Consider the following 57,671-nt stretch of genomic DNA (forward strand, 5'->3'; position numbering starts at 1 on the left):
GAACCAGAAGCTCTTAAGGGCTCATCAGCAGGTGAAGTCAAATGCTGTGACTTCAATGATCGATCAAAATCCGCATGCCTGACATTAGGGTGACTTCGATGGCAGATCATGACGAAAACTTCCGCGATTCTTCAGGTTTCTCCTGGATCATCATTAACTTGATCGCTATGGCGTGGATCACTATGCCTGCTAGCATCGCACTGAGCCGCGTTACTCTGTAATCGCCTCAGCCTGTTTGAGCTGTTTCGGTTGCTGTGTTAAACAGGAACTATGAAACAGCTCAAAATTGGACAAGTCGCAAAACAATCCGGCATCAGCGTAGAAACCGTTCGTTATTACGAACAGCGCGGCCTTATCCCCGAACCCGACCGCCTTCCTTCCGGTTATAGGGTCTACCCGGAAACTATCCTACAACGTCTACACTTTATCCATCGCTGCAAAGACCTTGGCTTTTCGCTGCAAGAAATTAGCGAGCTCCTGTCGCTACAGACCGACCCGACCACCAGCTCTGCACTGGTAAAACAGCAGGTCGAACATAAGATCGCGTTAGTCAAAACCAAGATCAGCGAACTACAAAAGATCGAGCACTCATTAGAGCAGCTCTCCAATAGTTGCTGCGGGGAAGGTACTGTCTCGGACTGCCCAATTATCGACTTTTTGAAGCACTAGAAATCGCCATCACAACGGAGACTTGCGAGTAAGGCAAAAAATCCCCAAGATTAGTGTTCAATAAGATCTATACGACACAGATGACCCCAACACCATGAACAAACCTTGCTCCGAGAACAACTTCGCCGCAGAACAAGCAGAGCGACTATTAAGCAGCTTTGAACGCCTTACCGGAAAATCACTGATTCCATCAGACACCAGCAGTGATCAACGTGCTCAAGCACTATATAACGCAGCTCATCCCGTACTTTCCCACAATGCTAATGAAGATCCCTTGCTTAACTACTCCAACGCCAAAGGTATGGAGCAGTTCGAAATCCAATGGGAAGAGCTAATCAAACTACCATCACGCTATACCGCTGAACCACAAACCCAAGAAGAACGAAACCGCTTACTTAAAGCCGTAACCGACCATGGCTTTATTGATGATTACCAAGGCGTACGTATCTCAGCTAAAGGTAACCGCTTTATGGTTGAAGAGGCGATCGTTTGGAACGTTATCGACGAGAACGGTGTTTACTGGGGGCAAGGTGCGGTTTTGTATAAATGCAGGGCTTTGGTGGAGTAACATCTGAGCGGCTAGTCGATTGTGGTTAGACGCTGCGCTTGCTAGAACGGCTTCGCCTAACAGAAACAGTTTATGTAGGGTGTAATAACGGAGCGTATTACACCGCTTTTCTAAACCACTCAGCATCCATTGCCTATGAACTGTTGTGACAAACTAAACGACTTATATACAGTAAACTCAATTCACGAAATTTCGGAGCTAGACGGAAAACTAGCTATGGCATCTTCCGATATCGAAAATCACTCTGCAACCTTTAGATGTGGGAACTGTGGAAAGCTCTGGGTAGTGGAGAATTTAGGCAAGCGTAACGGTAAGCCTCTGAAGATTTATAAACATCGATAAGGCCTCCTTCAGGTTACATATAATTTAACCCTTCGTTTTATAAATCTATGACCTTCTTGAATGTAAAATCAGAGCATTCAGGCGGATCAGATAAGCGCCGCCGATATCCCATCTGATTACTAACCATACGAAATCCGGCCTTAGACTGTTGATCTAGGTTGGCATGAGTGTGTCCAAAACAAGCCAACTCTATTTTACCTTTAAACAGAGGTTCAAGTGCAGACCAATAACTTCCAGCAACTTCATCTACAGCAAATTGCGGATGCTGACACTCTCTCGATATTCCATGATGAGTCAGTAGTACCGTTTTGCCGTGAAAAGGTTCCACCAATTTTCCAAGCAACCAAGCTTTATGTGCTTGATGAACTGCTAACGCATCCTTGGGGGTAAAAAAGCGTTTTTCTGCATTGCTCGACGATATATGTATTTTTCGATAATCCTTAATACGAGATTTCACTACCGCTAAGTTACTCGAAGTATCTCCGTAAGCGGAAAAATCACTCCATAAAGTGCAGCCTAAAAAGCGATAGTTGCCCACGATCAACTCATCACAATTGAGTAGACTCACCAAAGTACCAGCAGCGACTGTTCGTAGCCTCTTATCAAGCTGATTTATGTCATGACCGTAATACTCGTGATTTCCTGGCACATAGAGCCCCTTTATACCTAAGCGTTCACATTGCTCAATTGCCCAACATATCCCCTGCTCTCCGGTACCTATATCGCCTAAAAACAGGATCATATCTGCAATCGTATTTGGAATATGTAGTTCTTCGCCGTTAGTAATAATTTCTAGATGTATATCTGAGAGGGGTAATAGCTTCATTAACTAGCCCGTATAAAAAGTAAACTCTTGCCCTGTGACCAATAACGCTCAGCTTAATTCCATGTATCTCAGGCTAATGGTAGTCTTTGCAGCTCAAGATAAATAAACAAGATGTAACACCATGAAAACCACCGATGCCGATACTCTAGGCTTTGATCTAGTTGGGCCTACACCACCAAATACCAATGCTGCACAATCGGAAAGCCCGGAACAGCGCATTGCGCGTACAGCGATTGAAGTCGCGTTGTTATTTAAAGGGCAGGAAGTACATCTACGTGATATTAAATTAAATGCAGATGGCACTCTGAAGGGTGAGGTTTCTGGTTTTTCGAATGTCTGTGCGAGAGAGTTTGAAGGCGTACGTTTTGGTCAAAGTCTATCCTTCCGCTATCAACATATTCAGCACTCGACGCGAAAAGATCCTTAAACAAAAAAACCTGCCGTAGGCAGGTTTTTTTTCTAGCAAGCGCAGCGTCTAACTACTAGACGCTAGCAAATGCATTAAAGCTTGATAGTTTCTACACCTTCAGGCGTACCCATCAATACAACGTCAGCACCGCGGTTGGCGAACAAGCCGTTAGTTACAACACCGACGATGTTGTTTAGCTGAGTTTCTAGCTGTTTAGGATTCATGATCTCCATATCGTGAACGTCTAGAATCACGTTACCGTTATCAGTCGTGAAGCCTTCACGCCATTCTGGCATACCATCTAGTTTTACCAATTCACGCGCTACTTGAGAGCGAGCCATTGGGATCACTTCTACAGGTAGTGGGAATTCGCCAAGAATATCGACTTTCTTAGTGCTATCTACGATGCAAACAAACTCTTTAGCAACTGCCGCAACAATCTTTTCGCGCGTTAGGGCACCGCCACCACCTTTCACAAGGTTCAGACCAGAGTCGAACTCGTCAGCACCATCAACATACACTTCCATCTCAGCAACAGAGTTCATGTCGTACACTTCGATACCGTGGCCTTTTAAGCGTTCAGCTGTAGCTTCAGAGCTCGCTACTGCACCTTCGAACAAGTGCTTAATTTCAGCTAAAGCATCAATGAAGAAGTTGGCAGTAGAACCTGTGCCCACACCCACAATACTGTCTTCATTTAGTTTAGGTTTGATGTACTCCACAGCAGCTTCAGCAACTGCTTTTTTCATCTCGTCCTGGGTCATGTTAGGCACCTGTTTTATGCATGTCGGAAAACAACCGGGGTTTTCACTAAAATATGTAAGAATTACGCTAAATTATACGCAGCTTTAGTGACCTATTGTAGACGTAACAGGGCGTTTCCCTTTACCATTTCCCGCTTACTTTTATTCAGACGAAACATTAGGCGAAATATCATGCCAGATAGATATATCAAAAAAATCCTCGAGGCCCGCGTTTACGACGTGGCGATCGAAACTCCACTGGATGAAGCAAAAGGTCTTTCTGAGCGTCTGAATAACCGAATTATGCTAAAGCGTGAAGATGAACAGCCTGTGTTCTCCTTCAAGCTGCGCGGCGCTTATAACAAACTATCGCAGCTCACCGAGGAAGAACGCGCTTGTGGTGTTGTTGCAGCTTCCGCGGGTAACCACGCTCAAGGCTTAGCAATGTCCGCGAAACACTTAGGTGTTAAAGCGACCATCGTCATGCCAAAAACTACGCCGGACGTAAAAGTGAACAACGTACGTCGTCTTGGCGGCAAAGTGGTACTTCACGGCGATGCTTACGACGATGCAGCGGCTCACGCTCAGAAGCTGGTTGAAGAAAAGGGCATGACTTACGTTCACCCCTTTGATGATCCCGATGTCATCGCGGGTCAAGGCACGGTTGCAATGGAGATCCTACGTCAGGAATCCGGCCCAATCGAAGCGATCTTTGTCCCAGTTGGTGGCGGCGGCCTCGTTGCTGGTATTGCTGCGTACGTTAAATATCTTCGCCCTGAAACTAAGGTTATCGGCGTAGAATCCGAAGATTCTGCGTGCCTAAAAGCCGCGTTGGATGCAGGTAAGCGTGTCACTTTGGATCAGGTGGGCATCTTTGCCGACGGTGTTGCTGTAGCAATCATCGGCGAAAACACTTTTGAAGTAGCGAAGAAATACGTTGATGATGTCATTACTGTATCAACGGATGAGATCTGCGCTGCGATTAAAGATATCTACGACGATACTCGCTCTATCTGCGAGCCTGCAGGTGCACTAGGCGTTGCCGGTATGAAAAAGTATGTTGCTCGTGAAGAGATCAGCGATAAAACGCTTATCGCAATCGACTCGGGCGCCAACGTAAACTTCGACCGTTTGCGTCATATCGCTGAACGTTCCGAACTCGGTGAACAGCGTGAAGCGATTATCGCCGCACGCATCCCTGAGAAACCGGGTAGCTTTAAAAAGTTCTGCTCAGCGCTAGGCAACCGCAATATCACTGAGTTTAACTACCGCTATAGCGATGATAGCAATGCTATCGTCTTTGCAGGTATTCAGCTAAAAGCCGGTGGTGATGGCCGCGAAGAAGTGGTCAGCGAACTACGTGAAAAAGAGTACGAAGTTGAAGATCTAAGCGAAAACGAGATCGCTAAAATTCACGTCCGTTATATGGTCGGTGGTCATGCGCCAGCAACGCTGGAAAACGAAGTGATCTACCGTTTTGAATTTCCAGAGCGCCCAGGCGCACTGATGAACTTCCTGAAAAAGTTGGGTGGAAAATGGAACATCTCAATGTTCCACTACCGCAACCACGGTGCCGCTTACGGTCGCGTATTGGTAGGTATGCAAGTGCCTGAAGCTGAACGTGATCAAGTGGGCACTTTCTTGGAAGAGATCGGCTACAACTACTGGGAAGAAACTGATAACGCAGCTTATAAGCTGTTCTTAGGTTAATCCCTGCTATCAACCCTGATGGTCACTGACTGGTCATCAGGGTTAATGTCCACCCTTACCGCAGTCAGCCTCTGATACTCAGAACCTAACTCTGCAAAATCTGCATTCCCTAACTCTTTGTCCAACCGTTTCAAATAATACTGACCACCTTTGGAATAAATCTTATCGCCAATAATCGAGTGGCCTAGATGTGCTAAATGCGCCCTAATTTGGTGTTTCCTTCCGGTAATTAACTCGCACTCAATCAAGCTTTTACCCTCGTCCTTTCGCAAGACCCGAAACAAAGTTTGGCTCTGTTTAGGCTTGGGGTACAAGTCTGATTCGGCTTGGTCCACCACATACATCTGACTGCGAATCGGGCTACCAACTTTTTCCGATAGCTCACATTCGTAGCTGAGTTCATCCCATTCAGGAATGCCCTCTACCCAAGCGTGATAGATTTTTTTGCTGATCAGTTTATCTAAACGCGGCTTCCACTTTTTATCCGCCACTTTGTTTTTGGCTAGCAGAATGATGCCTGCGGTCTCGGTATCAAGACGATGCAACAGGTGCGCATCCTCATAGGCTGTCTGACGACGAACAAGAGAGATTAGCGTGTCATATAAATTTCGAGTGGTACGGCTCACAGGCAGCAGATGGGGCTTAAATACAGCTAGAATTTCGTCGTCTTCCCAGAGTTTGCGCCAATGGGTATCAATAGGCTCTTCATAATGATCTGGCAGGGATACAACTATCTGCTGCCCTACTGCTAGGGCTTGGTTTGTAGAAGCAATCTGGCCATCGACAGAGATAAAACCCTCAGCGAATAGCTGCGGCAGTTGTGCTTGATGAAGACTGGCTAAACGCGTGGATAAGAAGCAGGAAACGGTTGGGGCTGCTGAATAAACTGTAAAATCCAAGACAAAGCCATCAGCCATGATTCCCTCCTAGCCACTAACAAGCGCAGCGTCTAGCAACAGGCTAGTCGCTTTAAGGCATCTCTGGCGAGTGCTCAAACCCTTCGCTAAAGAACGCTTTTATAGAGAAAAGCAGCAGTGAAGTTAGGCCCCAGATCAGACCAGTAACTACGCCAAGGTCAACAATGCCGCGCCATGGCTGCTCTAGTTGATGTACTAGCAAGACCATAGAGATGATGCCCAGCGTTAGGCAGTAAGTAACGATCATACGTTTACGAACGATCGAGAAGAATCCCATGCAAAACAGGGGCGCAAAGACAAAACGGACCGGAGAGACATTCTGAGAAAGATACAGAATTCGAGCCGCCACACGCGGTGACCACGCTTGTTGAAAGCCGCGATAGCCTTCGGCAAAACCCATAAAGATCACGCTAAATGCTAATGCCGCCCAGTGATACCAAGAGAGATCATAGTTAAAGGTTTGTAGACCTATATCGCTAAGACGATAGATCGCGCTGCCTATTAACAGGAAAATACCGCTGATACCCCATAGCGCTGCTATATAACCAATCACTCTATCTGTCTCTTTTATAACCAATGCATTAGATGCGGCGATTATACCCTCGCCAGCGATAGAGCCCAAATTTAAGACAAAAAAAACCACCGCGAGCGGTGGTTAAAGCACTAATCAACAGTTTAAACGGGGGAGAAGCTCCCCCCTTGAGTGAGGTTGATTCGGTAAAACTTAATAGCCTTTCAAGTGATCGATATATTCCGGTAGGAATAGAGAGATCTGCGGCACATAAGTGATAAGCATTAAGAAGCCTAACAGTAGGCATAGCCATGGTAGGCAGGCCTTGATAACCCAGACCATGTTCTGCCCGGTTATCCCGGCGGTTACAAAGAGGTTGAGTCCCACCGGTGGGGTGAGCATCCCGATCTCCATGTTTACAACCATGATGATACCTAGGTGAATTGGGTCGATACCTAGCTGCGTTGCGATTGGGAACAAGATCGGCGCCATGATCAATAGGATCGCTGATGGCTCCATGAAGTTACCCGCAATCAGTAGCAAGATGTTTACTACGATCAGGAAGCCCCAGGCTGGTAGACCCCAAGCTAGAATCTGCTCTGCAATCGTGTGTGGAATACGCTCTGTCGTAAGAACGTGTGCAAACAACATTGCGTTAGCAATGATGAATAGCAGCATCATCGACACTTTAGACGCATCGATCAGTACTTTACGTACTTCTGGATCGTTAACAGATTTTGGTAGCGCCCAAAGCATTTGTAGCGCATTACGAATAGCAGCAGTGATTAGGTTCTCGCCATCTTTCTTCCATGGCACACCTTTCATCGGGCCAATATCACGGTAACCCATTACCGCAATAAAATAGCCGTATACTGCAGCTACTGCTGCCGCTTCCGTTGGAGATGCCACACCACCGTAGATAGAACCTAGTACGATGAAGATCAGCATCAAACCACCCATCGCGATTAGGCCAGACTTAGCCAACGCGCGGAAACCTGGGAACGGCTGAGATGGGAGACCTTTAACACGCGCAACGATGTAGATAGCGATCATTAGGATCAGACCCATCATTAGACCCGGGATGAAACCCGCCATAAACATACGTGAAGCCGAAACTTCAGTCGCCGCAGCGTATACCAGCATTACGATAGACGGTGGGATCAAGATACCCAAAGTACCCGCATTCGCGATTACACCAGCAGCGAAAGACTGTGGGTAACCAGAACGCACCATACCCGCGATACAGATAGTACCGATCGCTGCCACTGTTGCTGGAGATGAACCAGATACCGCAGCAAATAGCATACACGCCATTACCGACGCCATCGCCAGACCGCCTCGGATATGACCCACGGTATCAACCGCGAAGTTAATCAAACGTTTTGCTACCCCCCCGGTAGACAAGAACGCAGAGGACAGGATGAAGAACGGGATCGCTAGTAGCGTGTAATGTTCTGAAGTCGCCTCAAACAGTTTCAATGCAATCGATGCAAGCGAGTCATTTGAGAACAACAAAATAGTGGTTACAGAAGATAGGCCCAATGCGATAGCAATCGGCATACCGATGATCATGCACCCAAACAGAGTGATAAACAGTACAGCAATAGTCATTTATTTATCCTCCTGCTTTTTTTGATTTTGGCTGTCATTAGGATCGCCCAAAGCGGTGCCTTTCAACTCGTTAGCGATCTCCATTGACTCTTCTGCTTCATCTGCGAAGTGGAAGCCATCAGCTTCTTTAGTTAGAACTTTCCAGCCCAGCTCTAAGAAGCGAATGATCAATAGAACAAAACCGATCACCAAAATACTCATTGGGATCCATTTCGGTACCGGAAGATCTTCCAGCTCGATACCGATCATCTTCATCTTGCTGATGTAGATCCAAGAGCCATACAAGAACAGTCCGCAGTAAACCAAGCACAGGCCAACAGCAACCAAAGTGACTAACCGATGCGTGTTTTCAGGCATCAGTTTTACAAAAACATCCACGCCGATATGGGCACCTACTTTGACACCATAAGAAGCACCAAAGAGTACAAACCATGCAGCGAGTAAAAGGGTCACTTCCTGTGCCCAATGGATACCGGCGTTAAAACCAAAGCGCGCTACCACTTCAGCAAATACCAGTAATGTCATTGAAACTAGAAGCAGGGATAAAAAGCCCTCTTCCAATTTTGTTACAAGATTACGAACCATATACAGCTCCCCTAGCGACTCACGTCGTTAATAGGTTTTTTCAAAAGGAGATATTCACAGGACAACCTACGGCTAGCGCCGTTAATCGTTCTCCTCTGAACATAACCGAGCGGGCAAAGCCCACCCGGTTAAGTGACGTGATATTAGTTGCTTGCTTCAGCAGCTTTGATCAGATCAGCACCGATCTCATCTTCAAACTGCTTCCATACAGGCTTCATTGCTTCAACCCACTGAGCACGCTCTGCGTCAGTTAGGCTCACAACTTGAGAGCGCTTAGAATCGATGATTTTCTGCTTATCAGACGCAGCTTTTTCAGCAGCGATGCCATTACCGTGCTTGATCGCTTCGTCTAGAGCTTTCTTAACTTCAACTTTCAGATCTGCATCAAGACCCATCCAGAACTCAGCAGAAGTTACTACTAGGTAGTCCAGTACACCGTGGTTAGATTCAGTGATGAAAGGCTGAACTTCGAAGAACTTCTTAGAGTAGATGTTTGACCAAGTGTTCTCCTGACCATCGATCGCTTTAGTCTGTAGAAGTGTGAATACTTCAGAGAAAGGCTTTTTCAGTGGAACAGCGTCTACAGCTTCAAACTGAGCCTGTAGTACGTCAGATGTCATGATACGGAATTTTTTACCTTGAGCGTCAGCTGGTACTTTCAGCTCTTGGCTTGCAGAAAGCTGCTTCATACCATTGTGTAGGTAACCTAGACCCACTAGACCTTTGCTCTGAAGAGAACCTAGTAGTTTTTGACCATCAGGGCTGTTTTGGAATTTTTCTACAGCAGCCATATCTTTAAACAGGAAAGGCAGATCGAAGATCTGAAGCTTTTTAGTGAACTTCTGGAATTTAGATAGAGAAGGCGCAGCCATCTGCACATCACCTAGCAACATCGCTTCCAAAACTTTGTTATCACCAAATAGCTGGGAGTTAGGGAATACTTTAACTTCAACTTTGCCAGCTAGACGCTCATCTACTAGCTCTTTGAATTTAAGAGCCATCTGGCCTTTTGGTGTGTTTTCAGCAACCACGTGAGAAAACTTAATTTCTACTGGGGCTGCAACAGCAGCTTGTGCTCCTAGAGTTAGTGCAAGGGAAGTTACCGCAGCGGTCAGTAAACGCATTGTGCATCTCCTGTTTAATTGAATTTAATTATGTTTGTTTTGTTTGAAATTCAGCGCTTTCTGTTTTTAGGCGTCACAGAACTTTCTGAACTCATGACACTAGGAGCAAAGTTAGGGCCAACTGTTAAAAATATTTTTCCTAAAGCCCTGTAGCGCCTATAAACATTGAGACACAGGTTAAACACGTGTTTTAAGATGAGATTAAAGCGGCCAGAAAAATTGGCGGAAACCCACCCATTTATCATTTTTAAATAAGTGAACTCCCATCCATCTCTGTTTTATTTATTGAACCAGCATCCAAAAATAGCGTTTTATTGATCTACATCGAAAGAACAAAGCACCTTAGGCTTGTGTGTAATATCAGCTTCGCCTTATGATGAGTTACTGACTATGCTAACCACTATTATAAAAATGACGTCACTAATGACGGGAGCTGAAGTGTGAAATTGGATGGCCTATCAATTCAAACAAAGGTAAACATTTCTCTAGCAGTAGTGTTCCTGATTATCCTGGTTAGCTCTCTAACCGCGATTTACCGTAGTGAAACACAATTAGTTTCTGAAGTTGTACAACGTACAACCACTGAAACGGCTGATTCCTACTTTGACAGTATCAATATTCTGATGCTGAGCGGCGCTATGTCTAACCGCGAAACCTTACAGAAAAAGATCCTTGCTAACCCAGACGTATTAGAAGCTCGTATCATCCGTGCCGACAGTATCTCTAAAGTTTATGGGCCCGGCACCGCAGACTCCAAAGTTGTTGATGATCTAGATAAACGCGCGATGCAAGGTGAACAGGTTATTGAAGAGATTGATGATGAAAAAGGCCACCGCCTAACTGTTGTCACGCCAATGAAAGCACTGCCTGACTATAAAGGTACTAATTGCTTACTGTGCCACCAAACCGCTGAAGGTGATGTATTAGGTGCTGTACGTGTCACCTACTCTTTTGAAAATCTTGATAACACCATTCGTGCTAACTTGATCAGCGTAGCATTAACCGAGCTAGTGCTGTTTATTATCGGCTTAATACTAATTAGCTTGTTGCTAGGACACCTAGTGGTACGTCCAGTTAAACGTATGGGTAAAACGATCAACACCATTCATAAAAATTCTGATCTTAAACTTCGTATAGATGTGAATTCCAAAGATGAAATCGGCACGATGTCGACATCACTGAACACTATGCTGGAAGATTTCCACTCCAGCCTCAGCAAAGTGAGCTCTACCGTTCATCAATTGAGTACCTCCAGTACTTCTATTAATGACATCGCTGATATGGCAAATAGCGCGGTTAATAATCAACAGATACAAACCAGTGCTGTCGCTTCTGCTATGGAGCAGATGGAAGCAGCCACTAAGAGCGTTGAAGCCAGTGCTGAAAATACGGTATCAGCATCTGATCTTGCCCTTGAACAAAGTCAGGAAGGCACCCAAATTACTCAGCAAGCGATCAATGCCATTGATTCCCTGAAGAGCAATATTGACCGTGCACTGAGCGTTATCAACAAACTGGATGAACAAAGCCAAAGTGTCGGTACCGTATTAGAAGTTATTCAGAAAATTGCTGAGCAAACCAACCTGTTGGCGCTTAATGCTGCAATCGAGGCGGCCCGTGCCGGAGAGCAAGGTCGAGGCTTCGCAGTGGTAGCCGATGAGGTTCGTACCCTGGCAAGTAAAACTCGTAACTCGACTGAAGAGATCAACGCGATTATCGAAGAGCTGCAAAACGATGCGCGTGATGCGGTATCCGTTATGGATCAGGCTCATGCAAGTGCAGAAGCTGGTGTCGCTAAAGTACAGGAAACATCGGATGCGCTGATCAAAATTGCCGAAGAGGTTCGTGCGATTAACGATATGAACCATATGGTTTCATCATCCGTTAAAGAGCAGACTGAGATGGCTAGTAGCGTTGAATCCAGCGTACATGAGATCGCTCAGACTGCTGAGCACACTTCATCTCGTGCCGGTAAACTGAACCAAGTTGCCCATGAACTGAATACGCTCGCAGGACAGCTAGAGGTTATGGTACAGAAGTTCAAACTGTAAAAAACTATCACTTCAATACAATAAAAGAAGCCGCCAATATGGCGGCTTCTTTTTTGATAGCGCGAGAGGGGATCGCCCTATCTCTTCTCACCCGTCACTACTCGGGCAGCTGAAATACAGCTTTAGAATTTAGCTGTAGCTGTTAGCCACAATTTACTCTTATCATCTTTGGTATCGCCTGCATCATAGTCAGCATATTTCAGACTTAGGCCGTAATTTTTGCCAAACTTTTTAGCTGCAAGGAAGCCCAACTCTGAACCTAAATCAGCACCGCTATCTTCTGCTTCATAGTCGTGGTAAACCGCAAGCAGCTTAACACCTGCTAACTTAGTACCGACACTGACATATAGATCTTCAATACCATCTGTTGGTGTCGCTAAGAACTGATCAGCCCAACCTTGGAACTTATGCTTAGTCGCTAGTGGTGTGTTGAAGCCTTTATCATTGTCACTTTCAAGAACTTCAAAGCCCAGCTTGGCAGTTACACCAGAAACCTTCACGCCACCTTCAAGCAAGTAGTAATCCGGCTTCGAACCATTGTTTTGATCCTGAGTGGCATATTCTGCGGTATAAAGCAGCTTGGTATTACCCGCATCTTGAGAACCGCTAAGACGGACACCGTAAGTATCTAAGTCATAGCCATCTACTTTATCTTCCTCAAAGTTGTAGTAGTAACCTGTTAACGCACCAAATGGCAGACCTTTATATTTTACGTTGAGTAAGTGTGTCTTATGTTTGCTATCGGACCCTGTAATGCCATGGACATCATTGATGTAAGCGTAAAACACATCTGTATCAGTTAGAGAACTGTTCTTAACCGACAGGGAATCGTAAGTCTGCTCGTTCTGACGGAAACCTACACCACCAACAAAACGCTGGTTATCTAGAAGGATACGCTGGCGACCAACCTTTACAGTGGTATCAGATAGACCGGTAAATGCTAAATACGCTTGGTTTACTTCTGTGCCTTCAGGATCGACGATTTTAGTTTTCGTTCCCATGCCATTGACGCCGTCGTTGTACTCAACATCATCCAGCTCAGTAACATCATCCACTTCAACCAATGCAGATACAGATTTGAATTCGTCTGTTTTAAAGGTTAATCGAGACTTTAACGTCAGAGCATTTGCATCCTCAGCAGCAGAATCATCTTCAACATCTTCATAACGAAGACGGAAGCTAACTGAGGTTTCACCATTCTGAAACGCTTCGGCAATAGACTCAGCGGCATAGGCTGAAGGGGTAGAAATAGCTGCGGTAGCCGTAGCTAACAACAACTTAGAGGGCAGTTGTTTCATTGTTTACTCCTAACTCACAAAATGACTGCGAGTGCTGGAGCAATGCCTATGCCAATAAGCGTAATTTCGGCAAATTCGGCTCAAAAACCGATAAAAATGTTTAATTTGCACATTTTTAAATCGCCTAATTTAGCATCTGCTTTATCGCAGTGCAGCAAACAAGAAAAAACTAACACCGAGTTAGTGCAAAACCGTCCAGAATTGATCCGACATTTTGAAAGGACATTTACTACAAAAATATTACCTCCCTATCCATTAGATGTAATTTTTTGAGTGCGTAATAAAGAATTAAGGAACCTATTTTTCTCAAATGAGTCATTCTTAAGGAAACGGAACCCATTTTGGAGAATCGCAGTGTATATACGCACCATCGCAGCTAGCTTTGCCATCTTTACAGCCACTCAAACTAGCGCTGCCATATTGGACGTAACGGTTCTCAACCCAGATAAATCAGGAGTGGATTCCATCGTACTCTATGCAGAACCTTTGGATCAGCCAGCTCCCAAGATCGAACGTAAAAAAATCGAGATCACACAAAAAGATCGCGCATTCGTACCACATATTACGGTGATGCAGCGCCAAGATGAGGTACAGTTCAGCAATAAAGATGACTTTACCCACCATATCTACTCGATCTCCGGCCCAAACCGTTTTTCCTTTAAACTGAAATCAGGCGAATCCAAGGCCCTAGAGGCGTTTGAGCCCGATTCATCCACTGAAACAGTCGCTATGGGTTGTAACATCCATGATTGGATGAGCGGTTTTATACTGATCGTCGATACACCTTATTTTGCCAAAACGACTAAAACCGGCTCTGTTTCATTCGATCTTCACCACTTGGGTAAATATCGCCTAACCTTATGGCATCCGCAGTTAAAAGCGGAAAATAATCGATTAACCCAGATAGTGGACATTAGCCAAGACCAATCACTGACCTGGCAATTAAGCGAAACCTTCTACGAAATACAGCCAAAGGCTGACGAAGAAGACTTCGATTTTTTGGATGAATACTAATAATTGGATGAACTGACCATGGGCAGTTTAAAGACCAAAATATTTATATTCTTTGTCGCCTTATTAATGGTGGCTCAAGCAGCATCGCTGTGGATGGTTTACGACGCCAATAATAAGCAAGGCGATGTCCAGATACAATCTCGGCTCAATGCCGCTGTCTCCGTTTTTGACACCTTATATCAACAACGAAACTACTATCTCCAAGCCTTCGCAGAAACGGCGGCTAAAGACTTTGGCTTGAAAGAGGTATTTGGGGCTGACCAACGCAGTTTTCTGATTGCATTGAATAACCACCGCAAGCGTATTGATGCCGATATAGCGATCGCTGTCGACCAAAAGTTCTCGATTATCGGCCAGCTTATCCGCCGCAATCCAAATGAAAAAATCCGTTTAGGCCCCGAACAAGGCCAACCATTCCCTTCGCCACAATGGTTTGGCGTAGATGGCACGTTTACTAAGCTTTACCAGCAAGAAAACGAGTTATACCAACTCAGTTTTGCACCGTTAAAAAGTGGGCAACAAGTCGTCGGCTGGATCGGCTATGGCTATCAGATTAATACCACCCTAGCGCAAAACTTTGCCGATATTACTGGGCTGAGTATCGAATTCATGTTGCAGCAGGAAGATAGCCAATGGCGCGCTATTGCTGCTGCGATCCCGACAAGCCATCCTCAAGCACCGAGCCAGCAAGGCTTAGCAGTTATTGAAAATCGGGTACCAGATCACCTTTTCGCAACCCAGATCGAAGTAGGTATGGTCAGCAAGAGTCCTCTGCAAGTAACAATATTTGGCTCTCGTTCTAACTTACTGGAAACCCTACAAGAGAACTGGTGGCACTTACTAGCACTTGAAGGCGGCATGGTGACAATAACTATGCTGGCAGCCTATCTCCTTGCAGGCAGTATTACCCAACCGGTCAGAAAGCTTGTACGTCAAGCTCAGTATATTGCGCGCGGTAACTATGAGAGCAGCGTAGATATTAGTGAGAAAAACGAGATGGGGCAGCTTGCAAAAGAATTTAATCAGATGCAGCAAGCAGTCTTGGTTCGAGAACAAAAGATTAGCCACCAGCTCAAGCATAATAGCCTGACTAATCTCCCTAACCGTTTCTCCCTACTCGAAACTCTAGACACCCTGCTGCAGCAAAAAGACACTTTCTTTAGCCTTCTCCATCTGGATATTCGTCGCACACGCACCGTCAATGACACGCTTGGCTACCAGATTGGCGATATGATGATTAAAGAAGTAGGTAAACGCCTGTTGAAGCTCAACGGTGCCAGCCAAACCTTCCACTTAGATGGTGACGAATTCGCCATGTTGATCGAGTGTTCGACCCTGAACGAGCTGGTGCAATGGCAGCAAAAAATTGAGCAAGTAATGGATGACCCTCTCTGTGGTGAAGACACCCTACTGCACTTACAGCTGCAAGTAGGCTTCGCTCGTGTACCTGAAGATGCCAATGATCCACAAACTTTGCTGCAAAAAGCTGATACAGCGCTTAGCCATGGTAAGAAAGCACAGCAAAGCTTCCAGCAATACCTCCCAGAAATGGATGCCGATGCGAACCGTCGTTTAAGCTTAGTAAATGACCTTAAGGTTGCTATCGCTGAAGACCAGCTCTGTTTGTTCTATCAACCTAAGCTCGATCTTAAAACCGGGAAGATCCATCAACTGGAAGCATTAGTTCGCTGGCAGCATCCGATTCAGGGCATGATTCCACCCGATTCCTTTATCTCTATCGCCGAGCAAACAGGCCAAATCGATGCCCTCAGCAATTGGGTAATGAATGAAGCCGCTCGACAATATCGGGCTTGGGCAGAAATAGGGCTACATCTATCTATCGCGGTGAACATCTCTGCGGAAAACCTGAAAAACCAACAGTTGATCCATTCTCTCAAAGGGATTTGGAAAACACATCAACTTCCGCAAAACTCACTTTCCCTGGAAGTAACGGAAAGTGCCGTAGTGAGTGACCCAGAGAGCGCAATTAAAATGCTCTGCGAAATAAAAGATCAAGGGATCAAGCTGTCGATTGATGACTACGGCACAGGTTACTCATCACTAGCTCAGTTAAAACAGATGCCGGTCTCCGAGCTAAAAATCGACCGTTCATTTGTCGATAAAGTTCACATGAGCAGCGACGACCAGATCATTGTGCGATCCACCATCCGCATGGCCCATGATATGGGGCTAACAGTTGTCGCCGAGGGCATCGAAGATCAAGAAACTCTGACATGGTTAGAACAACATGACTGTGATTTAGCACAAGGCTATTTCATCAGCCGACCTCAACCAGCGAGCGAACTTAGCAGTTGGCTGCTAGAATCGGAGTACAACCCGTCTTCGATCACAAAGGTTTTACATGGATAGTCGCTGGCTTACAGCATTGACGCTTTTATCTCTGCCTGTACATGCAATTGATGTAGATTTGAAAGGACTCGTTGATATCCGGGCCAGCCACTCTTCTGGGGAACCGAGCTATGTCAGTGGTCAATTCGGCAAACTCCAAAACTCGCCCGGCGGCGATCTATCTCTAGGGCAGCTAGGCCTGAACTTAAAACTAGGTTTAAGTGACCAGCTCAGTTTTGTCATCGTAGGAAACAGCTTTGTCGATGATGAGAAAAGCGAAGTTGGGCTTACCGAAGTCTTCCTTAAGTATTCAGGCCTTCCCAGTGAAAGTGGTGTTAGGCACAGCACTCGCGTCGGTACTTTTTACCCGCCCATATCATTAGAGAACAGAGCCACTGCTTGGTCTCCTGCTAATACACTTACCCCTTCAACGATGAACAGCTGGATCGGAGAAGAAGTACGCACTACCGGCGTAGAATACACGGCAGAGTGGTTAGGAAAGTTCAGAGAGGTCGATTACGATCTAAAGCTCAGCACAGGTTTATTTGGCTTTAACGATACCGCTGGTGCGATGCTGTCTTGGCATGGTTGGACGCTTAGCAGTCGCCAATCCGTTATCGGCGAAGGTCTCCCTGTACCACAAACCCCTGCGCAAACGACTTTGCTTACAGATCAAGCAAAAGAGTCTGATCCTTTTCATGAAGGCGATGACCGCCTTGGCTACTTTTTAAATGCCGAATATAAGCTTAAAAAGGAACTACTCCTGCAAGCGGGCTACTACGATAATAACGCCACCCCTTATATGATTGAGGATGGACAATATGGCTGGGAGACTCAGTTTGCCTATACCGGTTTCCGCTGGCAGATCGATAAACAGTGGAGCCTGATGGGTCAGTTGATGCAGGGTTCAACGCTAATGCAATCGCCGCAACGCGAGAATGTAGTCGATAACGATTACCGTAGCGCCTATCTAACCTTAAGCTGGCGAAACGGTCCTCATCGAGTATCGACTCGCCTAGAAGAGTTTTCGGTTACAGATCTAGATCAGACAGTTGGCGACAACAATGATGAATACGGTAAAGCATTTACCCTTAGCTACCGTTATCGCCTAAACCGCCAGTGGTTTCTGTTGAATGAATTCAATTGGATAAATAGCACCAGAGCTGCAAGAGCATACAACCAAGATGACCCGAAGCTACTTGAACGCCAGCTCCAAGTAGCGCTCCGTTACTATTTTTAAGTCCAATTATTTAAAATCTTTCTTATCCAACCCGTACTTCTTCATTTTGTCGTACAAGGTTTTTCGCGGTAACCCAAGGCTGGTTAAGGTCTCTTTGATGGAACCTGCGCATCGTGCAAGTTCAGCCTGAATCAACATGCTTTCAAATTGCTCGACTTTATCCGGCAGGCTCATATTGCTGTAGCCATCATTGTCGGTGATCGGTTTATTCTCAAAGTCGAATGTACAACTTTCACCCAGAAGCACATAGCGCTCAGCTAGATTACGCAGTTCACGAACATTACCCGGCCAATCATGGGTCATCAAACTGTGCATACGTTCAGCCGATAACAGCGGCACCTCTCGGCCATATTGGGAGGAAGCAATCAATGAAAAGTGCTGAAAGAGCAGACTTATATCTTCACGTCGTTCTCGTAGCGGCGGGATATCCACTCGCACAACATTCAGACGGTAGTAGAGGTCTTCTCGGAAGCTCCCTTGCTCGGCAGCCTCGCGCAGATCCACCTTGGTAGCAGCAATCACGCGAAGATCGAGCGGAATGACTTCGTTAGCGCCAAGGCGTTCAATTGCCCGCTCTTCCAAGACTCGCAGTAACTTAATCTGCAGTGTCATCGGCATGCTTTCGATCTCATCTAAAAAAAGCGTACCGCCATTCGCATGTTCAAATTTACCAATTCGACGTGCTTTGGCATCGGTAAACGCGCCCTTTTCGTGGCCAAAGAGTTCAGATTCGATCAAATTTTCGGGTACAGCACCGCAGTTAATCGCGACAAAATTCTGATCGCGGCGGTGACTGTGCTCATGGATGTAACGGGCCATCAGGTCTTTACCTGTACCGGTTTCACCCAAGATCAGAATATCAGCGGGGGTATCCGCAATTGCATGCACTAGACCACGCACTTGGGCAATCATCGAGGTATTCCCGATAATACGCGGGCCCGGCGCGCTCTGCGCTTCCAACTCTAATTTAAGACGGCGGTTTTCGATAACCAGATTGCGTTTCTCAATCGCTCGGCGCACCACGTCTAACATAAGGTCTGAAGAGAAAGGCTTTTCGATAAAGTCGTAAGCGCCATCTCGCATAGCACCCACCGCCATAGTGATATCACCATGACCGGTAATCAGGATCACTGGTAAAGTGGCATCGAGATTAACCACCTGCTTCATCAACTCAAGGCCATCCATGCCCGGCAGATTGATATCGGTAATTAAAATCCCTGGCCAATCATCCTGGATAATGGCGAAAGCTTGTTCCGCCGTTTCAACGGCTGTCACTTCATAGCCCGCTAATTCAAGGGCCTGTCCAGCCGCTAACCGAATATGTTCTTCATCGTCCACTAAAAGAATCGGCAATAACCTATTCTCACTCATGCGGCTTTCCATTTCTTAATCAACCAATCGTGTTATTAAGGTTATCAGGCTGATCGGCTTTAGGTAAGCAAATACGGAACACGGCTCCACCTTGAGCATGATTGGAGGCCGCCAATTCCCCCCCCATACTTTCAATAATACGGTGAGAGATCGACAAACCTAACCCTAAACCTTGACCCGCTTTTTTGGTGGTGTAGAAAGGTTCGAATACGCGATTCAACTCCTGCGACGGTATACCCGGGCCGAAATCTCGTACATTAAGGCTGATCTGCTGGTCTTGTTCAGACAAACTGATATCCACCACTGGTTTGGTCTGATTTTCCATCGCTTGCAGAGCATTACTGATCAGATTGACCAATACCTGCTCCAAACGCACGGTATCGCCAAGCACATAGATCCGTTCCAGACCTGTGGGCCAATTTACCTCTGCATCCGCCTTGCTTAAACGCCCATACATGATCGACATCGCGCCATCATGCACATTTTTAAGACAGACAGGCTCCACGCCACCTGTTGTTTTACGCGAGAATTCTTTCAGCGGGTGAATGATCTTCGCCATACGTTCGGTCAAACCACTTATCTCGCTTAGGTTCTTCTCTACCGGTTCAGTTTTACCCAACTCCATAAAGGCTTTGGCATTATCCGCATAAGTGCGAATAGCCGTTAGCGGCTGATTCAGCTCGTGATTGATACCCGCAGACATCTGACCAAGCACCGCTAACTTCGCCGTTTGAATCAGCTCATTTTGGGTGTTCTCGTGCTTCGCGACTTCGTCACGCAATTTAAGGTTGGCATTGGTAAGATCTTCGGTACGCGCCGCAACCCTATGTTCTAGTAGCTCTTGTGCACGCTTTAGATCTTCTTCGTACTGCTTGCGCTGAGTAATATCGTGAATGGTGACGATAAAGCGTTTCACCACGCCATAATCCATATGGCCGATAATCAATTCAATTGGGAACTCAGAGCCATCTTTGCGCAATCCTAGCGCCTCTGTATACAGCTCCAGCTGTCGGTCACTATCTGCCGCCGTTAAATGCTGCCAACAGAGCGCACGATCGTTCTGGGAGAGGAATTTACTAAAGTATTTACTCCTTACCTCCTGTTCGTCATAACCAAACAGTTTTTCAGCCATCAAGTTCAGGCTTTCAATCCGTCCCTGATCATCCAACGTGATTAGACCCGCTTGAGTGTTATCAATGATGGCACGTACACGCTGCTCGCTCGCTTCCAAAGCTTGGGTTTCTTTCAGTTTAAAACGTGCGCGCTCTCGAGTAATACGCTGTCGTGTCAGCAGCACTAACACCAATAAGATTAACGCGAGAAAGATAAAACCTGCGGTCAAAGCGGTATAGAACATCCGCACTTTAACCGCCTTAGTGCTGGCTAAGACGACTACGGTTAAACCGCTATCTGGGAGCTCTCTACTTTGCAGAAGAAATTCACGTGGTCGGATGCCATCGAGGGCTTGGTTTTTAATTCGCTTACCATCCACCAGCGTAATCAAAGTCGCACCATTTTCCTGTGGTGCACGCGAAATAATCTCGAGGGCCGTTAACGTATGATCACCGTAGCGAAGGCTCTCAGAAATGCGTTGGATATCATCTTTGCTCAGTGGGTGTAGGGTTCGGAATTTCCAATCTTCTCGAGTCGAGATAAAGATAACGCCATCTTCATCGGTCACTAGAATATCCAGATACGGATCGGTCCAATCTGATTCAATTTCGTTTAGATCAATTTTTACAACCACGACCCCAATGATCTGGCTGCGCAGATAAACTGGGTAAGAGAAATAGTAACCGCGCCTGTTAGACACTGACCCCAACGCAAAATAGCGTCCAGGTTTACCTTTAATCGCATCTTGAAAGTAGGGTCGATAAGCGTAATTTTTCCCCATAAAAGAGTACGCTTCCGCCCAGTTACTCGAGGCAATCGCCGTCCCATCCTTGTCCATCAGATAGACATCAGTCGCATTAATCGAATTATTCACTGATTCTAAATAGACACTGGCCTGACCTGAAAGGAACGCATCTTCAGGCTTGGCTAAAGCTTCGACCAATGTGGAGTGTGATGACAGTAACGCAGGCAGATCTTTATATCGATCTAACTTCTGTTGCAGGCTCAACAGGTAACGATTGAGATCGGCACCGGAGCGCTGTTGCAGAGTTTGATAGCCTTGAGATTGACTTAGAAATGTAATTTGCCCAACCACCAACAGGAATGCAAAAGCCAATACGACAAAGAAAAGCAGCCGATACTGACGCCAGCGAAGTGATTGAGTCTGTGGCATAAAACCTAGCCTGTCTGTGCAAAAAGGGCTTTTATTAACGTAACTGCAAAAGAAATACTTAATTTCGTTAACATAGTCGCTCTATACTAAGGTATATATTCTTGAACGCCAAACATGGTATTAAGGATTAAGGAACCTGCGAACAATTCCTATCAGGCTTTGCTATCCCCTTTTTTTGGGGAGGGGCAGGCTCCTAAATACATAACTATATTATTTGCGTAATCTGAAGAAGGGACTAATTACTCTTATGCTGAAACGAACCAAAATTGTAGCAACCTTGGGTCCATCCACCGATGAACCTGGTGTTTTGGAAGATATTTTAAGAAACGGCGTAAACACTGTACGTCTAAATTTCTCCCACGGCAGCGCGGATGACCATCGCCGTCGTGCCAGTGAGGTCCGTAAAGCAGCACGTAAACTGGGTTTATCTATCGCAATTTTAGGCGACCTACAGGGACCTAAAATTCGTATCGCACGATTTAAAGACACAAAGATTCAACTAGAAACAGGCGATACTTTTTTTCTAGATTCAGAACTCGGTAATGAAGATGGCGACCAAACCCAAGTCGGTATCGATTACAAAGCCTTGCCAGAAGATAGCCAAGCAGGCGATATCCTATTACTCGATGACGGCCGCGTTCAGTTGAAAGTCACCGCGGTTAACGGCTCACGTATCGAAACCGAAGTGATCATTGGTGGTCCGCTTTCCAATAACAAAGGTATCAACCGTCAAGGTGGCGGCCTTTCTGCTGCCGCTCTGACAGAGAAAGACCGTCGCGATATTAAAGTCGCTGGTGATATCGATATGGATTATATCGCCGTATCTTTCCCTCGTAGCGCGGCCGATCTACACGAAGCACGCGAACTACTAGATCACGCGGGAAGCCGAGCAGAGATTATCGCCAAGGTAGAACGTGCCGAAACTGTAGCTAGCAACGAAGCGCTGGATGAAATTATCTTAGCCTGCGATGGGATTATGGTAGCTCGTGGCGACCTAGGCGTAGAGATTGGCGATGCCGAGCTAATTGGCGTGCAGAAACACCTGATCAAGCGCTCTCGTGAACTCAATCGTTTTGTAATCACTGCAACACAGATGATGGAAACCATGATCGAAAACTCTATGCCGACCCGTGCTGAAGTCTTCGACGTTGCTAATGCGATTTTAGATGGTACAGATGCGGTGATGTTATCTGCTGAAACAGCGGCGGGTAAGCACCCTGTGGAAGTGGTTAAGTCGATGACTTCTATCTGCCAAGGTGCTGAGAAACATCAGTTGTCTCGTCCTGCTCCAACCAACATCACGCAAAAGCTGGAACGTTTCGATGAAACAATTGCACGTTCAGCAATGTATACGGCGAATAACTTGTTAGGTGTTAAAGCAATCATCTGCTTAACCGAGTCGGGCTCCACTCCGCTGTGGATGTCACGTATACGTTCAGGCTTACCTATTTTCGCAGTAACCCGTAATGAGCGTACGATGCGCCGTACAGCACTTTACCGTGGTGTTGAGCCGATCTTCTTCGATGCAACGCAGATCGAAAAAGAGAAGCTAAACGAAGAGATTCTGGCGGGCCTTAAAGCTCGTAACCTTTTAGAAACTGGCGATCTTGTTATCCTCACCCGCGGGGCATCCCTAGGTGAAGATGGCGGCACCAACTCTATGCAGGTTTTAGCGGTTCAATAAGCCATGATGAGGGGAAGCATTTGCTTCCCCTCAAACATTTTGAATGTAAAAAAGTGTATATACAGTTGCAGTTACCCAGCAATTGATTTTAATTTATCAGTTGCACACTTTTTGAGTGAGAGTAACTGTCACATGTTCCCCACCCCACTGCGGACTTTATCTAGAAACAAGGCTGCTTCAGCCCTGTTAACTATTCTATTTTTAATCCCGACGCTGGCGCATGCCAAAACGATGCCCGTTCGTGTTGAAACCGCCATAGCAGAGCCTTTTGAAGAGACGCTAACACTGCATGGTACGTTGAAAGCCGAGCTATCGGCGAATCTATCCTTAGCCGCTGAAGGAATCGTTAAAAACCTAAGTGTCGATATTGGCAGTCAGGTCAAAAAAGATGATCTGATTCTGAGCCTCGATGATGAAATCACCCGTCAGAACCTACTCAAATCCAAAGCGCAAACAACATCCACACAAACGCAGTTAAATGAGGCCCGCCGCCAGTTAAAAGAGGGTGAACTGCTACGCAAGAAAAAGCACATTGCACAAAATGCGTTGATCTCACTGCGTGTAGCGCGTGATGTCGCTCGATCAGATCTTGCCGCTGCCCAAGCCGAACAAGAGCGTTTCCAACATGAACTGGGTCAACATCAACTACTCGCACCTTTTGCTGGCATCATCACCGCTAAGAAAACAGAGAAAGGGGAATGGCTCAGTAGCGGCAATCCAGCAGTGACTCTGGTCTCTTTAGACAAAATTCTATTGGATGTGCAGATCCCTCAAGCCTATTTCGGTCGCATGCAGGAGATCACGACCATCACCATCTATCCCGATACGGCCCCGAATACCGCTATTGAAGGCTTGGTCAAAACAGTAGTGCCAGTAGGCTCGCAGCAGAGCAGAACATTCCTGACCCGCTTTAAACCCGTTCAAGCGAACCCTCTATTATTACCGGGCACATCGGCCAAGCTGGAATTGAACTTTTCCAAAGAGCAAAACGTAGTGATGGTGTCACGCGATGCCATTTTGCATCACGCCGATGACGGTAACAGCGTATTTATCGTGGTGGAAGGCAAAGCTGAACGCAGGCCGGTGGAATTGGGCAAGATCAAAGGCGATAAGATCCAGATCATTAATGGGATCAATGCTGACGAGCAGGTTGTTATTCGCGGTAACGAGCTATTACGTGAAGGTGCAGAAGTTACTCTGCAACCTTAAGGTTTTCACAAGATTCTAAAGAGGAATAAGTTGCCCATGCTAGGAGCAATTATTCAACAAGGCCGCCTACTAGCCGTTCTGGTATTGATGGTCTGTTTATTGGGCGTGGTAGCCAGCCTGAAGATGCCGGTGCAAATGATCCCTGATCTAGATGCGCAGGTTATTGAGATAGAGACCCGTTGGTCAGGAGCAACGCCACGAGATATTGAACAAGAGATCTTGTTAGAGCAAGAACGTCATCTGCGCACTCTGCCGAATCTAGCCTTTATGGAGTCGATCGCTTCGACTGGGAAAGCCGAGATCATTCTAGAGTTCCCCCCAAAAACCAACCTTGATCAGGCGATGATCAAGGTCACCAACGCACTTAATCAAGTGGCGGGCTACCCTGATAATGTCGACCAGCCGAGTGTAAGAATCAGCTCCTTCTCTGCTAACCCCTTCCTCTATTTTTCGGTGGTACCTGAAGCTGGCAATCCATTTAACCTCGATATGGACATGACCAGCGATTTTATTGATCGTCAGGTACGTCCAGTGATGGAAAGGGTTCCGGGGGTTTCACAGGTATCTATGCGCGGGAAAACCGAGCGCCAAATTCAGATCCATATTGAACCGGACCAACTTGCCCAACGCGGGCTAAGCATGGCGGATGTTAAAAGTGCGATCCAAACCCGTAATAGAGATATTTCTGCTGGCGATATTGAAGAGGGTAAACGCCGCTATTTACTGCGTACTCAAGGTCGCTTCAATGACTTAGAGGAACTGAGCAACCTTATTATTCGCCACGAAAATGGCGTTAGCACTTACCTGAAAGATGTTGCCGACATCAAACTCGATCATTATGAAACTAACGGCGTCGCTTATGTAGCCGGTGAGCGAGCGATCACTTTAGGGGTTCGTAGAGAACCCAGTGCCAACGTTATTCAAATCAAACAAGACATGCTGCAAGCAGTCGAACAACTACGCCGCGATGTGCTTAAACCCAACGGCATGCGTATAGAGCTGATCGGAGATGATGTTCGCTATGTAGAAGCCTCTATCAAAAGCGTGGTGCTAAACCTTTGCTTAGGTGCGTTACTGGCGAGCCTTGTTCTATACGTATTTATGCGCTCTGGCCGCGCAACGCTCTTCTGCTTGCTTGGACTCCCTGTTTGTACCATCGCTGCGTTTATCGGCTTAATGATGTTTGGCCGCAGTATCAATGTGATCTCCTTAGCCGGGATTACCTTTGCGATCGGTATGACTCTTGATAACAGTATCGTAGTGCTCGAAAGCATCGAGCAGAAACTACGCCAAGGCATGGATCGGATTGAATCAGCCATTGCTGGAGTAAAAGAGGTGTGGACTGCCGTCATCGCCTCCAGTGCCACGACCGTTCTAGTGTTTACACCGATCTTTTTCGTCGAGCAGGAAGCTGGGCAACTTTATTCTGATATCGCAATTACCGTCTCCGCTTCAATTTTAGCTTCTATGCTGTTTGCACTGTTTGTCGTGCCTTCTGCCTGCGCTTTCTTTGGTTTATCGACTAAATCGGACGATAAGCAATATCAGCAGGGCAAAATCATGCAGTTGATCACTTGGCTAAATGACGGTTTCAAACGCCGGATAACGGTCATCGCGCTGAGCACCTTCGCAACCTTAGGGTTAGCTATTGCGTTTATGCCAGCAGCGGAATACCTACCCGAAGGTGAAGAGCCAAAATCATTTTCGATGATGTTTGCCCCTGCCGGTTACAGCTACAAAGAGATGTCCCTGATTGGCGCAGAGGTGAAAGAAAAAGTCGATCTAGCCGTGCAGCAGCAACCGGAAGACTACATACCCGAACAAGGGATGATTCCGGCGTTACGTTATTACCTGCTCTATATCGGCTCAGGTTCCGTATGGTTGCTGAGTGAGCCTAAAGACTATGACCATCAAGAGCCGATGATGAAAGAGATCACCCAGTTCTTTACCAGCTATCCGGGTATGCGCGCCTTTTCATCGCGGGGTTCAATTATCTCAAGTAACCAAGGCGGTACCCGTACTGTAGTGCTTAATGTTTCTGGTGCTGATCAACAAGCCCTCTTCACCACCGCGCAAAATGTGATGACTCGCGCAAAAGAGATGTTTGATAACCCACGTTTGGATTCAGAACCCAAATCCCTCTCTTTAGACCAACCTCTGATACAGATCTTGCCGAAGTGGCAAAGACTGGCTGAATTAGGGATCAAAGCGGAAGATTTCGGTATCGCAGTGGCCGCATTCAGCGATGGCGCTTATGTCGGTGAATTTATCGATGGCGATAAGAAAGTCGATATGCTGCTCTACAGCCAACTCAATGCAGCAAAAAGCATTGAGCTACTCAGCCAAACACCGATTTCTGTTCCGGGTGGCGGTGTTCTGCCTCTATCAGCACTGGCCGAGATTAAAGAGACTGTCGCCAGTGAAGATATTCGTCGTATCGAAGGTCGTCGTACCGTCTCCGTTTACATCCTGCCACCGCCAACCGTGGCACTAGAAACGGCGGTCGAAAAAGTAAGAACCGAATTAATCCCGTTGATGAAATCCGAGGGCGAAATTCTACCGAAAGTCAGCATCAGTATTTCCGGTGCAGCGGACCAACTGGATGCGACTCAAACCGCCCTGTTTAATAACTTTATCGTCGCAGCTTTACTGATATACCTACTTCTAGTCGTAATTTTGTCCCACTGGAGTTATCCAAGCCTCATTCTCACCACTGTGCCTTTAGGCATCGCCGGCGGCGTTGTCGGTTTAGTCGCAGCCAATATGCTCGGTGAACTTCTGCAACAAACTGGCTTACCGGGTTTCTACCAAGCCTTCGATATGATCACGATGCTGGGCTTTGTTATCTTACTCGGGACCGTAGTGAACAACCCAATCCTGATCGTCTGCCAAGCTCGGGATAATCTACACTTAGGCAAAACCTCTATCGTAGACGCGGTAAACCAAGCCGTCGCTAAACGACTCAAACCGATTCTGATGTCCACGGTCACAACCGTATTCGGGTTGGCGCCATTGGTCTTTATTCCGGGCGCAGGCACCGAGCTTTATCGAGGTGTTGGTATCGTGGTTATGATGGGAATCCTGTTCTCTGTGATCATCACCCTGGGCTTCCTACCCTGCCTACTCATCTGCTGGTTCCAACTACAACAACGTTTTGGCAAGCAGAAAACAGAAGAAGCCGCATAATCAGAGGGGCCAATAACGGCCCTTTATCTGATAAATTAGCACGTCAGATTGAATTAATTGAGGCAGTTTAGGTCGAAAGCGCAAACTAACTGTTTCGATGCAGCAATTTAATATTCCCTCAATTATAATGTTGCCCCTCAACGAGTGACTTAAAGGATCGACTTTTGTCTTCAGCACTAGAACAAAAGCTAGATTGGCTTAACCAAGCAGGCCATTCTGGACTGCTAACCCAGCTACAACACGGTATAGAGAAGGAAGGCTTACGTGTTGATGATCAACGCAGATTAGCTCAAACCTCTCATCCGCAAGCTCTTGGTTCAGCGCTCACTCACGCTCATATCACCACTGATTATTCGGAAGCGTTACTGGAATTTATTACGCCCGTTTTCGAAAAGTCCTCTGATGCCCTGAATTTCCTTGCAGATCTTCATCGCTATACCTATCAGAAACTCGATAAAGAGCAGATCTGGCCAGCCAGCATGCCATGCTTGTTGCCGCCAGAGAAAGAGATCCCTATCGCTCGTTACGGCTCATCAAACGTCGGCCAGATGAAATACATCTACCGCGTAGGTTTAGAGCATCGCTACGGTAAAGTAATGCAGACCATTGCTGGCATTCATTACAACTTCTCACTCCCTGAAGCATTCTGGCCGCTTTACCATAGTTTTTCAGGCAGTGAACTATCACTACAAGATTTCCGATCCGCTGCGTATTTCGGCCTGATCAGAAATTTCCGTCGTTATTCTTGGCTACTAATCTATCTCTTTGGTGCATCTCCGGCTTTATGTAGCTCGTTCCTAAAGGGTAAGAAGCACAACCTAGAAGAGATGGGCAAAGGTACGTTGTATCTGCCTTATGCGACTTCATTGCGTATGAGCGACCTTGGCTATTCCAATAAAGCTCAAGCTAGCCTAAATATCTGCTTTAACCATCTAGATACTTACGCCAAATCTCTGGAGAGTGCGATCCGTACGCCTTACCAGCAATACGAAGAGATCGGCGTCAAAGTAGACGGTGAATATCGACAGCTAAACACCAATGTTTTACAGATTGAAAACGAATACTACAGCGATATTCGCCCTAAACGCGTCACAGAATCCGGTGAAAAACCGATTCATGCGTTGATGTCTAAGGGCGTGGAATATATCGAAGTCCGTAATACCGATATCAATCCATTCCTACCTTTGGGTATCGATCAGACCCAAGCTGATTTCTTAGACCTGTTCTTAGTCACCTGCTTGCTGATGGACGATAGCGAAATTAGCAATGCTGAGTGTGAGCAGATTCAAGATAACCACCAGCAGGTGGTCACTCGCGGCCGTGAACCAGGTTTGACACTAATCAACAACGATCAGACGGTTACTTTGAAGGATTGGGGCATCGAGTTTCTCGCAGAAATGGAGAAAACGGCAGCGCTGTTTGATCAAGCACACAATAGCAGTCAATTTGGCGCAGCAATTAAAGTCCAAAAAGCTAAGTTGCTAGATCCTGAGCTAACGCCATCAGCGCAAGTACTTAAAGAGATGCAGGATAAGAATTTCGACCACGGTGACTTTGTGATGCAACAAGCACAGCGCCATAAAGAAACTCTGCTATCCGAAGCACCTTCATCAGAGATGGCAGCGATGTTGGAAGAACTCAGCCAAAGCTCTCTTGTAGAACAACAGCAAATTGAAGCGGCGGAGCAGCCAGACTTTGATGACTACTTAGCGGACTATATGGCGAACTAATTAGCCACTCTATATTGCGCCCATAAAAAAAGCAGGACACCGAAGTGGCCTGCTTTTTTTGTTTTCGGTTAGTAGCTACTGCACTACGAAACTCGTAAAGAAAAGATCAGATACGAAACCTTCACCCTCTTCTTCTACTAAGATGTTTTGTACTTTTTTCAGTGCTTTCTTCGCTAGCTCTTGCTGTAGCTCAACTGTACCAACCGTGTCATCAGTCTGAGCACTTAGCAGAAACACAATATCATTACGGATATGAGCCATATGGTGGTTTACCGCATGGTGCGCCGCTTCGCTTGATACCTGAATCGTCACTTCGCATTTCAGGAAGCGCGTTTTACCTACACCACCAAAATTGGTTACAAACGCTTTTAATTCGATGTAATTAACATAGTCTTCAGCGGTTTTCTGTTCATCACCTTCTGCCCAAGTCAGTTGTACAGAAAAAGCCAAAAAAATAAATAAAACCAGTCGCTTAAGCATTGTTCGCCTCAGTCATTCGTCTTCAATAGCAGCAGTATAGCGCGCTATTTCCAGCCCCAACAGGGGCTTATGGACAAAAAGTTAACTGTGTTTGACCCTGTTCTATATCAAAGCGGTCGAAAAAACTATTTTTTACTATAGGGACGGTTGCACCCTGAATCAGCTTAGGAATATGATGAGCGAAAGGGTACTAATAAATAGAAATGGTAAATCACTTTCACTCTGAATTTACCAACCCCTGTCTACATGGTAGGAAAGGAGCGCAGGATGTTAGAGAAATGCAAAAACGCTAAAGAGCGCTGGGGCGGTGTCAGCGAGATCATCGATTCTTGGCTTGAAGAACGTCAGATGCTGATCAGCCAATTTGTCCATCTGCCTGAACACCACATCAACGAAGAGCTGAACAATAAAGCTCAAGGCTTTTGCCAGACGTTGATGGATTATCTCTCCTCTGGACACTTTGAGGTCTATGAGCAGCTGCTATTGGAAGGCAGCGATTTCAATGATGGCAGTCTTGAAGAAGGCCAGTCACTGCTACCTAAAATTCAGGTAAGCACCGATATTGCGCTAGATTTTAACGATGATTTTAATAATCTTCTTGATCCTACAGTGCAGCAGATCCGTGAATTTTCCGAGCGTTTATCTAAACTTGGAGAAGCACTGGAAGAACGTTTCGAACTCGAAGATAAAATGATTGCCGTGCTTCATACCTCCCACAGAGAAGCGGTAGAAGGATAAGAATTGATGCGCTATGGGTTTAGTAAACTGCTACTGGCTGGCAGTATCCTCGGATTAACTGGCTGTGGCGGCGGTGATGACCCAAGTTTGTGGAAGGAATATGCACTTACCGGCGCATATTCCGCTGCCTTATCCGAAAATGGCTCTCATAGTGTTATAGGTTCTTTCAATCACGGCGGAAGCCTTTGGCAGAGCAGCAATCACGAGCGCCTGTTCAACTGGAATCATAAAGCCAAAGACTTCTCTATCATCGCAGCGACGGCCTTCTCTCCGGAAGGCACTTATGCCGCGACAGCAAACCAGCAAGATCTCGTTCTATGGGATGTAAAAACCGGTAAACCAGAATGGTTCTGGAGTTCCCCTGCTGAGATCATGCAGATGGACCTATCCCCGAATGGTGATTTCGCGCTACTTGGCCTAGCCGATCACACCGCTGTATATTTTGATGTCAAAAACGGCGGTGTCCAACGTACCCTTCGCCATAATGCACGTGTTCGCAGTGTTGACCTCAGTGATGACGGCACTCTTGCGCTAACAGGTTCTGATGCTTACAAAGCTAAGCTATGGAGCATGCAGACCGGTGAAATGCTACGTGAGCTAGAGTTTGGCAATGTAGTGGATACTGTCGCTATCTCGCCAAATACTCAGTATGCCTTCAGTGCCGGCAGCTTAGATAAAGCCGTAATTTGGGATGTGAATAGCGGTAAAGAGCTACACGTTCTGAGCAACATAAAAGATCTACTGCAAAAACGAGTAAGCTATCTAAGCGCACGCTTTTCTCCAGATAACTCTAAGTTATTAACCGGTACCGCAGCGGGGTTAGTACAGCTTTGGGATGTTAAAACCGGTGCAGAACTTCGCACATGGCGAATTCATAAGCGAGACCCCTACGGGCCAGTGCATGCCGGTGTATACGCAGTGGCATTTGGTCAGGGTAAATATTATGCAATTGGCTCAAACGGCATCATGAACGAGCTGAAATAAACGTACTAAAAAGTGATTAAATAAAAAAGGCCGATGCTGTGAAGCATCGGCCTTTTTAAGTCAAACCTTGCTAAGAAGTGATTACTTCTGCTCAGCTTCAGCAGCGTCTTCCGCACCTGGGTTAATTTCCAGAAGCTCAACTTCAAAAATTAGTGTTTCGTTTGGACCAATTGCATTGCCCATACCACCTGGACCGTACGCTAGATCAGCAGGGATAACCAAACGCGCTTTACCGCCTTCTTTGATCATCTGTAGACCTTCAGTCCAACCTGGAATTACACCGTTCAACGGGAAAGATACAGGTTCGTTACGAGAGAACGAGCTATCAAATTCTTCACCGTTAATAAGCGTACCACGGTAGTGTACTTTTACTGTGTCTGCAGCTGTTGGAGACTTACCTTTACCAGCTGTTAGCTCTTCGTACTGAAGGCCAGACTCAGTTGTTGTAACGCCTTTCTTCTTACCATTTTCAGCTAGGTATTTTTTACCTGCTTCAAGGTTGTCAGAACTTAATTGATCGTGTTTTTTCTTCTGCTCTTCCATCTGTTTCTTCTGGAAAGCAGTCATCACTTCGCGTACCTGATCAGGTGACAGCTTTGGCTCTTTATCGCCATAAGTTGTTTTAGCAGCTTCAAGGAACGCATCAAAATCAACATTAGGGATCGTCTTAAGCTGTTCACCAACCATCAGACCAACACTGTAGCTAACTTTCTGCTCTTCAGTTTTTAGTTCCACTGCGGAAACCATTGGAGATACCATCGCGGCACCTAGAGCAACCGCCAGCAAAGTTTGTTTCATGCTAAATATCCTTGTTTGTAATTCTTTGGAATCAGCGCGCCTTTTGCGGCAGCTATCCTATCAATTGAGATAAACCTACAAGTTACAACAGGCCTTATTAGTCCCTGATTAAACAGCAAAGTTCAGCGGGGCACCACCTATTCCTTATGATTCGTGCTTAAGTAGGTGTTAGCCGCCTGTAACAGGGGATTCAATGCGCCTAATATCTCTTTATCTATAGGCACTTTTTTAGATTTCAAATAGCTATGCAGGTTTTCTTCAATTATTTCTAAAGATGGTTGTGTTTGCTTTGCCTTTTGGCCCTGTTGATAGAGCAAAGCGAGCTCTATCTGCTCACAAGCCAATTCAGCCTGACGCAACTTCTGATAACAAGCATCATATTCCGATTCTTGCTGCTTACGTTCGCGCACTTTATAACGAACACCACGCAGTGGATGGGTCATCTCCTGCTGCCAGTGATCCGCCTCATCACAAGTAATCGATTCGAGCGCATAGCCCTGTATCCCGCCCCAACAAGCAAAGATCAGACGGTTAATGCTCAACCCAAACTCGTTTTGTAACTCTAAACAGCTCTGCTCTATGCCCGGCTGTTGATAAAAGTTGAGCGCAAAGTCCCAAAGGTCATTTTTCAATTGCATCTCTATGTTAAAATCCGCCGCCATGATTCAATTTCAGCAAGTTAGCTTACAACGCGGCCACAACATATTGCTAGAACAAGCCGATCTGACCCTGCATTCGGGGTGGAAAGTCGGTTTAGTTGGTGCAAATGGTGCGGGTAAATCCTCTCTGTTTAAACTGCTACTCGGAGAGCTTCACTGTGATAACGGAGACCTCGAGCTACCGGGGGGACTGCGTATCTCTCATATGGCGCAGGAGGTTCCGACCTCTGATCGCTCAGCACTCGACTACGTCTTAGACGGTGATTACAAGCTCCGCTCTATCCAGCAAGAGCTTGCGAAAGCAGAAGCCGATCATGATATGAATCGCTTAGGCGAGCTGCATGCCGAGCTAGATAACCACAACGGTTATAGCGCTGAGTCTCGTGCAGCCCAGCTTCTCGCCGGTTTAGGCTTTAGCCATAACGATATCACCCGTTCAGTCAAAGAGTTCTCAGGCGGCTGGAGAATCCGTCTTAACCTAGCTCAAGCATTGATGTGCCCATCTGACCTGTTACTTCTGGATGAGCCAACCAACCACTTGGATCTGGATGCAACGATCTGGCTGGAACAATGGCTGCGCCAATACCCGGGCATGTTGATTCTGATCTCCCATGACCGTGATTTCCTCGATAACGTGGTAAGCCATATCACTCATATCGAGCGTAACAAGCTGAATCTATACAAGGGCGGTTACTCAGCCTTTGAAATACAGCGGGCGGATCGTCTGGCACAGCAACAATCTGCATTTGAGAAACAGCAACAGCGTATTGGTGAAATTGAAAACTTTGTCCGCCGTTTCCGTGCTAAAGCCACTAAGGCAAAACAAGCGCAAAGCCGTATCAAAGAGCTGGAGCGCATGGAGAAAATTGCGCCTGCGCACATTGATAGTCCGTTCAGCTTTAAATTTTGCTCTGCAGACAAGATGTCATCGCCATTGCTGACTTTGTACGATGCACAGTGCGGCTATGACGATAGCGTTATTCTGGATAAAACTTCTTTGACCCTTACGCCCGGTGCGCGTATCGGTCTTCTTGGCCCAAACGGTGCTGGTAAATCAACGCTAGTTAAGTCACTCGTGGGCGATTTGGATCTCTGCAATGGCGAACGCCACGAAAGTGACAACTTGCAGATCGGTTATTTTGCTCAACATCAGCTTGAAGCACTCGATATGGCGGCTTCACCGCTTTTACATATCAAACGCATTAGTCCAAATGCCTCCGAACAAGAGATCCGTGATTTCTTAGGTTCCTTCGGGTTTATCGGTGATCGTGCATTAGAGCCTGTGGATAACTTTTCTGGTGGTGAAAAAGCCCGCGTTGCACTGTCTATGATCGCTTGGCAGAAACCAAATCTGCTATTGATGGACGAACCAACCAACCACTTGGACCTGGAAGTACGTCACGCACTGACCCTTGCTCTACAATCGTTCGAAGGCGTATTGATTCTAGTCTCCCATGACCGTCACCTGCTGCGTAATACCGTAGATGAGTTCCTTCTGGTTGCGAATGGCAAAGTTGAAGAGTTTAAAGGTGATCTAGATGACTACCAAAACTGGTTGTTAGAACAGAAGCGCCTCGAACAAAAAGCCGAAGCTGAAGCCTTTGCCCCTGCAGCGACAGAAGAAAAAAAGACGCTCTCTGCAGCAGAACGTAAGGAACAGAAACGTTTAGCAGCCGAACGTCGTAACCAGCTACGTCCACTGAAAAAGCAGTTGGAAAAGCTAGAAAAAGCGATGGAAAAGCAGCACGAACAGCTAGATGAGATCGAAACAGCACTTAGTGATAGTTCGATCTACGAAGAGCAAAACAAGGACAAGCTCAAAACCTTGCTACAACAACAAGCGGAGTTGAAACAGCAAGCGGAGCAAACCGAAGAAGAGTGGATGGAGCAGCAAGAAGCTCTGGAAGCCCTTGAGGAAGAACTGGGTGACGTTTAGTCACCCAGTAACGCTGTTAACTCTTTAATATCTTCGTCATTACGCATTAAACGGCGAAGCATTTTAGCTACATCAGGCTCTTTTAAGCCAAGCTCTGCATACATCTCTTCTGGAACTTCTTCCAAAGGACCGTCACTCAAACCCTGCTGACGCAGCAGACGGTTTGCCATATAGAGCACTTTGACATAGTTACTATGTTCGCCGGCATAATCAGGTTCATTCTGATGACGAATCGCTGTCGTTACCTCAGCTGGCAATTCCCAACTCGATAGCAACCAACTACCAATCTGTTCACGGGTAACACTCAATACCTGTTGTTCTACCGAATCTAAAGCAAAGTGTGGGTTTGCCTCGATATAACGGGACAATAGTGTGAAGTGTGGCGGGAACAGGTGTGCCAACACGAGATAACCAAAGTTATGTAGCAAAGAAGACAGGTAGATCAAACCCGGTTTAGGCTGATCTTCATTTTCTGGCATAGCACGGCATAGCTGCTCAGCAAACGCAGCGTTATAAACCGACTGCAACCAGTAAGGCGTCGCACCACGTGGGCCATCTTCTGGTACACGTAGCATCTCACCCATCGCCGTACCTAGCGCCATATTGATCACGAGATCAAAACCAAGGACACGGATAACCGCATCATCAATCGAGCTGACTTTACCTGGAGCCGCATAATACGGAGATGCAGCCCAGCTCATCACTTGAGCAGAAAGGCTAGGATCAATCCGCACGACCGGTACGAGCTCACTCACACCTGCTTCTGGATCAGAGCGAAGCTCGATAATTTTTTTAATCGTTGGAGATAGAGAAGGCAGACCTAAAGTATCTTCAAGGCGTTGCTTGATTCGCAACTCAGTAAAGCGCTCAACCGCCTGAGTGATAACAACGCGGTCATCACCTTTCGGCTGCACAGCTTCGATCTGCTCTGTGGTAAGCGCTAAGTTACAGCTACTCGCTTTCTCGATCTGTTTAGCACTCACGCCAAAACACAGCTCAGCGTGCGGTTCGATCAGTTCGACTCGATCGTGCTGCAAAATTTCAGGAGATACCAACAGCTTGAGAGATAAAAGTTTTTTCTGTCCTTCAGGATGCCTTAAGGCATCTTGGCTAAAATAGCGTTTCGCATCTTCGCCACGAACAGGCTGTAGCTGTCGACCTGTCTCTTTCCAGACAGAAACTAAATTGAGTAATGACGCCGCAGGAAGCAGAGCCAGCACCTTACCTTCAGCATCATGCAATAACACCAAGCGAAACTGCGGTAATTCACCACTGTTTTCCAGAACTCGTACGCCGACTGACAATTTACTCTCTCCAAACCTAGTCTTGGTTTAATCTAAAGGGTAGATTATTAGCAACAATTAGGGAAAGCAAAGTTCTTGGTCAAAAATTCACGATTTAAATCAGTTTAAATGAGAAAAATGTCGATAATTCTCCAAATTAGCCAAGCATTGCTGATCATCTTTTCACTGCTCGGTCTTTCCGCTCACGCAGTGGAAGAGGATCTTGCTCCCGAATCATCTACCGGGCTCTATCAAAGCGAAGCGATCGCCACCCAACAATCCTTAGTAGTCACAGCACACCCTCTTGCTACTCAGGCTGGCCTAAGCATTCTGCAACAAGGCGGTACAGCCGCAGATGCTGCCGTAGCCATTCAAGCCATGCTGACCTTAGTTGAGCCACAATCCTCTGGTATTGGTGGCGGCGCGTTTATGCTCTATTGGGATCAGGAGCAGCAAACGCTGAAGGCTTATGATGGCCGCGAGACAGCACCGGCGAAAGCAGACTACCGATTGTTCCAAAAAAATAAAAAGCCGATGCCATGGGTAGAAGCTATGGTCGGTGGGCGCTCTGTTGGCACACCCGGTGTCTTAAAAATGCTGGAAATGGCGCAAGAAAAGCACGGTAAACTGGCTTGGCAAGATCTGTTTGACGATGCTATTCAACAATCTAGAGAAGGCTTTCCGATAGGCCCACGCTTACACAAGTTGATCGCCAGCGGTATCAACCCGGGGCTTAACCGCTATAAAGAAGCGAGAGACTATTTTTATAACCCTGATGGCTCCCCTCTGCCGGTCGGTTTTATCAGAACTAACCCCGAATTAGCCGACAGTTTGCAGTTAATTGCTGATAACGGCACCCAAGCGTTTTATCTAGGCCCTATTGCAACCGCAATCGCGGATAAGGTGCAATCCATTAAGGACAATCCGGGTTTACTCGATAAAAGTGACCTAGCTAGTTACCAAGCTAAAGAACGCGCTCCGATCTGTCTGCCATACAAAGAGTATCGAGTGTGCGGTTTCCCACCGCCAACATCTGGCGGTGTCACTGTACTGCAGATACTAAAACTGCTTGAGCAACATGATCTAGCAACCTTTGCCCCAGAGAGCTTGGAGTTTAACCATCTCTTCACCCAAGCATCACGCCTCGCTTTTGCGGATCGTGGCCGTTATCTAGCCGATAGCGATTTTGTCGATGTGCCTGTACAAGGATTACTCGACCCTAACTACCTAAATGAGCGCTCCAAACTAATCTCACTAGATAAAGACTTAGGCCAAGCCAAGGCAGGTAAACCTCCACACGCTATGGCTAACTTAGTTGATGCGCAATCCCCAGAACGCCCCTCCACTACTCACTTTGTGGTGGTCGACCGTTGGGGCAATGCGGTGTCGATGACCAGCAGTATCGAAATGGCGTTTGGCTCAACGCTGATGGCAGGAGGTTTTCTGCTGAACAATCAGCTAACGGACTTCTCTTTCAAAGGTATTAGCAAAGGGCAGATTGTCGCCAACCGCGTGCAACCGGGCAAACGCCCACGCAGCTCGATGTCGCCGTTTATGATATTCGACGCAGATGGAAATTTGCATGCAGCCATTGGTTCTCCTGGCGGAAGCCGAATCATCAACTATGTAGCGCAAAGCCTGCTGCTGATGTTCAACTCTGACCTCAGTATGCAGGAGATCGTTAATCAGCCACATATCAGCAACCGTAACGGGCTAACCGAGCTTGAGGCGGACACACCTATTGATCAGCTACAGCAGCCGTTAGAGGCGATGGGGCATCAGATAAAGGTAAGAGATCTGAATAGTGGCCTACACGGATTCCGTCGTCTGCCATCAAACGAATGGGAAAGTGCAGTAGATAATCGAAGGGAAGGTTTAGCACTAGGGGAATAACTAGTGCTAACTTTTGCGAAAACGAAATCAGTAGCGGGTAATACGGTTCACACTCTTCAAGCGACGCAGTTTCTTCATCACGCGTGCCAAATGGATACGGTCAGTCACTGTCACTTCCATATGGACATTCGCTAGCTGACCTTCGTGCTCACTAATATCAATCGCAACAACATCCGCACCTATGCTCGAAGTGGTCGTAGCAAGCTCAGCAATAATGCCGCGATGGGACTCAACCTGGACGGTCAGATTAACGCTGAACTCTTCGTCCAAGTTGTCTGACCATTCCAGATAGATACATTTCTCTGGATCATCACGCAGGTAGCCTATATTACGGCAATCGGTCTGATGGATAACTAAACCGCGGCCAGTACTGATATGACCAATAATCGAGTCACCCGGGATAGGTAAACAGCATTTCGCATATTGCAGCACCATACCCTCAGTACCTTTAATCGACATCGGTTTCTGGCGGCGGTTTGTTTCACTATCATCCCCCGACTGAGCACCCTCTTCCGGACGCAGCCTGCGCGCAACGACATACGCCATGCGATTACCCAAGCCGATATCTTCTAGCAAGTCTTCCATGCTATCCAATTCAGCTTCTTGCAGCAGCTCACGCAGTTTGAACGGATCGATATCGTTTAAGGTCGCACCATAATTGGCGAGGAACTGATTTAACAAACGCTGACCAAGCTCTACAGACTCGTGACGCTGTTGATTCTTCAAGTAGTGGCGAATCGCTGTACGCGCTTTACCTGTGACAACAAAGTTGAGCCATGCCATATTTGGCTGAGCGCTTGGCGTTGTAATAATTTCGACAGTTTGGCCATTTTCTAACGGCTGAGACAGCGGCGCCAATCGGCGGTTTATACGGCAAGAGACACAAGAGTTACCGACATCGGTATGAACGGCATAAGCAAAGTCTACCGCTGTCGCACCACTTGGTAGCTCCATAATTTTACCCAGCGGCGTAAAGACGTACACCTCATCAGGGAACAGATCGGTCTTAACGCTGTCGATAAACTCCATGGAGTTACCTGCGCGCTGATGCATCTCTAACAAGCCCTGCACCCACTTACGGGCACGCTTATAACTGCCTAATGCGCTATCAGATGCATCCAATTCTTCTTCGTTCTTGTAGTGGCTATGTTCAGCAATACCCTGATTGGCTACTGCATCCATCTCATGGGTACGAATCTGCACCTCGATGGTGATGTCTCTAGCACCGAAAAGATCAGTATGTAGTGACTGATAGCCGTTGGCTTTAGGGATCGCGATATAGTCTTTAAAGCGGTCGTGCACCGGTTTATACAAATTATGCACGGCACCAAGTGTACGGTAACAGTCATCAACTGAGTCGGTCACGATACGGAAAGCAAATACGTCCATGATCTCAGAGAAGGACTTACGCTGCGCCTTCATCTTGGAGTAGATGCTGTAAAGGTGTTTCTCTCGACCGGTAACTGTACCGCTCAAACCCTCTTTCTGGAGGCGTTTTTCGATCGTTTCCTGAATCGAGCTAATCACATCTTTACGCTGACCACGCGCTTGAACGACTGCTCGACGAATATGCTTGGCGCGCATTGGGTAATGCGCTTGGAACGCCAGATCTTCCAGCTCCACCTGCACATCACGCATGCCTAGTCGAGCTGCAATCGGTGCGTAGATATCCAGCGTTTCACGAGCGATGCGTCGCTGCTTATGCCCCGGCATCGCACCCAAGGTACGCATATTGTGCAGACGGTCCGCCAGTTTCACCAAAATCACGCGAATATCTTCCGCCATCGCCAACACCATCTTCTGGAAGTTGCTGGCTTGAGCTTCGGCTTTGGTTTCAAACTCTAGGTGGGTCAGTTTAGATACACCGTCAACGATATCGGCAACGGCTTTACCAAACTGGGATTCGATCCCTTCGTAGGCGATCTCGGTATCTTCGATAACATCGTGCAGCATGGCTGCCATCAGGCTCTGATGGTCCATACGCAGTTCTGCAAGAATATTTGCCGCGGCAAGGGGGTGTGTTACATAAGGTTCACCACTTTTACGCTTCTGGCCATCATGGGCCTGTTCGGCATAAAAATAGGAACGACGCACCTGCTGAATCTGTTCCAGATCCAGGTAATCATTCAGGCGTTGAGAAAGTGCGTCAATGGTCGGCATTACCCCTCCAGTGCTACAAACAAATAAATGCACATTACATCTGATGATGCCGCATTCATTCTGCTAGGAAAAGACCTAAACAAGGAATTACTAACGAATTTACCAACAAGTATAAACACAAACGCCCCGCATGATAGCGAGGCGTCTGATAAAGCAGTGTGCTTAGGGCTTAGTCTTGCTCGACTTCGTCCAGAACAGTACGGTCAGTGTGACCTTCTGCAATTTCACGTAGAGCAACAACGGTTGGCTTGTCGTTTTCCCACTCTACTTTTGGTTCTTTACCGCCAGTAGCAAGCTGACGTGCGCGCTTAGCGGCAACCATAACCAACTGAAAACGGTTATCTACGTTTTCTAGGCAATCTTCAACGGTAACTCGTGCCATGGGGGTAACCTCAGAATTCGGTACATTAAAAAGACCGCGCAGTTTACCTGCATATTTGGCTTATGACAATAGAGAACTCAACAGATCACGGCAACGTTCTTGCTGCTGGGCGATCTGCATACGCTGCGACAGGAATACGCCGTGTAGTTCACGCAGTGCCTGATCAAAATCATCGTTGATCACAAGGTAATCGTACTCGCCGTAATGACTCATTTCGCTCGCCGCTTCAGACATACGTAGGTTGATCACCTCGTCACTGTCCTGACCACGGTTAGTCAGACGCTCTTGGAGCGCTTCACGGGACGGCGGAAGAATGAAAATAGACAGGCATTCAGGCATCAAACGACGAATCTGCTGAGCACCCTGCCAATCGATCTCTAGAATAACATCTTTACCCTGCTCTAGCTGATCCTCAACCCAACGCTGAGAGGTGCCGTATTTATTGGTAAATACTTCAGCAAACTCTAGGAAATCAGATGCTTCAATCATCTGATTGAACTCATCCATAGACACGAAATTGTAGTCCACACCGTTTGTTTCGCCCGGACGCATATCCCGCGTGGTGTGGGATACTGATACGACAATATCATTATCCTGTTTTAGCATCGCCTTAACGAGACTGGTTTTACCCGCTCCCGAAGGAGCCGAAACAACATATAACGTGCCTTTAGCCATGTGAATTCTCATACTCAAATTGAAGCAGCAAACCGTCTTGCTGCAGGGCTATTATAAGATCTTTCCCCTTTTTCACCATGAAAACAGACTAAATAAGCCATTTAAAACTACGAATCCTGAGGAAATACGGGCCTTTCAGCGATAAATACTATATGATCGAAAGTACTTATGACTCAAACTTTGTACGACGGTTTACTTTGATGCGCTGGATTTCAGCCTCAGCAGGTTTTGTAACAGCTTTACCTAAGCGCCACCAGCGCGCACTTATAGCCTTAGCAGCAATGCTTCTAGTGGCGGCTTTTCTACCCTCTGGCGATCGCCCTCATTCGTCCACACCTTTATCTCTAGAACACCTTGTGGACACCGATGCGCCGATCTTTGAGCAACCGAAGTTTAGCATTCGCCAGCTAAAAGCCCCTTGGACTTTTGACAGCGTACCCGCCGCAGAAACCCTGTTAGTTCCAGATACAGGCACTAATGGTTACCAATACATCGTTCGTAAAGGCGATACCTTAGGTAAAATCTTTGAGCGCTTACACCTGCCTCAAAAAACCATGTATCAGCTGCTCGAAACTGACGTTAACGTTCTAGCATTAGATAACCTAATGCCGGGGCACACTTTAGTTTTTGAAAAACAAAATCAAAAACTACAGCGTCTAGAACTGCAATTTAGCCTTGCGCACAAAGTTGTGTATACGCGAAAAGCAGATAGTTTTGAGTTTGAAGAGATTCGTATCGAAGGTGATTGGCAAGAGAAGCTAATCCAAGGCGAGATCCTCTATAGTTTTACTGGTTCGGGCAAAAAAGCTGGTCTAACTCAAGCTGAGGCGCAATCGATTACCCAAGTACTCAAGCAGCGCGTGGACTTCCGTCGTGATATCCAACGTGGTGATAAGTTTGAAGTGCTCGTTTCTCGCCAATATGTTGATGGCGAAGCAACCGGCAACACTAAAGTTGAGGCAATCCGAATCAAGAACCGCCACAATATCAGCGCTTTCCTGTTTGAAGATAACTACTACGACGAGAAAGGCCGTAATCTAGAGAAAGCCTTCCAGCGCTATCCGTTTAACGGTAAATACCGTCTATCTTCACACTTTAATCCACGCCGTAAACACCCTGTAACCGGGCTGATTCGCCCACACAACGGCACCGACTTCGCCATGCGCATCGGCACACCAGTAGTATCAACCGGTGATGGTGTCGTAACCCGTGTGGTTCGCCATAAATACGCGGGGCTCTATATCGAGATCAAACACGGTCAGAGCTACAAAACCCGTTACCTACACTTGCATAGATCTTATGTAGTTAAAGGCCAACGCGTGAAACGCGGCCAAAAGATCGCCCTGTCCGGCAACTCAGGCCGCTCAACCGGCGCTCACCTACACTTCGAACTACATAAAAATGGCCGCCCGGTGAACGCAATGAAAGCCAAAATCCCAATTGCGGTATCACTCACAGGTAAGAAGAAAAACGCGTTCGAACGCCAGCTTAAAGATTATATTGCTCGCTTAGATCAACCTAAGAATGAGCAACAACTAGCTTTGAGTAATAAAGGCGAGAAAAGCGCACAGAGTACGCTTTAAGTAAGGCTTGAAGAACACCCTACTCGAGTCCGAGTAGGGATCTGATGATTCTAGATTGAATCACTCAATATTCTGGATCTGCTCACGCATCTGTTCGATTAGCACTTTCAGCTCAACCGCACATTGAGTCGTGCTCGCAACAATCGATTTAGAAGATAGGGTATTCGCTTCGCGGTTTAGCTCCTGCATTAGGAAGTCTAAACGGCGGCCGATTGGGCCTTTTTGTTTTAGGACACGGCGCACTTCTTGTACGTGGGTGTCTAGGCGGTCCATCTCTTCATCGACGTCGGCTTTTTGCGCTAGCAGCGCAATCTCTTGTTCAACGCGGCCTTCATCTAGCTCTACTTTTAGTTCTGCTAAACGCTGATGCAGGTTATCGCGCTGGTTTTGCAGAATCTGCGGCATTTTTTCGCGAACTTCCTTCACGATTTCGCTAATTGCATCTAGGCGCTGGTTGATCAGTGTTGCGAGTTCAACACCTTCACGGCCGCGACCTTCGATTAGGTCTTTAAGTGCAGTACCGAAAAGATCTTTAGCCGATTTTTTGACTAGATCCATATCCAGCTTGGTGTCTTGCAATACACCAGGCCAGCGCAGTAGTTCTAGTGGATCAAGCGCTTGGTGCTCTTTCAGCATGCCTTGGATCTGTTCGGCTGCTTGTACAACCTCTTGCGCGTAGGCAGGGTTCACCACCAGCTGTTGAACTTTGGCTTCTGGGTTGAAGCGCAGAGTACATTCAACTTTACCGCGACTTAGATTTTTACGTAGCTGTTCACGTAGAAAACCTTCTAGCTCTTTTAGGTTTTCCGGTAAACGCAGGTGAGGTTCCAGATAACGATGGTTAACGGAACGGATCTCCCAACTTAGAGATCCCCATTCGTGCTCGGCTTCCTGTCGAGCAAAAGCTGTCATGCTACGTGTCATATTGTTCATTCTCGATTAAAATGCATCATTAATTCGCATTGTAACAGCCTAGCTCGGCAGTGCCACGCTATGGCAGACCAGAATATTGATAAAGGACAGGCATGAGTTCATCTATTTCAGAACAGCTGCAAACTCTTGGTATTAAGAAGCACCGCCCAAGCGGACGTGAAAATGATCAGATGCGTGAAGTTAAGATAACTCGTAACTTTACTATGCACGCTGAAGGCTCCGTTTTAGTTGAGTTTGGTAATACAAAGGTGCTTTGTACTGCAACTGTAGAACGCGGTGTACCTCGTTTTTTGCGCGGTTCTGGCCAAGGCTGGATTACTGCTGAGTACGGCATGCTGCCTCGCTCTACAACGTCTCGTAACGGTCGTGAAGCGGCTAAAGGTAAACAAGGCGGTCGTACTGTAGAGATCCAACGGTTAATTGGTCGCTCTCTTCGTGCTGCGCTTAACCTTAAAAAACTAGGCGAAAACACGATCACTCTAGACTGCGACGTTCTGCAGGCGGATGGCGGTACACGTACAGCGTCCATCACTGGTGCTTATGTTGCCCTTCAAGATGCAATTAATGTGCTTAAGCAAGATAAGAACGGCGCTATGAAAGGCGACCCTATGGTGCAGAAGATCGCAGCAGTGTCTGTAGGTATCTATGAAGGTGAGCCTGTTCTCGATTTGGATTATGCTGAAGACAGCAAAGCTGAAACTGATATGAACGTGATCATGACTGGCGACGGTGGCTTTATCGAAGTGCAAGGTACTGCCGAAGGCGCGCCTTATACTCAGGACGAGCTGAATGCGATGTTGGATCTAGCACGCAAAGGTATCTCTGAGCTGATCGATCTGCAGCAAAAAGCTTTGGCTGAATAAACCTTCAGCCCATTAAAAAAGGAGCCTATTGGCTCCTTTTTTGTTTTCTAAATCAACTTAATCAAAATCGTAATCGATGATGATTGGCGCGTGTTCACTGAACATCTGATCACGATAGATCTGCGCATTTTTAACCGTCTTACGCAGACTTGCTGAAGTAATCTGGTAATCCAAGCGTGCACCTTCGTTCAACTTACGGGCACGGTTGTAATCAGGCCACCAGCTGAATTGACGTTCTGCTTTGTTGATCTGACGGAAAGCGTCGATATAGCCCATCTCATCAAAGATCTCAGCCATCCACTCACGCTCTTGCGGCAAAAAGCCAGAAACCGTTTGGTTAGCGTACCAGTTACTCAGATCGACTGGCTTGTGCGCAATGTTAGTCGTGCCACAGAAGATAAACTCTCTACGCTTACGTAGGGTTTTATTTAGGTGACCGATAAAGTCGACCATAAAGGCTTCTTTCTGCTGCTGTGCTTCTTCGCTCTTCAAACCAGAAGGCAGGCAGAACGACCCAACACTGACATCATCAAAGTCCGCTTGGATAAAACGGCCGTGCTGGTCACACAACTCGAACCCCAAACCGGTCATGATCGCTTTAGGAATGGTACGGCTGTATATAGCTACACCACTGTAGCCATCTTCCCAGGCATCAAAGAAATATGAGTGATAACCTTCGGGGTGGTAGCGTTCGTCATCAAGTTGATATTCTTTCGCCCGCAGATCCTGCAAGCAAACAACATCAGCATCTTGACGGACCATCCAGTCAAAAAAACCGTTTTCAGTAGCTTGTTCAATACCTTGAGCATTGAATGTGATGACGCGCATAGAAGGTGTTCCTGTCCGTTATCAGACTTATCTATTATTTTTAGCGATTGGTCGAATTGTATAGGGAAGTTAAGCAAAATGAAATTTTTTGAGTGTTCGTTGAACAATGGAGACTCAAGGCTTCCACTGGTAGAATAGCCGCAAATTTTTTACCCCTTTCCCAGCGGAGTTTGCCATGCAAGATTACCAGCGCGAGTTTATTGAGTTTGCTATCGAACAGAACGTACTACGTTTTGGCGAGTTCACGCTTAAATCTGGCCGTACTAGCCCTTACTTTTTCAATGCAGGTCTTTTCAACACAGGTACTGCGCTAGCTAAGCTTGGCCGCTTTTACGCTCAGGCGATCAAAGATTCTGGCGTTAACTACGACGTACTGCTTGGCCCTGCATATAAAGGTATTCCACTAGCTGCAACAACAGCGGTAGCCCTATCTGATCAGCACGGTGATGACGTTCCTTACGTATTCAACCGTAAAGAAGCAAAAACTCACGGTGAAGGCGGCAGCCTAGTAGGTGCACCTCTAGAAGGCGGCGTGATGATCATCGATGATGTAATCACAGCAGGCACTGCGATTCGTGAAGTAATGGAGATCATCGATCAAGCGGGTGCAAAACCTGCTGGCGTTGTAATTGCCCTTAACCGTCAAGAGAAAGGTAAAGGCGAGCTATCTGCGATTCAGGAAGTAGAACGCGACTACAACATGCCTGTTATCAGCATCGTTAGCCTTGGTGATCTGATTGATTACTTGACTGAAAAAGGCGATATGGCGACTGAACTTGAAGCGATTCGTAAATACCGCGACGAATACGGTATCTAAGTTTTGCTTACCGGAGCTGCTCTTTACTGGGCAGCTCTGATGATTACCTTCCTCGAAGCTCCATCCAAGCCACTACCACCACAGTAGCCCGTACTCTCGATTGTCCAGAAATCACCTTCTGGCGATGTCACTGTCCGATAAAACACTTCCGATCGGCACCCTTGAAGACCGCTGATATTAAAGGTGTCGCTAGCGGCTGGCCCTGGCCAATAATCAACTTGTGCAGGCGGGCTTCCAACTGCAGCCGAAGCAACACAGCCAGACGCACCATTGCCTAAACAGGTTAACTCTAGCTCTATCCCAGTTTGCGCTGCTGTAATCGCCCTAGCGCCAAGAAACTCTTGAGCGGTCACATCTTGGCTAAGTGCAAAGAAACGGCTCATACCGGCAATGATGACCGCTAATACGGTGATCACAAAGATAGCCGAGATAAGGCCCAGCCCCCGCTGTTTAGATCTCAGTGCGACTACAGGTAACTTATGGGACATTTCTCACCTGCACCTCAAATTGAACTCGGATACTTTCTCGCGTTGTATCCCTGCTGGTTAGTACCTGATCCTCTACAAACAGATCAAACAGGACAATACCATTTCGAAGTAATGTCGCTTCACTGTAGGTAAAGGCATCGTTATCCGCAGGGCTTACGACATCACTGGCTAACAACGCTTCCTGTGGCTCTGATAGATTCGCAAATAAAGTAGCGCCCGTAGGCTGGGTAATCGCATAAGTGTAAGCACTGCCGCTTACCCCCTGAAAACGATAGAGATCACTCCCAACAACACAAAAGCTAACCGGCTCATCAACAATAAAGTAACGTTTTGAAGGTGAATCTGCGGGGAAACGATGGGTAGCGTCTAATAAAACATCCACAGTGCCTGACCCTGACGCCAAAGCACTACTGGCACTGATCATAGGTGAGATAATCGACCAGCTATCCAAATCGTAGATTGGATTTTGTCCTGCAGGTCTAGCAGGTTCATCCACTGTATTGGTATCAATCGGGTATACAGCCACACGACCAAGATCAGGTGATGTAGCAAAAGGCACGGAACTAAATGCTGACGATGCCGAAACAACCGTTAGCGGCACAGAAATATAGCGAGAGGCCGCTAAGGCAGGTATAAACTCTAAGCAATTTCCTGAATCACCAACACGGATACTATTAGGCAGGGCGTTTCTGATCTCACGCGCCATACGCTCAACAGCCACACGTGCCGCAGATGAAAGTTGATCACGCCTTGTCAGATCCGCATAGCCTTGCATGGTTGAAGTAATAAAGCCTACGGTTACTAGAGAGATAATCCCCAACAACGTAATAACGACAATTAATTCAACCAGTGTAAAGCCGCTTTGACGACGCATCAGTAGTTACCCCGCAAAGCACTGAATACCACGGGGCTCTGCCCCGTATTTGCTGGAGGCGTAACGGTAACGATAACTTGTTTGACTAACTCAGAGTCAGAACCAGAGAAATAGGTGCTTCCGACATAAGTCACCTGAACAGAGACTTCATAACCTTGGTAAGATTGAATACCACCCGGCGTCACAAGCGCATTGAATAAACCAACCGCGCTCTCTGTTAAGCCATGATAGTCATCGACATCATCAAACTCTTCCCGAGATTCACCATCTTTACTGGTAATCGGCGCACTAGCATTCACGCCAAATTGTGCTTCGGGTGTACAAGGGTCACAAGGTGGGCTGCCGCCTAAAGGGGTCAGTTCATCGTATCGGCGCGACAAAATCTCTTCGAGGTAAGCCTGTCCAAGATAGGATACTTTGGTTTGCCACATGACATCAGCACTATGGCGGGCAATGGTGCCCCAACCTGCTATCGCTGCTGTGAGAGCGATAGCAATAATCACAATGGTGATGACTACTTCAACTAGCGAGAAGCCTCGTTCAGCGACAGGTCGTTTCATAAGTATACCCAGTCAGTGAAAGGCAGTAATCGCCATTGTCATCGGTAAATTGCAGACTGCTATCAACCTCTTGACTGTCATCAGGAAAACTCGCAGCCGAACTCAAAACCACATTGTTATCAACGCGGATCATATCGCCCAGTTGGTTATACATCACCACTAGGTTTTGCCCCGAAGATAAACTACCTGACTCAGTGCCCGATACGAGGGACGCAGTGTAGGATAAAACCGTATCTGCTGTGATCTCAGCATTGAGCTGAGGAGGTGTAATGCTTGTAGGCGGCGTTGCATCTGAAGTGTCAGCGTCTATCAACAAAGCGATCTGCCATTGTGTATCAGACGAGCGCTCTAACACCCAATAAACGGAAGATGCATGCTGCGCTAAAGCAGCCTTTTGCGCTAAACGTAACGACCCCATAATGGCACTGCGAAGCGCAAGCTCATCGTAGCGAGCAACATTACCAATTCGAGGGATAGCTACAGCTGAGAGAATACCCAGCAGGATGATTACAACGATAATCTCGACCAGCGTAAAGCCACGCTGGCGAGATTTAGAGCAGCATTGCCTATATAGATCAGGACCGTTACTGCTCATAGAGAATAACTAATTACTCGTCTGCACCAGCAACTGACACATTACCCGAATCTGCTTCGTAAGTAATCAATCGGCTAGCACCTGAAGGCGCATTCACACGGTAAGTGAATGTACAAGTTTCAGTATCTACCGCTGCAGCCACATAATCCACACCATTAGCGGTAGCAGTTGATGCTGCAGGTCGGCTACCCTGCAAAACATTATCCCAAACGCCAATACACTCTGTTGCGCTATTAATTGTGGCGCCCGCTCCTGAAGCTCCCGTTGGATAACCAAATCCATTTACAGCAACTGCAGCATCGCCATCAAGAGATACATTAGCTCCTGATGCAGCATTTTCTACCACGGCTTTCGCTTTAGCCAGAGCGACACCGGCAGCAAAACCTCCCGCAGCGCCTTTAACCGCAGCATTGTGAGCATCATCAGTAACATTAATAAAACGCGGTAGAGCTACCGCAGCCAAAATACCTAGTAGAGCAATTACTACAACTAATTCAATGATTGTAAAACCTGCTTGCTTTTTCATGGAACTCTTTGCCCTTGGGTTTAAGTTTGCAATTATTTGATTTCTAACAAATTAGCTCACCTTTGTATAGCTAATCTGCTTGCCAATAAAATTTATATAACGGCTTTAGCTTCGCTTCTATTGCTAGACCTTCAGCCGCTCTACTATTCTGAAGACCCAACTCGATCTTAAAAGGGATCAAATCAGCCTGCATAAATTCGTTGTCTAAATTGTCTATCCGCTTAGCCTTGTAAACCAACCAACGTTTATCAGTCACAAAGTACCAATGTTCTCCAGCAGCATGTTGCAATTCACTAAACGAAAGCTCGCCTGCATAATTTGATGGTTTATGTTGTATCAAATCCACAGGATTTTGGTTAGCTATCTTCTCTGGAGAAACAGCCTGTTGCTCAGCAAACCAATAAGCTACTTTGAGCGTTATCTGCGCCTGGATATTATCTCGACTACCTTCAAAAGATACTCGCTCTACATCTTCGATCAGTAATTCCAATCGTTGCAGTGCAAATGCCATCAGCACTGTTATGATAAAAATTGAAATGGTTAGTTCCAATAACGAAAAACCACTACATCTCCGTTGCAATTTTTATCCTCCCTAACCATTAATGGTCGTGCTTAACTCCCACAATGGCAGGAACACACCTAAGGCCAACACCAGCACCATTGCCCCTATAGCAATAATCAAAATAGGCTCAATAGCGCTGGTTAAGTTCTTAAGATCGTACTCTACTTCCTGTTCGTAAAACCCAGCAGCCTCTTCAAGCATCTGGTCTACTCGACCGGTCTCTTCACCAACCGCCAACATCTGCATCACTAGAGGGCTGAACATCTCGGTCTGATGAGCGGTTTGGGTAAAAGATTCCCCTCGCTCAATACCTAAACGCATACCAGCCACTTTTTTGCCTATATGGCGATTACCAACAGCGTTAGCAACGATCGACAAGCCTTGTTCAATAGGCACACCTGCTTTCAATACGATACTAAAGGTACGAGAAAATCTCCCTAGTATGACTCTGTAGAATATCGGCCCAACAATGGGAAACTTCAGTTTTCTTCGATCCCAAGTCATGTGGCCTTTTTCAGTTTTCTTCCACCGGTAGAAGGTAAATACACTCAAAACGATGCCGATCAGAATGGCATACCACCAATCCACCGTAAAATCAGAAAGCGTAATCAACGCTTGAGTCTGCCAAGGAATTTCACCACCGAAGCTTTCGAATACAGATTTAAAAGCAGGAATAACAAAGATATTGATAATGGCAACAGCCGCTGTGATAGCAATCAAGACAAACAAAGGATAACGAGTCGCTTGTTTAATATTTTTAACTGTCTGCCTTTCTAACTCGAGGTAAGCAGCCATCTGCCTAAATGCATCATCCAACTGACCGGTATTTTCACCTACATGGATCATGCTGATATACAGTTCGTTAAAGACCTTAGGGTGTTTGGCTAAGGCAGAAGACAGCGCATGGCCCTTTTCAAGATCATCAGCTAACTGCGAAAGGGTTTCTGTTAGCAATGGGTTCGTTACTGTATTAGCCAAACCACGCATTGCTCGGGTAATTGGTACACCAGCTTTGGTTAAGCTATACATCTGCCGACTAAACATGATCAATTCATCCAAAGAGATCTTCTGGAACAGTTTGATCTGAATATCTTTGCTGCCCTTTTTCTCAGCAACCTTTTCAGCGACTTGAATCGTTATTGGGATAATGCCATCGGCACTTAACTGAGATGCAGCCAAAGCCGATGTACCCGCTTCAAGCTGGCCATTCACTTCAACCCCTTCACGGTTTCGTCCTCGATAACTATAGATCGCCATAGGTTTATCTCGCTCGCTTATTCCAGTTCAAAACCGGAACTAGGTTGTGCAGATGCTTCTTCTGCAGATGGAGCATCAAGATACATTGATTCATCCAACTGCTCTGTCACACGGAACACTTCCTCTAGGGAAGTAACACCCGCTATAGCCAAATCTAATGCACTATATACGAGCGGTTTATAGTGAGGATCAGTTTTTGCCGCTATGGTGAAAGCAGCACTGTCGTCACGTCGTAATGCATCCGCCATGGCATCATTGATCTCTAAAAGCTCAAAAATACCTGTTCGGCCTTTGTAACCGGTATTATTACAGTAGGTACAACCACGGCCCTTTTTCAATTCAATATCATCTAAGCCTAACTCTTCTTGACGCTCGTTTAGCCAAAGCTGTTCCTGACCAGTTGGATTGTAGTGCTGACTACAGTTTTCACAGATTTTTCGTACTAGGCGCTGCGCTAGGATGCCATTTAACGCAGACGCTGCTAGGTAGCCCTCAATACCAATATCAGTCAAACGCATGGCACTGGATACCGCATCATTGGTGTGTAGGGTCGACAGTACAAAGTGACCTGTCATCGCAGCTCGCAATGCAATCTCTGCGGTCTCTTTATCTCGAATCTCACCTACCAGAAGAATATCAGGGTCCTGACGCAAGGTTGCACGCAATACAGTGGAGAAATCCAAACCTATATTCGGCTGCACCTGCACCTGATTAATACGTGGCAAGCGGTACTCGACCGGATCTTCTACGGTAATGATCTTTTTCTGATGGCTGTTTAGTTCATTCAATGCGCCGTAAAGCGTGGTTGTCTTACCACTACCTGTAGGGCCAGTTACCAATAAGATGCCATGAGGCTCATTTATCATTTTACGTAAACGCGGCAGCATATGATCAGGCAAGCCAACTTTATCTAGACCGATAATTCCGCCCGATTGGTCAAGTAGACGCATTACTACCGACTCGCCGAACTGAATTGGTAACGTCGAGATACGTACATCAACACTATGACCGGAGACATTGATGTTGAAGCGACCATCTTGCGGTAGACGCTTCTCCGAAATATTCAGAGACGCCATTAGCTTTAATCGGAGTACCAATGCAGAAGAGATACGCTTCTCTTTCATTACGTGCTCATGCAAAACGCCATCAACACGCTGACGGATACGCAATACGCTTTCGTCCGGCTCAATATGAATATCGGAAGCACCAACCTGCACGGCATCTTCAAATAGACTTTTCAGAAGTTTCACAACCGGAACATCTACTTCATCAGTTGCGGTAAGCGCAGCAAGATCGAAAGCATCATCGGCGATCTCTTCGTTTAACTGATCAGCTAGGTCTTCAATATCGCTGGTTTTACGATAAAGCAGATCCATCGATTGCAGTAACTGAGCTTCTGATACCACCGCCTGTTCAATAGGCTTAGGCAGAGCTCTTTGCAACTCGTCAAACGCGAATATGTCCATAGGGTCGGACATACCCACTAAAAAATGATCAACATCCTCTTTCAAGACTAAAGCTCTGAATCGACGTGCCTGCGTTTCCGGCAGGCGCAGAACATCGTCCTGGTTAAAGGAGTAATGAGTTAGATCAACCAGAGGAATATTAAGCTGCTGCGATAAAAACTCCAGAAACTGCTGTTCCTGAACATATCCCATGGTAACTAGCGTTTTACCCAGCTTCTGGCGCGTTTCTTTTTGGCGGCCTAAAGCTTCCATCAACTGCGGTTCGGTAATAACACCATTCTGAACTAGCAAGTCACCAATTCGGATTTTCATTTTAGGTGCAGCCATGCAGCCCCTTCCTCCTAGCGCCCAGACAGCGCTTGAACACGCTGTTGTGCATATTGTTTCAAACTACTGTCGATCGACGGAATCTTCGCTGCGCTTCGATACGCATTAAGCGCATCGTGGAAACGCTGTGACTGCTCAAACGCATAACCTAGCCCAACCCACCAACGAGGAACCTGATTATTCAATTGCAAAAGCTGATAATAGTTTTGAGCTGATTTTGTATAGTTACCACTCTGTTGGTACGCACTCGCCAATAACTCATAGAACTCTGTATCTTGCTTCATTGCAGGCTTATCTTTTTCCAGTAAGGAAACCGCTTGAATCTGCTGATCTGAGGTTAGCCAAATACGAGCCTGCAGCTTGCGTAAAGCAGTATCTGATGGGAATAGCACCAAGCTATCAGACAATACGCGCTCAGCTTTTTGTTGATTACCCGTCGACAGATACAACGTCGCTAATAAACGTCTAGAAGCCAAAGAGTTAGATACCTGCTCCGCTATACTTTTCAGCAGCAACGTTTCAGCATCAGCCAACTTACCTTGATTTATCAAACGCCTCGCCCGATCAGCTGACTGCTGATCTGACAATTTAGCCGTTACTTTAGTTACAGGTTTACTTGGTCGACTCTTTTCAGCCATGACATCATTTGGGTGCGCAACTTGTAACTCTTTTCCTGACTTAATCGCGTTAGTCTTTTTAATAATCTCTTCTATTTTTTCAGTTGTTTCTACCCCCTCTTCTAAAGAGTGGTTTTCAGAAACAACTTGAGGCACATGCTCAACAGCTTCAACATTGGATTCTTTGGCAATTACACCCAAAATTAGCGTGGTTGGTGCTTGTTGAACACGGAAGGCAAACTGACTGTCTCTTAGGGTTGTAACTGTCAGCAAAGCACGATCAGATTCGGTATTTAAATCGACGCTTTTCACCAACCCATTACTAATACTAGGCAACGCTGACTGCAAAATCGCATCATCAAAAGCGATAACAATCACATTTGCATTTTGGCTAACCACTTGCACATCAGCAGCGCCATCTAGACGAACGACAAGATCTCCACCTTGGTCCGTTCCAGCCCACTTTATCTCAGTAATAACAGTTCGACTTGGCTCAACAGGTTCTACTTTAGACTCCACAACGACAGGCACAGCTGGAGTTGGCGCAACCTCAGGTGTTACAGGCTGATCTGTCATTCCCTTAGAAGATAGAGCTGGTTGAACCTCTTTATTTCCTACAGCAGACGAGGAAGACTGATCTTGCCAAAGAAGCCAGGCAGTCATTAATAAAGCACTGAACCCGATAAACCACAGTATCAATCGCGGTAAGCTATTGGGCTTCTCCACCTCCACAGTTTGAGCAGCTTTAATACTCGACTGATTTCCATCCATACTTACTGGGCGCTCATTGCGCTGCTCCAAATCTCGGAGCATGTCATTGACCAGACTCACTTAAGGATACCTAAATAAACAAAGATGATTGTTACAGTGAACAGCAAGCCTATACTTCCCCAAATTAACGGCAGTGGGTTGCTTGGAATGGAAATCCCCTCGGTATCCTCAATCGCCCTGAAAACATGGTCTCCATCTACTTTAAGGTCACCTTTCCCATAAGCAGCCATTAATGCTTTATGGCTTAATATATTTATCAACCTAGGAGTACCACCCGAGGCTTGAGCGATTTTTCGAGCTGCGTCGCGTTTAAATAACGACATCCCTTGAAAGCCTGCCCGCTGAATACGTTGATTTATATAATGTTCAACTGCCTCATTATCTAGGTGGCTGAGTTGATAGCTGAAAGTAATACGCTGCAACAGTTGCCTCAAGGACTTCTTACTGAGTAATTCATCCAATTCAGGCTGCCCGAATAGGACAACTTGGAATAGCTTAGCTGATTCCGTTTCTAGATTGGTTAGCAATCTCAGAGCTTCGACTGTCTCTTCTGGAATTGCTTGAGCTTCGTCCACCAATAAAACAACTTTAAGTTTCGCTTGTGCTAACTCAATTAGTTTGTGGTTAATCGCATCTAATAACTCGAAGTGTTCTAAATCTGCGACCTCAAGGCCTATCTCTTTAGCAAAACTTTTTCGAAACTCATCAGGGCTTAAATAGGGGTTAGGAATATAAGCTGTGACATACTCGTCACCTTCTAACGCATTCAGAAGCTTGCGACACAGCAGGGTTTTACCAGTTCCAACTTCGCCAACCACTTTTACAAAGCCATCGCCCCCGGCAAGGGCGACCATAATTAGGTTCAACGCTTCGTGATGCGTTGGCATATTTAAAAAGAAATGTGTGTTTGGCGTCAGAGTGAACGGCAGTTCACTCAGACCAAAATGTTCAGTGTACATCCAGCACTCCTATTACATTGCTGGTGTAGATTGCAGGCTCTGGAAAGATCGCAAACTGCGTTTTAGCTCATTCTGCAAATTATCGTGGTTTGCTAATACAGGCCGTAACATAATCACAAGTTCAGTTTTACTGCCTGCTTGGCGTTTTTGCTTAAACAAGTTACCAACACCCGGAAGATCACCCAATCCCGGCGTTTTAGCACGTAGATCGCTGTCAGTGGATTTCATCAAACCGCCAATTACGATCACCTGACCACTCTCTGCACGGACAATACTGTCCGACTCACGAATAGAGCTTAGAGCTAATGGGATATTAAAATCATCAGTACCCACGCTGATCTGTTTCTGCTGGTCTACCACTTCAGAAACGGTTGGGTGAATATGCAAAACTATATCGCCACTGGCACTTATCTGCGGGGTTACATCCAACGCAATACCAGAGAAGAAAGGCGTCAGTTCAATACTCGGTGATGATGTTGTACTCGTACCTGTAGTAGTCGTATTTTCAACTTCAGTCACAAAGAATTCATCTGTACCGACTTTGATCACTGCTTTCTGGTTGTTGACGGTCGATACACGCGGGCTCGACAGTACCTGTACATCACCTTGACTACCCAATAATTCAATTACAGCAGTAAAATCACCAATACTCAGATCAGCTTTGAAGATACCGCCAATACCATCATCATTATTCAAACCAACAGAAGACTGGCTAAATAGGGCTGTATTACCTTGCCCCGGTTTACCTAAAACGGACCAGTTAACACCCGCTTGGAAACCATTATTCAACGTTACTTCTAATATTTTCGCTTCAATTACTACCTGACGATGCAAGATCAATTCGGCCTGAGCCAGATATTCGCGCACAGTGGAAAGTTCACTTGGTAGCGCACGGACTACAACAACGCCTGTCTGTGGAGTTACAACAACTTTGCGGCCTTCACCAGCAACAATGGTCTCTAGCGTACTTTTTAGATTACCCCAGAAATTAGTCGAGGTTTTGGTACTAATGCGGGTACCAATCACTTCCTCGGCACTAGAGTTTTCACCTGAAGTACTGACAGAACCAGCACTTACTTGAGTATCAGATGTACCATCACGCTGAATGTCTAAATAGTTAATCTGGAACAGTTCTGTTTGTAGTGAGGCTGGCAATACTTGATATAGGTTACCTGTGCGTTCGAATTCATAACCGTATACACGCTGAACCGCCTGCATAACTTCAGCGACACTGACATTTTTTAATTCAAGCGAGATACTGCCACCGACCGCTTCATGAACGATCATGTTATACGGTGTACCTTGTACCAACCCCATGAAGAAATCTTTTGCAGGTAATGCTTCAGCCGTAATATCAAAACGCTCTTCATTAACCGCCTGACTGTTTTGTAAATCAAGCGGCGGTAAAAGAGCAGGAACAAGAGGTGGTGGCGGAGGTGCTGCAGTGACCGCTTTTTGGTTCTCTTCAATCGCTTCTTCAATCGCGGATTCACCCACTTGTTTAGTGGTCGTACCTGCAACAGGCGGAAGAGTTTGGCAGCCGCTTAAGACAAGAACACTGCCCATAGCAAGAGCATTGAAAATACGTTTCATCATTATTTCTAGCCTATTTCCCACTCTTAACTTTGCTGAAGCCTTTTCGTTCAGCTAAAGAGATAATCTGATATTCACTTCCAGTGTTCAACTTAACTCCTGTACGGTTGATTTCGACAACTTCGGCACCATCAACCAGATCACCCTGCTGCACACGTTGACCATTAATAATTGCAGAGGGAGTTCGCTTTCCAACAATCAAAGAACTAAGCACATATCCTTGCTCAGGCTTTTTGATGTCACCGATAGCCACATGAGAAGCCAACGGCTTTGTTGGATCGGCAGGTAAACGCTCGGCATAAATCGGACTACTACCAAGCAGTGTAATTAATAGAATGACTAATTTAGGCACCTAACCACCCCGCTTCAGAGCTTAAGGTATGAACTTTGATCTTCACTTTTGCAGTAGGATACTCGTCAACTTTGTATTCCAATGTATCCCAAAAGAACACACCATCTAGCTGTTCTATTTTCTGCAAATAGTCATATAAACCCTGATAAGTGCCTTCCAGCTCTAATTCAAATGGATGAATAAAGATTACAGCTTGCGGACCCACAGGCTTGGTATCTTTATCAGCATCAACTGGCGTTTCATTTAACTGTTTAGCTACGACAGGTAGGCTTTTAGCA

52 protein-coding genes and 1 pseudogene (1 of these 53 cut by a window edge) are annotated in these 57,671 nt (G+C 46.4%); 20 read left to right on the forward strand and 33 right to left on the reverse strand.

What is annotated here, in order from left to right; translation table 11 throughout:
- The first annotated feature begins 98 nt into the window (after positions 1-98).
- The 3 genes from ACMXYT_RS16090 to ACMXYT_RS16100 all read left to right on the forward strand — a co-directional run bounded on the left by ACMXYT_RS16090 (position 99) and on the right by ACMXYT_RS16100 (position 1,237).
- Positions 99-221 carry a hypothetical protein gene (locus ACMXYT_RS16090; RefSeq protein WP_415882807.1) on the forward strand — a complete coding sequence of 41 codons (123 nt, stop codon included), beginning with the start codon at positions 99-101 and terminating at the stop codon, positions 219-221.
- Positions 222-270: 49 nt separating this feature from the next.
- Positions 271-669 carry a heavy metal-responsive transcriptional regulator gene (locus ACMXYT_RS16095; protein ID WP_415882808.1) on the forward strand — a complete coding sequence of 133 codons (399 nt, stop codon included), beginning with the start codon at positions 271-273 and terminating at the stop codon, positions 667-669.
- Between the two features lie 94 nt (positions 670-763).
- Positions 764-1,237 carry an MEKHLA domain-containing protein gene (locus tag ACMXYT_RS16100; RefSeq protein WP_415899484.1) on the forward strand — a complete coding sequence of 158 codons (474 nt, stop codon included), beginning with the start codon at positions 764-766 and terminating at the stop codon, positions 1,235-1,237.
- Between the two features lie 379 nt (positions 1,238-1,616).
- Here the strand turns inward: ACMXYT_RS16100 and ACMXYT_RS16105 are convergent, their stop codons facing one another.
- Positions 1,617-2,405 (reverse strand): metallophosphoesterase, encoded by a 789-nt coding sequence (locus ACMXYT_RS16105; RefSeq protein WP_415911670.1) that lies wholly within the window; start codon positions 2,403-2,405, stop codon positions 1,617-1,619.
- 121 nt (positions 2,406-2,526) lie between these two features.
- Here ACMXYT_RS16105 and ACMXYT_RS16110 point away from each other — a divergent pair, with 121 nt between their 5' ends.
- A complete protein-coding gene (locus ACMXYT_RS16110) occupies positions 2,527-2,832 on the forward strand; it encodes a hypothetical protein (protein ID WP_415911671.1) in 306 nt (101 codons plus the stop codon).
- 74 nt (positions 2,833-2,906) lie between these two features.
- Here ACMXYT_RS16110 and rpiA read toward each other — a convergent pair whose 3' ends face one another.
- Positions 2,907-3,578 (reverse strand): ribose-5-phosphate isomerase RpiA, encoded by a 672-nt coding sequence (gene rpiA / locus ACMXYT_RS16115; RefSeq protein WP_415897153.1) that lies wholly within the window; start codon positions 3,576-3,578, stop codon positions 2,907-2,909.
- Positions 3,579-3,749: 171 nt separating this feature from the next.
- Here rpiA and ilvA point away from each other — a divergent pair, with 171 nt between their 5' ends.
- Positions 3,750-5,267, forward strand: a complete 1,518-nt coding sequence (gene ilvA / locus ACMXYT_RS16120; protein WP_415904669.1) for a threonine ammonia-lyase, biosynthetic — start codon at positions 3,750-3,752, stop codon at positions 5,265-5,267.
- Here ilvA and ACMXYT_RS16125 read toward each other — a convergent pair.
- The 5 genes from ACMXYT_RS16125 to ACMXYT_RS16145 all read right to left on the reverse strand — a co-directional run bounded on the left by ACMXYT_RS16125 (position 5,264) and on the right by ACMXYT_RS16145 (position 10,015).
- A complete protein-coding gene (locus ACMXYT_RS16125; protein ID WP_415911672.1) occupies positions 5,264-6,184 on the reverse strand; it encodes an RluA family pseudouridine synthase in 921 nt (306 codons plus the stop codon). The two genes, ilvA and ACMXYT_RS16125, sit on opposite strands and share 4 nt — an antisense overlap.
- 52 nt (positions 6,185-6,236) lie before the next feature.
- The gene (locus ACMXYT_RS16130; protein ID WP_415889606.1) at positions 6,237-6,737 is read right to left on the reverse strand and encodes a hypothetical protein; all 501 of its coding nucleotides are present in this window, start codon (positions 6,735-6,737) and stop codon (positions 6,237-6,239) included.
- Between the two features lie 171 nt (positions 6,738-6,908).
- Positions 6,909-8,306: a TRAP transporter large permease gene (locus ACMXYT_RS16135; RefSeq protein ID WP_415882816.1), complete on the reverse strand. Its 1,398-nt coding sequence runs from the start codon at positions 8,304-8,306 to the stop codon at positions 6,909-6,911.
- The gene (locus tag ACMXYT_RS16140) at positions 8,307-8,891 is read right to left on the reverse strand and encodes a TRAP transporter small permease (RefSeq protein ID WP_415911673.1); all 585 of its coding nucleotides are present in this window, start codon (positions 8,889-8,891) and stop codon (positions 8,307-8,309) included. It lies immediately after the preceding gene.
- 143 nt (positions 8,892-9,034) lie between these two features.
- Positions 9,035-10,015: a TRAP transporter substrate-binding protein gene (locus ACMXYT_RS16145; protein ID WP_415899492.1), complete on the reverse strand. Its 981-nt coding sequence runs from the start codon at positions 10,013-10,015 to the stop codon at positions 9,035-9,037.
- A 440-nt stretch (positions 10,016-10,455) separates the two neighbouring features.
- Here ACMXYT_RS16145 and ACMXYT_RS16150 point away from each other — a divergent pair, with 440 nt between their 5' ends.
- The gene (locus ACMXYT_RS16150) at positions 10,456-12,066 is read left to right on the forward strand and encodes a methyl-accepting chemotaxis protein (RefSeq protein WP_415899493.1); all 1,611 of its coding nucleotides are present in this window, start codon (positions 10,456-10,458) and stop codon (positions 12,064-12,066) included.
- A gap of 122 nt (positions 12,067-12,188) precedes the next feature.
- Here ACMXYT_RS16150 and ACMXYT_RS16155 read toward each other — a convergent pair whose 3' ends face one another.
- Positions 12,189-13,364 (reverse strand): alginate export family protein, encoded by a 1,176-nt coding sequence (locus tag ACMXYT_RS16155; RefSeq protein WP_415911674.1) that lies wholly within the window; start codon positions 13,362-13,364, stop codon positions 12,189-12,191.
- A gap of 354 nt (positions 13,365-13,718) precedes the next feature.
- Between ACMXYT_RS16155 and ACMXYT_RS16160 the strand changes: the two genes are divergently transcribed.
- Genes ACMXYT_RS16160 through ACMXYT_RS16170 form a run of 3 tightly spaced genes read left to right on the forward strand, consistent with a single transcriptional unit; the run spans position 13,719 to position 17,967 of the window.
- Positions 13,719-14,378 carry a hypothetical protein gene (locus tag ACMXYT_RS16160; protein WP_415911675.1) on the forward strand — a complete coding sequence of 220 codons (660 nt, stop codon included), beginning with the start codon at positions 13,719-13,721 and terminating at the stop codon, positions 14,376-14,378.
- An 18-nt stretch (positions 14,379-14,396) separates the two neighbouring features.
- The gene (locus ACMXYT_RS16165) at positions 14,397-16,748 is read left to right on the forward strand and encodes a putative bifunctional diguanylate cyclase/phosphodiesterase (protein ID WP_415911676.1); all 2,352 of its coding nucleotides are present in this window, start codon (positions 14,397-14,399) and stop codon (positions 16,746-16,748) included.
- On the forward strand, positions 16,741-17,967 hold the full coding sequence (locus ACMXYT_RS16170; RefSeq protein WP_415911677.1) for a hypothetical protein: 1,227 nt from the start codon (positions 16,741-16,743) through the stop codon (positions 17,965-17,967). Before ACMXYT_RS16165 ends, ACMXYT_RS16170 begins: the two co-directional genes overlap by 8 nt.
- Positions 17,968-17,973: 6 nt before the next feature.
- On the opposite strand, the gene ACMXYT_RS16175 is transcribed toward ACMXYT_RS16170, so the two are convergent.
- A complete protein-coding gene (locus ACMXYT_RS16175) occupies positions 17,974-19,338 on the reverse strand; it encodes a sigma-54-dependent transcriptional regulator (RefSeq protein ID WP_415911678.1) in 1,365 nt (454 codons plus the stop codon).
- A gap of 19 nt (positions 19,339-19,357) precedes the next feature.
- Entirely contained in the window at positions 19,358-21,625 is a 2,268-nt protein-coding gene (locus tag ACMXYT_RS16180) for an ATP-binding protein (protein ID WP_415911679.1), read from the reverse strand.
- 247 nt (positions 21,626-21,872) lie between these two features.
- On the opposite strand from ACMXYT_RS16180, the gene pyk reads away from it, so the two are divergent.
- From pyk to gshA, 4 genes are all read left to right on the forward strand, one after another.
- The gene (pyk, locus tag ACMXYT_RS16185) at positions 21,873-23,309 is read left to right on the forward strand and encodes a pyruvate kinase (protein ID WP_415904678.1); all 1,437 of its coding nucleotides are present in this window, start codon (positions 21,873-21,875) and stop codon (positions 23,307-23,309) included.
- A 132-nt stretch (positions 23,310-23,441) separates the two neighbouring features.
- Positions 23,442-24,518, forward strand: a complete 1,077-nt coding sequence (locus ACMXYT_RS16190; RefSeq protein WP_415911680.1) for an efflux RND transporter periplasmic adaptor subunit — start codon at positions 23,442-23,444, stop codon at positions 24,516-24,518.
- Between the two features lie 36 nt (positions 24,519-24,554).
- Entirely contained in the window at positions 24,555-27,704 is a 3,150-nt protein-coding gene (locus tag ACMXYT_RS16195; protein ID WP_415911681.1) for an efflux RND transporter permease subunit, read from the forward strand.
- A 164-nt stretch (positions 27,705-27,868) separates the two neighbouring features.
- Entirely contained in the window at positions 27,869-29,434 is a 1,566-nt protein-coding gene (gene gshA / locus ACMXYT_RS16200; protein WP_415899505.1) for a glutamate--cysteine ligase, read from the forward strand.
- A 75-nt stretch (positions 29,435-29,509) separates the two neighbouring features.
- Here gshA and ACMXYT_RS16205 read toward each other — a convergent pair whose 3' ends face one another.
- Positions 29,510-29,914, reverse strand: coding sequence for a flagellar basal body-associated FliL family protein (locus tag ACMXYT_RS16205; RefSeq protein WP_415897164.1), 405 nt, complete (start codon positions 29,912-29,914; stop codon positions 29,510-29,512).
- 267 nt (positions 29,915-30,181) lie between these two features.
- Here ACMXYT_RS16205 and rsd point away from each other — a divergent pair, with 267 nt between their 5' ends.
- Both rsd and ACMXYT_RS16215 read left to right on the forward strand, forming a co-directional pair.
- Entirely contained in the window at positions 30,182-30,652 is a 471-nt protein-coding gene (rsd, locus tag ACMXYT_RS16210; RefSeq protein WP_415889621.1) for a sigma D regulator, read from the forward strand.
- Between the two features lie 6 nt (positions 30,653-30,658).
- The gene (locus tag ACMXYT_RS16215) at positions 30,659-31,636 is read left to right on the forward strand and encodes a WD40 repeat domain-containing protein (protein WP_415899506.1); all 978 of its coding nucleotides are present in this window, start codon (positions 30,659-30,661) and stop codon (positions 31,634-31,636) included.
- An 81-nt stretch (positions 31,637-31,717) separates the two neighbouring features.
- Here the strand turns inward: ACMXYT_RS16215 and ACMXYT_RS16220 are convergent, their stop codons facing one another.
- Positions 31,718-32,434, reverse strand: coding sequence for an FKBP-type peptidyl-prolyl cis-trans isomerase (locus ACMXYT_RS16220; RefSeq protein WP_415899507.1), 717 nt, complete (start codon positions 32,432-32,434; stop codon positions 31,718-31,720).
- 137 nt (positions 32,435-32,571) lie between these two features.
- The gene (locus tag ACMXYT_RS16225) at positions 32,572-33,072 is read right to left on the reverse strand and encodes a TIGR02444 family protein (RefSeq protein ID WP_415899508.1); all 501 of its coding nucleotides are present in this window, start codon (positions 33,070-33,072) and stop codon (positions 32,572-32,574) included.
- Positions 33,073-33,094: 22 nt separating this feature from the next.
- Here ACMXYT_RS16225 and ACMXYT_RS16230 point away from each other — a divergent pair, with 22 nt between their 5' ends.
- The gene (locus tag ACMXYT_RS16230; RefSeq protein ID WP_415901137.1) at positions 33,095-35,029 is read left to right on the forward strand and encodes an ATP-binding cassette domain-containing protein; all 1,935 of its coding nucleotides are present in this window, start codon (positions 33,095-33,097) and stop codon (positions 35,027-35,029) included.
- Here the strand turns inward: ACMXYT_RS16230 and ACMXYT_RS16235 are convergent.
- Positions 35,026-36,333 (reverse strand): HDOD domain-containing protein, encoded by a 1,308-nt coding sequence (locus tag ACMXYT_RS16235; protein ID WP_415882836.1) that lies wholly within the window; start codon positions 36,331-36,333, stop codon positions 35,026-35,028. The genes ACMXYT_RS16230 and ACMXYT_RS16235 overlap by 4 nt on opposite strands.
- Positions 36,334-36,450: 117 nt before the next feature.
- On the opposite strand from ACMXYT_RS16235, the gene ggt reads away from it, so the two are divergent.
- Entirely contained in the window at positions 36,451-38,205 is a 1,755-nt protein-coding gene (ggt, locus tag ACMXYT_RS16240; RefSeq protein ID WP_415899509.1) for a gamma-glutamyltransferase, read from the forward strand.
- A gap of 27 nt (positions 38,206-38,232) precedes the next feature.
- Here the strand turns inward: ggt and ACMXYT_RS16245 are convergent, their stop codons facing one another.
- The 3 genes from ACMXYT_RS16245 to gmk all read right to left on the reverse strand — a co-directional run bounded on the left by ACMXYT_RS16245 (position 38,233) and on the right by gmk (position 41,428).
- The gene (locus ACMXYT_RS16245) at positions 38,233-40,365 is read right to left on the reverse strand and encodes a RelA/SpoT family protein (protein WP_415911682.1); all 2,133 of its coding nucleotides are present in this window, start codon (positions 40,363-40,365) and stop codon (positions 38,233-38,235) included.
- 169 nt (positions 40,366-40,534) lie between these two features.
- Complete coding sequence (gene rpoZ / locus ACMXYT_RS16250; protein WP_415886249.1) at positions 40,535-40,747, reverse strand: DNA-directed RNA polymerase subunit omega; 213 nt, start codon at positions 40,745-40,747, stop codon at positions 40,535-40,537.
- A 60-nt stretch (positions 40,748-40,807) separates the two neighbouring features.
- The gene (gmk, locus tag ACMXYT_RS16255) at positions 40,808-41,428 is read right to left on the reverse strand and encodes a guanylate kinase (protein WP_415884691.1); all 621 of its coding nucleotides are present in this window, start codon (positions 41,426-41,428) and stop codon (positions 40,808-40,810) included.
- A 146-nt stretch (positions 41,429-41,574) separates the two neighbouring features.
- On the opposite strand from gmk, the gene ACMXYT_RS16260 reads away from it, so the two are divergent.
- Positions 41,575-43,005, forward strand: coding sequence for a peptidoglycan DD-metalloendopeptidase family protein (locus ACMXYT_RS16260; RefSeq protein ID WP_415911683.1), 1,431 nt, complete (start codon positions 41,575-41,577; stop codon positions 43,003-43,005).
- A 60-nt stretch (positions 43,006-43,065) separates the two neighbouring features.
- Here the strand turns inward: ACMXYT_RS16260 and ACMXYT_RS16265 are convergent, their stop codons facing one another.
- Complete coding sequence (locus ACMXYT_RS16265) at positions 43,066-43,929, reverse strand: YicC/YloC family endoribonuclease (RefSeq protein ID WP_415899512.1); 864 nt, start codon at positions 43,927-43,929, stop codon at positions 43,066-43,068.
- A gap of 101 nt (positions 43,930-44,030) precedes the next feature.
- On the opposite strand from ACMXYT_RS16265, the gene rph reads away from it, so the two are divergent.
- The gene (gene rph, locus ACMXYT_RS16270; RefSeq protein ID WP_415882842.1) at positions 44,031-44,801 is read left to right on the forward strand and encodes a ribonuclease PH; all 771 of its coding nucleotides are present in this window, start codon (positions 44,031-44,033) and stop codon (positions 44,799-44,801) included.
- 57 nt (positions 44,802-44,858) lie between these two features.
- Here rph and ACMXYT_RS16275 read toward each other — a convergent pair whose 3' ends face one another.
- A complete protein-coding gene (locus ACMXYT_RS16275; RefSeq protein WP_415899513.1) occupies positions 44,859-45,629 on the reverse strand; it encodes an exodeoxyribonuclease III in 771 nt (256 codons plus the stop codon).
- Positions 45,630-45,804: 175 nt separating this feature from the next.
- On the opposite strand from ACMXYT_RS16275, the gene pyrE reads away from it, so the two are divergent.
- Complete coding sequence (gene pyrE / locus ACMXYT_RS16280; RefSeq protein ID WP_415882844.1) at positions 45,805-46,446, forward strand: orotate phosphoribosyltransferase; 642 nt, start codon at positions 45,805-45,807, stop codon at positions 46,444-46,446.
- A 23-nt stretch (positions 46,447-46,469) separates the two neighbouring features.
- Here the strand turns inward: pyrE and ACMXYT_RS16285 are convergent, their stop codons facing one another.
- The 14 genes and pseudogenes from ACMXYT_RS16285 to gspM form a co-directional block, all read right to left on the reverse strand.
- Positions 46,470-46,934 (reverse strand): hypothetical protein, encoded by a 465-nt coding sequence (locus ACMXYT_RS16285; RefSeq protein WP_415899514.1) that lies wholly within the window; start codon positions 46,932-46,934, stop codon positions 46,470-46,472.
- Entirely contained in the window at positions 46,924-47,808 is an 885-nt protein-coding gene (locus ACMXYT_RS16290) for a type II secretion system protein J (RefSeq protein ID WP_415911684.1), read from the reverse strand. The genes ACMXYT_RS16285 and ACMXYT_RS16290 overlap by 11 nt, the downstream gene beginning before the upstream one ends.
- Positions 47,808-48,368: a prepilin-type N-terminal cleavage/methylation domain-containing protein gene (locus tag ACMXYT_RS16295; RefSeq protein WP_415899516.1), complete on the reverse strand. Its 561-nt coding sequence runs from the start codon at positions 48,366-48,368 to the stop codon at positions 47,808-47,810. The genes ACMXYT_RS16290 and ACMXYT_RS16295 overlap by 1 nt, the downstream gene beginning before the upstream one ends.
- On the reverse strand, positions 48,349-48,963 hold the full coding sequence (locus ACMXYT_RS16300) for a prepilin-type N-terminal cleavage/methylation domain-containing protein (protein WP_415899517.1): 615 nt from the start codon (positions 48,961-48,963) through the stop codon (positions 48,349-48,351). Before ACMXYT_RS16300 ends, ACMXYT_RS16295 begins: the two co-directional genes overlap by 20 nt.
- Before the next feature lie 13 nt (positions 48,964-48,976).
- Positions 48,977-49,489: a type II secretion system protein gene (locus ACMXYT_RS16305; RefSeq protein WP_415899518.1), complete on the reverse strand. Its 513-nt coding sequence runs from the start codon at positions 49,487-49,489 to the stop codon at positions 48,977-48,979.
- Positions 49,490-49,559: 70 nt separating this feature from the next.
- Positions 49,560-50,000, reverse strand: coding sequence for a hypothetical protein (locus ACMXYT_RS16310; RefSeq protein WP_415901145.1), 441 nt, complete (start codon positions 49,998-50,000; stop codon positions 49,560-49,562).
- 15 nt (positions 50,001-50,015) lie between these two features.
- Positions 50,016-50,069 (reverse strand): annotated as a pseudogene (locus ACMXYT_RS16315) (hypothetical protein); the annotation flags it as partial.
- Between the two features lie 12 nt (positions 50,070-50,081).
- Positions 50,082-51,308 carry a type II secretion system F family protein gene (locus tag ACMXYT_RS16320; RefSeq protein WP_415899519.1) on the reverse strand — a complete coding sequence of 409 codons (1,227 nt, stop codon included), beginning with the start codon at positions 51,306-51,308 and terminating at the stop codon, positions 50,082-50,084.
- A 17-nt stretch (positions 51,309-51,325) separates the two neighbouring features.
- Positions 51,326-53,101, reverse strand: coding sequence for a GspE/PulE family protein (locus ACMXYT_RS16325; RefSeq protein ID WP_415899520.1), 1,776 nt, complete (start codon positions 53,099-53,101; stop codon positions 51,326-51,328).
- A gap of 14 nt (positions 53,102-53,115) precedes the next feature.
- Positions 53,116-54,549: a tetratricopeptide repeat protein gene (locus ACMXYT_RS16330; protein WP_415899521.1), complete on the reverse strand. Its 1,434-nt coding sequence runs from the start codon at positions 54,547-54,549 to the stop codon at positions 53,116-53,118.
- Positions 54,546-55,448 (reverse strand): ExeA family protein, encoded by a 903-nt coding sequence (locus tag ACMXYT_RS16335; protein WP_415899522.1) that lies wholly within the window; start codon positions 55,446-55,448, stop codon positions 54,546-54,548. The genes ACMXYT_RS16330 and ACMXYT_RS16335 overlap by 4 nt, the downstream gene beginning before the upstream one ends.
- Positions 55,449-55,460: 12 nt before the next feature.
- Positions 55,461-57,044 (reverse strand): pilus (MSHA type) biogenesis protein MshL, encoded by a 1,584-nt coding sequence (gene mshL, locus ACMXYT_RS16340; protein ID WP_415882854.1) that lies wholly within the window; start codon positions 57,042-57,044, stop codon positions 55,461-55,463.
- Positions 57,045-57,054: 10 nt separating this feature from the next.
- A complete protein-coding gene (locus ACMXYT_RS16345) occupies positions 57,055-57,393 on the reverse strand; it encodes a hypothetical protein (RefSeq protein WP_415911685.1) in 339 nt (112 codons plus the stop codon).
- Positions 57,386-57,671, reverse strand: the 3' end of a protein-coding gene (gene gspM / locus ACMXYT_RS16350; RefSeq protein WP_415911686.1) for a type II secretion system protein GspM. The gene runs 395 nt beyond the window's last position; 286 of the gene's 681 nt are visible here — the last part of the coding sequence; its start codon lies beyond the right edge, outside the window; the stop codon is at positions 57,386-57,388. The genes ACMXYT_RS16345 and gspM overlap by 8 nt, the downstream gene beginning before the upstream one ends.

The sequence above is a fragment of the Neptuniibacter sp. QD37_11 genome, from assembly GCF_047778105.1.
In the GTDB taxonomy this organism is placed as follows: domain Bacteria; phylum Pseudomonadota; class Gammaproteobacteria; order Pseudomonadales; family Balneatricaceae; genus Neptuniibacter.

Excerpts from the sequence above, each read along its gene's own strand:
- ACMXYT_RS16090 (WP_415882807.1), top strand. The coding sequence starts at position 99 with ATGGCAGATCATGACGAAAACTTCCGCGATTCTTCAGGTTTCTCCTGG.
- ACMXYT_RS16095 (WP_415882808.1), top strand. The coding sequence starts at position 271 with ATGAAACAGCTCAAAATTGGACAAGTCGCAAAACAATCCGGCATCAGC.
- ACMXYT_RS16100 (WP_415899484.1), top strand. The coding sequence starts at position 764 with ATGAACAAACCTTGCTCCGAGAACAACTTCGCCGCAGAACAAGCAGAG.
- ACMXYT_RS16105 (WP_415911670.1), bottom strand. The coding sequence starts at position 2,405 with ATGAAGCTATTACCCCTCTCAGATATACATCTAGAAATTATTACTAAC.
- ACMXYT_RS16110 (WP_415911671.1), top strand. The coding sequence starts at position 2,527 with ATGAAAACCACCGATGCCGATACTCTAGGCTTTGATCTAGTTGGGCCT.
- rpiA (WP_415897153.1), bottom strand. The coding sequence starts at position 3,578 with ATGACCCAGGACGAGATGAAAAAAGCAGTTGCTGAAGCTGCTGTGGAG.
- ilvA (WP_415904669.1), top strand. The coding sequence starts at position 3,750 with ATGCCAGATAGATATATCAAAAAAATCCTCGAGGCCCGCGTTTACGAC.
- ACMXYT_RS16125 (WP_415911672.1), bottom strand. The coding sequence starts at position 6,184 with ATGGCTGATGGCTTTGTCTTGGATTTTACAGTTTATTCAGCAGCCCCA.
- ACMXYT_RS16135 (WP_415882816.1), bottom strand. The coding sequence starts at position 8,306 with ATGACTATTGCTGTACTGTTTATCACTCTGTTTGGGTGCATGATCATC.
- ACMXYT_RS16140 (WP_415911673.1), bottom strand. The coding sequence starts at position 8,891 with ATGGTTCGTAATCTTGTAACAAAATTGGAAGAGGGCTTTTTATCCCTG.
- ACMXYT_RS16145 (WP_415899492.1), bottom strand. The coding sequence starts at position 10,015 with ATGCGTTTACTGACCGCTGCGGTAACTTCCCTTGCACTAACTCTAGGA.
- ACMXYT_RS16155 (WP_415911674.1), bottom strand. The coding sequence starts at position 13,364 with ATGAAACAACTGCCCTCTAAGTTGTTGTTAGCTACGGCTACCGCAGCT.
- ACMXYT_RS16165 (WP_415911676.1), top strand. The coding sequence starts at position 14,397 with ATGGGCAGTTTAAAGACCAAAATATTTATATTCTTTGTCGCCTTATTA.
- ACMXYT_RS16170 (WP_415911677.1), top strand. The coding sequence starts at position 16,741 with ATGGATAGTCGCTGGCTTACAGCATTGACGCTTTTATCTCTGCCTGTA.
- ACMXYT_RS16175 (WP_415911678.1), bottom strand. The coding sequence starts at position 19,338 with ATGAGTGAGAATAGGTTATTGCCGATTCTTTTAGTGGACGATGAAGAA.
- ACMXYT_RS16180 (WP_415911679.1), bottom strand. The coding sequence starts at position 21,625 with ATGCCACAGACTCAATCACTTCGCTGGCGTCAGTATCGGCTGCTTTTC.
- pyk (WP_415904678.1), top strand. The coding sequence starts at position 21,873 with ATGCTGAAACGAACCAAAATTGTAGCAACCTTGGGTCCATCCACCGAT.
- ACMXYT_RS16190 (WP_415911680.1), top strand. The coding sequence starts at position 23,442 with ATGTTCCCCACCCCACTGCGGACTTTATCTAGAAACAAGGCTGCTTCA.
- ACMXYT_RS16195 (WP_415911681.1), top strand. The coding sequence starts at position 24,555 with ATGCTAGGAGCAATTATTCAACAAGGCCGCCTACTAGCCGTTCTGGTA.
- ACMXYT_RS16205 (WP_415897164.1), bottom strand. The coding sequence starts at position 29,914 with ATGCTTAAGCGACTGGTTTTATTTATTTTTTTGGCTTTTTCTGTACAA.
- rsd (WP_415889621.1), top strand. The coding sequence starts at position 30,182 with ATGTTAGAGAAATGCAAAAACGCTAAAGAGCGCTGGGGCGGTGTCAGC.
- ACMXYT_RS16215 (WP_415899506.1), top strand. The coding sequence starts at position 30,659 with ATGCGCTATGGGTTTAGTAAACTGCTACTGGCTGGCAGTATCCTCGGA.
- ACMXYT_RS16220 (WP_415899507.1), bottom strand. The coding sequence starts at position 32,434 with ATGAAACAAACTTTGCTGGCGGTTGCTCTAGGTGCCGCGATGGTATCT.
- ACMXYT_RS16225 (WP_415899508.1), bottom strand. The coding sequence starts at position 33,072 with ATGCAATTGAAAAATGACCTTTGGGACTTTGCGCTCAACTTTTATCAA.
- ACMXYT_RS16230 (WP_415901137.1), top strand. The coding sequence starts at position 33,095 with ATGATTCAATTTCAGCAAGTTAGCTTACAACGCGGCCACAACATATTG.
- ggt (WP_415899509.1), top strand. The coding sequence starts at position 36,451 with ATGTCGATAATTCTCCAAATTAGCCAAGCATTGCTGATCATCTTTTCA.
- ACMXYT_RS16245 (WP_415911682.1), bottom strand. The coding sequence starts at position 40,365 with ATGCCGACCATTGACGCACTTTCTCAACGCCTGAATGATTACCTGGAT.
- rpoZ (WP_415886249.1), bottom strand. The coding sequence starts at position 40,747 with ATGGCACGAGTTACCGTTGAAGATTGCCTAGAAAACGTAGATAACCGT.
- ACMXYT_RS16260 (WP_415911683.1), top strand. The coding sequence starts at position 41,575 with ATGATCGAAAGTACTTATGACTCAAACTTTGTACGACGGTTTACTTTG.
- ACMXYT_RS16265 (WP_415899512.1), bottom strand. The coding sequence starts at position 43,929 with ATGACACGTAGCATGACAGCTTTTGCTCGACAGGAAGCCGAGCACGAA.
- rph (WP_415882842.1), top strand. The coding sequence starts at position 44,031 with ATGAGTTCATCTATTTCAGAACAGCTGCAAACTCTTGGTATTAAGAAG.
- ACMXYT_RS16275 (WP_415899513.1), bottom strand. The coding sequence starts at position 45,629 with ATGCGCGTCATCACATTCAATGCTCAAGGTATTGAACAAGCTACTGAA.
- pyrE (WP_415882844.1), top strand. The coding sequence starts at position 45,805 with ATGCAAGATTACCAGCGCGAGTTTATTGAGTTTGCTATCGAACAGAAC.
- ACMXYT_RS16285 (WP_415899514.1), bottom strand. The coding sequence starts at position 46,934 with ATGTCCCATAAGTTACCTGTAGTCGCACTGAGATCTAAACAGCGGGGG.
- ACMXYT_RS16290 (WP_415911684.1), bottom strand. The coding sequence starts at position 47,808 with ATGCGTCGTCAAAGCGGCTTTACACTGGTTGAATTAATTGTCGTTATT.
- ACMXYT_RS16295 (WP_415899516.1), bottom strand. The coding sequence starts at position 48,368 with ATGAAACGACCTGTCGCTGAACGAGGCTTCTCGCTAGTTGAAGTAGTC.
- ACMXYT_RS16300 (WP_415899517.1), bottom strand. The coding sequence starts at position 48,963 with ATGAGCAGTAACGGTCCTGATCTATATAGGCAATGCTGCTCTAAATCT.
- ACMXYT_RS16305 (WP_415899518.1), bottom strand. The coding sequence starts at position 49,489 with ATGAAAAAGCAAGCAGGTTTTACAATCATTGAATTAGTTGTAGTAATT.
- ACMXYT_RS16310 (WP_415901145.1), bottom strand. The coding sequence starts at position 50,000 with ATGGCATTTGCACTGCAACGATTGGAATTACTGATCGAAGATGTAGAG.
- ACMXYT_RS16320 (WP_415899519.1), bottom strand. The coding sequence starts at position 51,308 with ATGGCGATCTATAGTTATCGAGGACGAAACCGTGAAGGGGTTGAAGTG.
- ACMXYT_RS16325 (WP_415899520.1), bottom strand. The coding sequence starts at position 53,101 with ATGGCTGCACCTAAAATGAAAATCCGAATTGGTGACTTGCTAGTTCAG.
- ACMXYT_RS16335 (WP_415899522.1), bottom strand. The coding sequence starts at position 55,448 with ATGTACACTGAACATTTTGGTCTGAGTGAACTGCCGTTCACTCTGACG.
- mshL (WP_415882854.1), bottom strand. The coding sequence starts at position 57,044 with ATGATGAAACGTATTTTCAATGCTCTTGCTATGGGCAGTGTTCTTGTC.